The organism is Pseudomonas sp. GW822-FHT06D10 (genome assembly GCF_058799535.1).
Map to the genome: position 1 here is coordinate 1 of NZ_JBXALN010000006.1, position 55,894 is coordinate 55,894.

Annotated in this window: 52 protein-coding genes and 2 pseudogenes; 22 read left to right on the top strand and 32 right to left on the bottom strand. The window is 62.1% G+C overall.

Annotated features, from left to right (window positions below; all coding sequences use genetic code 11):
* The 4 genes and pseudogenes from AC1RL5_RS20575 to AC1RL5_RS20590 form a co-directional block, all read left to right on the top strand.
* Positions 1-465: bacteriophage T4 gp5 trimerization domain-containing protein (locus tag AC1RL5_RS20575; protein WP_492628929.1), on the top strand; the 465-nt coding region annotated here is incomplete at its 5' end.
* Positions 466-504: 39 nt separating this feature from the next.
* A complete protein-coding gene (locus AC1RL5_RS20580; protein WP_492589458.1) occupies positions 505-3,291 on the top strand; it encodes a glycoside hydrolase family 19 protein in 2,787 nt (928 codons plus the stop codon).
* Between the two features lie 65 nt (positions 3,292-3,356).
* On the top strand, positions 3,357-4,217 hold the full coding sequence (locus tag AC1RL5_RS20585; protein WP_492589457.1) for a tetratricopeptide repeat protein: 861 nt from the start codon (positions 3,357-3,359) through the stop codon (positions 4,215-4,217).
* Between the two features lie 374 nt (positions 4,218-4,591).
* A pseudogene (locus tag AC1RL5_RS20590) lies at positions 4,592-4,732 on the top strand (DUF3087 family protein); the annotation flags it as partial.
* Between the two features lie 14 nt (positions 4,733-4,746).
* Here the strand turns inward: AC1RL5_RS20590 and AC1RL5_RS20595 are convergent.
* A pseudogene (locus tag AC1RL5_RS20595) lies at positions 4,747-4,845 on the bottom strand (IS5/IS1182 family transposase); the annotation flags it as partial.
* Positions 4,846-4,863: 18 nt separating this feature from the next.
* On the opposite strand from AC1RL5_RS20595, the gene AC1RL5_RS20600 reads away from it, so the two are divergent.
* The 3 genes from AC1RL5_RS20600 (at position 4,864) to AC1RL5_RS20610 (ending at position 6,395) form a co-directional block, all read left to right on the top strand.
* Positions 4,864-5,277 (top strand): hypothetical protein, encoded by a 414-nt coding sequence (locus AC1RL5_RS20600; protein ID WP_146043167.1) that lies wholly within the window; start codon positions 4,864-4,866, stop codon positions 5,275-5,277.
* 4 nt (positions 5,278-5,281) lie between these two features.
* Entirely contained in the window at positions 5,282-5,749 is a 468-nt protein-coding gene (locus AC1RL5_RS20605; RefSeq protein ID WP_492589456.1) for an XAC2610-related protein, read from the top strand.
* 82 nt (positions 5,750-5,831) lie between these two features.
* Positions 5,832-6,395 carry a phospholipase D-like domain-containing protein gene (locus tag AC1RL5_RS20610; RefSeq protein ID WP_103408283.1) on the top strand — a complete coding sequence of 188 codons (564 nt, stop codon included), beginning with the start codon at positions 5,832-5,834 and terminating at the stop codon, positions 6,393-6,395.
* Here AC1RL5_RS20610 and AC1RL5_RS20615 read toward each other — a convergent pair.
* The 3 genes from AC1RL5_RS20615 to AC1RL5_RS20625 all read right to left on the bottom strand — a co-directional run bounded on the left by AC1RL5_RS20615 (position 6,377) and on the right by AC1RL5_RS20625 (position 11,718).
* The gene (locus AC1RL5_RS20615) at positions 6,377-8,797 is read right to left on the bottom strand and encodes a glucose/quinate/shikimate family membrane-bound PQQ-dependent dehydrogenase (RefSeq protein ID WP_103408282.1); all 2,421 of its coding nucleotides are present in this window, start codon (positions 8,795-8,797) and stop codon (positions 6,377-6,379) included. The genes AC1RL5_RS20610 and AC1RL5_RS20615 overlap by 19 nt on opposite strands.
* Before the next feature lie 117 nt (positions 8,798-8,914).
* The gene (locus AC1RL5_RS20620; RefSeq protein ID WP_072450856.1) at positions 8,915-10,288 is read right to left on the bottom strand and encodes a carbohydrate porin; all 1,374 of its coding nucleotides are present in this window, start codon (positions 10,286-10,288) and stop codon (positions 8,915-8,917) included.
* 227 nt (positions 10,289-10,515) lie between these two features.
* The gene (locus tag AC1RL5_RS20625; RefSeq protein WP_053153559.1) at positions 10,516-11,718 is read right to left on the bottom strand and encodes a benzoate/H(+) symporter BenE family transporter; all 1,203 of its coding nucleotides are present in this window, start codon (positions 11,716-11,718) and stop codon (positions 10,516-10,518) included.
* A gap of 305 nt (positions 11,719-12,023) precedes the next feature.
* Here AC1RL5_RS20625 and AC1RL5_RS20630 point away from each other — a divergent pair, with 305 nt between their 5' ends.
* Positions 12,024-13,412 (top strand): aminotransferase-like domain-containing protein, encoded by a 1,389-nt coding sequence (locus AC1RL5_RS20630; protein WP_123472919.1) that lies wholly within the window; start codon positions 12,024-12,026, stop codon positions 13,410-13,412.
* Between the two features lie 18 nt (positions 13,413-13,430).
* On the opposite strand, the gene AC1RL5_RS20635 is transcribed toward AC1RL5_RS20630, so the two are convergent.
* Positions 13,431-15,470: a TonB-dependent receptor gene (locus tag AC1RL5_RS20635; protein ID WP_072442625.1), complete on the bottom strand. Its 2,040-nt coding sequence runs from the start codon at positions 15,468-15,470 to the stop codon at positions 13,431-13,433.
* Between the two features lie 265 nt (positions 15,471-15,735).
* Here AC1RL5_RS20635 and AC1RL5_RS20640 point away from each other — a divergent pair, with 265 nt between their 5' ends.
* Positions 15,736-15,966, top strand: a complete 231-nt coding sequence (locus AC1RL5_RS20640; protein WP_019093117.1) for a VF530 family protein — start codon at positions 15,736-15,738, stop codon at positions 15,964-15,966.
* Between the two features lie 8 nt (positions 15,967-15,974).
* A complete protein-coding gene (locus tag AC1RL5_RS20645) occupies positions 15,975-16,643 on the top strand; it encodes a Pr6Pr family membrane protein (RefSeq protein ID WP_072450854.1) in 669 nt (222 codons plus the stop codon).
* A gap of 72 nt (positions 16,644-16,715) precedes the next feature.
* Here AC1RL5_RS20645 and AC1RL5_RS20650 read toward each other — a convergent pair whose 3' ends face one another.
* From AC1RL5_RS20650 to AC1RL5_RS20660, 3 genes are all read right to left on the bottom strand, one after another.
* Complete coding sequence (locus tag AC1RL5_RS20650; protein WP_123577041.1) at positions 16,716-17,501, bottom strand: siderophore-interacting protein; 786 nt, start codon at positions 17,499-17,501, stop codon at positions 16,716-16,718.
* Positions 17,498-18,076, bottom strand: coding sequence for a PadR family transcriptional regulator (locus tag AC1RL5_RS20655; protein WP_011063161.1), 579 nt, complete (start codon positions 18,074-18,076; stop codon positions 17,498-17,500). Before AC1RL5_RS20655 ends, AC1RL5_RS20650 begins: the two co-directional genes overlap by 4 nt.
* 120 nt (positions 18,077-18,196) lie before the next feature.
* Positions 18,197-21,304, bottom strand: a complete 3,108-nt coding sequence (locus AC1RL5_RS20660; protein WP_072450852.1) for a transglycosylase domain-containing protein — start codon at positions 21,302-21,304, stop codon at positions 18,197-18,199.
* Positions 21,305-21,781: 477 nt separating this feature from the next.
* On the opposite strand from AC1RL5_RS20660, the gene AC1RL5_RS20665 reads away from it, so the two are divergent.
* A complete protein-coding gene (locus tag AC1RL5_RS20665) occupies positions 21,782-23,203 on the top strand; it encodes an amino acid permease (RefSeq protein WP_015636846.1) in 1,422 nt (473 codons plus the stop codon).
* A 101-nt stretch (positions 23,204-23,304) separates the two neighbouring features.
* Here AC1RL5_RS20665 and AC1RL5_RS20670 read toward each other — a convergent pair whose 3' ends face one another.
* The 7 genes from AC1RL5_RS20670 to AC1RL5_RS20700 form a co-directional block, all read right to left on the bottom strand.
* Positions 23,305-23,904: a hypothetical protein gene (locus AC1RL5_RS20670; RefSeq protein ID WP_072450851.1), complete on the bottom strand. Its 600-nt coding sequence runs from the start codon at positions 23,902-23,904 to the stop codon at positions 23,305-23,307.
* A gap of 8 nt (positions 23,905-23,912) precedes the next feature.
* Complete coding sequence (locus tag AC1RL5_RS20675) at positions 23,913-24,503, bottom strand: papain-like cysteine protease family protein (protein WP_011063158.1); 591 nt, start codon at positions 24,501-24,503, stop codon at positions 23,913-23,915.
* 240 nt (positions 24,504-24,743) lie between these two features.
* A complete protein-coding gene (locus AC1RL5_RS20680) occupies positions 24,744-25,586 on the bottom strand; it encodes an alpha/beta fold hydrolase (protein WP_015636843.1) in 843 nt (280 codons plus the stop codon).
* A 79-nt stretch (positions 25,587-25,665) separates the two neighbouring features.
* Positions 25,666-25,962, bottom strand: a complete 297-nt coding sequence (locus AC1RL5_RS20685) for a cupin domain-containing protein (protein ID WP_011063156.1) — start codon at positions 25,960-25,962, stop codon at positions 25,666-25,668.
* A gap of 76 nt (positions 25,963-26,038) precedes the next feature.
* On the bottom strand, positions 26,039-26,323 hold the full coding sequence (locus AC1RL5_RS20690) for a putative quinol monooxygenase (RefSeq protein WP_011063155.1): 285 nt from the start codon (positions 26,321-26,323) through the stop codon (positions 26,039-26,041).
* Between the two features lie 63 nt (positions 26,324-26,386).
* Entirely contained in the window at positions 26,387-28,006 is a 1,620-nt protein-coding gene (locus tag AC1RL5_RS20695; RefSeq protein ID WP_011063154.1) for an FMN-binding glutamate synthase family protein, read from the bottom strand.
* Positions 28,007-28,114: 108 nt separating this feature from the next.
* The gene (locus tag AC1RL5_RS20700) at positions 28,115-28,915 is read right to left on the bottom strand and encodes a helix-turn-helix transcriptional regulator (protein WP_011063153.1); all 801 of its coding nucleotides are present in this window, start codon (positions 28,913-28,915) and stop codon (positions 28,115-28,117) included.
* A 93-nt stretch (positions 28,916-29,008) separates the two neighbouring features.
* On the opposite strand from AC1RL5_RS20700, the gene AC1RL5_RS20705 reads away from it, so the two are divergent.
* The 8 genes from AC1RL5_RS20705 to AC1RL5_RS20740 all read left to right on the top strand — a co-directional run bounded on the left by AC1RL5_RS20705 (position 29,009) and on the right by AC1RL5_RS20740 (position 35,257).
* The gene (locus AC1RL5_RS20705; RefSeq protein ID WP_015636841.1) at positions 29,009-29,830 is read left to right on the top strand and encodes a carbon-nitrogen hydrolase family protein; all 822 of its coding nucleotides are present in this window, start codon (positions 29,009-29,011) and stop codon (positions 29,828-29,830) included.
* Between the two features lie 96 nt (positions 29,831-29,926).
* Positions 29,927-31,252, top strand: coding sequence for an APC family permease (locus tag AC1RL5_RS20710; RefSeq protein ID WP_072442627.1), 1,326 nt, complete (start codon positions 29,927-29,929; stop codon positions 31,250-31,252).
* A 100-nt stretch (positions 31,253-31,352) separates the two neighbouring features.
* The gene (locus tag AC1RL5_RS20715; RefSeq protein ID WP_011063150.1) at positions 31,353-31,622 is read left to right on the top strand and encodes a type B 50S ribosomal protein L31; all 270 of its coding nucleotides are present in this window, start codon (positions 31,353-31,355) and stop codon (positions 31,620-31,622) included.
* Between the two features lie 196 nt (positions 31,623-31,818).
* Entirely contained in the window at positions 31,819-33,165 is a 1,347-nt protein-coding gene (nosR, locus tag AC1RL5_RS20720; RefSeq protein WP_015636838.1) for a response regulator c-di-GMP phosphodiesterase, NosR family, read from the top strand.
* Positions 33,166-33,265: 100 nt separating this feature from the next.
* The gene (locus tag AC1RL5_RS20725) at positions 33,266-33,700 is read left to right on the top strand and encodes an NUDIX hydrolase (RefSeq protein ID WP_015636837.1); all 435 of its coding nucleotides are present in this window, start codon (positions 33,266-33,268) and stop codon (positions 33,698-33,700) included.
* A 25-nt stretch (positions 33,701-33,725) separates the two neighbouring features.
* Positions 33,726-34,364 (top strand): LysE family translocator, encoded by a 639-nt coding sequence (locus AC1RL5_RS20730; RefSeq protein WP_011063147.1) that lies wholly within the window; start codon positions 33,726-33,728, stop codon positions 34,362-34,364.
* A gap of 15 nt (positions 34,365-34,379) precedes the next feature.
* Positions 34,380-34,745: a nuclear transport factor 2 family protein gene (locus AC1RL5_RS20735; RefSeq protein WP_072450848.1), complete on the top strand. Its 366-nt coding sequence runs from the start codon at positions 34,380-34,382 to the stop codon at positions 34,743-34,745.
* A 2-nt stretch (positions 34,746-34,747) separates the two neighbouring features.
* Entirely contained in the window at positions 34,748-35,257 is a 510-nt protein-coding gene (locus tag AC1RL5_RS20740; RefSeq protein WP_053153541.1) for a GNAT family N-acetyltransferase, read from the top strand.
* Positions 35,258-35,302: 45 nt separating this feature from the next.
* On the opposite strand, the gene metR is transcribed toward AC1RL5_RS20740, so the two are convergent.
* Positions 35,303-36,220, bottom strand: coding sequence for a transcriptional regulator MetR (gene metR / locus AC1RL5_RS20745; RefSeq protein ID WP_011063144.1), 918 nt, complete (start codon positions 36,218-36,220; stop codon positions 35,303-35,305).
* A 289-nt stretch (positions 36,221-36,509) separates the two neighbouring features.
* Here metR and AC1RL5_RS20750 point away from each other — a divergent pair, with 289 nt between their 5' ends.
* Complete coding sequence (locus AC1RL5_RS20750; protein ID WP_015636833.1) at positions 36,510-37,544, top strand: alpha/beta fold hydrolase; 1,035 nt, start codon at positions 36,510-36,512, stop codon at positions 37,542-37,544.
* A 71-nt stretch (positions 37,545-37,615) separates the two neighbouring features.
* Here AC1RL5_RS20750 and AC1RL5_RS20755 read toward each other — a convergent pair whose 3' ends face one another.
* Genes AC1RL5_RS20755 through AC1RL5_RS20780 form a run of 6 tightly spaced genes read right to left on the bottom strand, consistent with a single transcriptional unit; the run spans position 37,616 to position 44,859 of the window.
* Positions 37,616-39,013: a sigma-54-dependent transcriptional regulator gene (locus tag AC1RL5_RS20755; protein ID WP_072450847.1), complete on the bottom strand. Its 1,398-nt coding sequence runs from the start codon at positions 39,011-39,013 to the stop codon at positions 37,616-37,618.
* Complete coding sequence (locus AC1RL5_RS20760; protein WP_072450846.1) at positions 39,003-40,775, bottom strand: sensor histidine kinase; 1,773 nt, start codon at positions 40,773-40,775, stop codon at positions 39,003-39,005. Before AC1RL5_RS20760 ends, AC1RL5_RS20755 begins: the two co-directional genes overlap by 11 nt.
* Complete coding sequence (locus AC1RL5_RS20765; protein WP_015636831.1) at positions 40,772-41,899, bottom strand: GNAT family N-acetyltransferase; 1,128 nt, start codon at positions 41,897-41,899, stop codon at positions 40,772-40,774. Before AC1RL5_RS20765 ends, AC1RL5_RS20760 begins: the two co-directional genes overlap by 4 nt.
* A gap of 14 nt (positions 41,900-41,913) precedes the next feature.
* A complete protein-coding gene (locus AC1RL5_RS20770) occupies positions 41,914-42,780 on the bottom strand; it encodes an alpha/beta hydrolase (RefSeq protein WP_041119697.1) in 867 nt (288 codons plus the stop codon).
* Positions 42,777-44,171, bottom strand: a complete 1,395-nt coding sequence (locus AC1RL5_RS20775; RefSeq protein WP_011063138.1) for an aspartate aminotransferase family protein — start codon at positions 44,169-44,171, stop codon at positions 42,777-42,779. The genes AC1RL5_RS20770 and AC1RL5_RS20775 overlap by 4 nt, the downstream gene beginning before the upstream one ends.
* Positions 44,164-44,859 carry an HAD-IB family phosphatase gene (locus AC1RL5_RS20780; RefSeq protein ID WP_072450845.1) on the bottom strand — a complete coding sequence of 232 codons (696 nt, stop codon included), beginning with the start codon at positions 44,857-44,859 and terminating at the stop codon, positions 44,164-44,166. Before AC1RL5_RS20780 ends, AC1RL5_RS20775 begins: the two co-directional genes overlap by 8 nt.
* Before the next feature lie 229 nt (positions 44,860-45,088).
* Here AC1RL5_RS20780 and AC1RL5_RS20785 point away from each other — a divergent pair, with 229 nt between their 5' ends.
* Together AC1RL5_RS20785 and AC1RL5_RS20790 are read left to right on the top strand one after the other, a co-directional pair.
* Entirely contained in the window at positions 45,089-45,859 is a 771-nt protein-coding gene (locus tag AC1RL5_RS20785) for a MipA/OmpV family protein (RefSeq protein WP_072450844.1), read from the top strand.
* A 102-nt stretch (positions 45,860-45,961) separates the two neighbouring features.
* On the top strand, positions 45,962-46,828 hold the full coding sequence (locus AC1RL5_RS20790) for a fatty acid desaturase family protein (protein WP_072450843.1): 867 nt from the start codon (positions 45,962-45,964) through the stop codon (positions 46,826-46,828).
* An 88-nt stretch (positions 46,829-46,916) separates the two neighbouring features.
* Here the strand turns inward: AC1RL5_RS20790 and AC1RL5_RS20795 are convergent, their stop codons facing one another.
* The 10 genes from AC1RL5_RS20795 to AC1RL5_RS20840 form a co-directional block, all read right to left on the bottom strand.
* Positions 46,917-47,318: a DMT family transporter gene (locus AC1RL5_RS20795; protein WP_011063134.1), complete on the bottom strand. Its 402-nt coding sequence runs from the start codon at positions 47,316-47,318 to the stop codon at positions 46,917-46,919.
* A gap of 31 nt (positions 47,319-47,349) precedes the next feature.
* Positions 47,350-47,724 carry a DMT family transporter gene (locus AC1RL5_RS20800; protein WP_011063133.1) on the bottom strand — a complete coding sequence of 125 codons (375 nt, stop codon included), beginning with the start codon at positions 47,722-47,724 and terminating at the stop codon, positions 47,350-47,352.
* The gene (locus AC1RL5_RS20805; protein ID WP_011063132.1) at positions 47,721-48,641 is read right to left on the bottom strand and encodes an arginase family protein; all 921 of its coding nucleotides are present in this window, start codon (positions 48,639-48,641) and stop codon (positions 47,721-47,723) included. Before AC1RL5_RS20805 ends, AC1RL5_RS20800 begins: the two co-directional genes overlap by 4 nt.
* Positions 48,642-48,818: 177 nt before the next feature.
* On the bottom strand, positions 48,819-49,148 hold the full coding sequence (locus tag AC1RL5_RS20810; protein WP_169892259.1) for a GlpM family protein: 330 nt from the start codon (positions 49,146-49,148) through the stop codon (positions 48,819-48,821).
* 27 nt (positions 49,149-49,175) lie between these two features.
* On the bottom strand, positions 49,176-50,501 hold the full coding sequence (gene aauR / locus AC1RL5_RS20815) for a two-component response regulator AauR (RefSeq protein WP_011063130.1): 1,326 nt from the start codon (positions 50,499-50,501) through the stop codon (positions 49,176-49,178).
* The gene (gene aauS / locus AC1RL5_RS20820; RefSeq protein ID WP_072450842.1) at positions 50,498-52,399 is read right to left on the bottom strand and encodes a two-component sensor histidine kinase AauS; all 1,902 of its coding nucleotides are present in this window, start codon (positions 52,397-52,399) and stop codon (positions 50,498-50,500) included. Before aauS ends, aauR begins: the two co-directional genes overlap by 4 nt.
* A gap of 133 nt (positions 52,400-52,532) precedes the next feature.
* Positions 52,533-53,267 carry an amino acid ABC transporter ATP-binding protein gene (locus AC1RL5_RS20825; protein ID WP_011063128.1) on the bottom strand — a complete coding sequence of 245 codons (735 nt, stop codon included), beginning with the start codon at positions 53,265-53,267 and terminating at the stop codon, positions 52,533-52,535.
* Positions 53,264-53,935: an amino acid ABC transporter permease gene (locus tag AC1RL5_RS20830; RefSeq protein ID WP_011063127.1), complete on the bottom strand. Its 672-nt coding sequence runs from the start codon at positions 53,933-53,935 to the stop codon at positions 53,264-53,266. Before AC1RL5_RS20830 ends, AC1RL5_RS20825 begins: the two co-directional genes overlap by 4 nt.
* Entirely contained in the window at positions 53,935-54,681 is a 747-nt protein-coding gene (locus AC1RL5_RS20835) for an amino acid ABC transporter permease (protein ID WP_011063126.1), read from the bottom strand. The genes AC1RL5_RS20830 and AC1RL5_RS20835 overlap by 1 nt, the downstream gene beginning before the upstream one ends.
* Before the next feature lie 191 nt (positions 54,682-54,872).
* On the bottom strand, positions 54,873-55,787 hold the full coding sequence (locus AC1RL5_RS20840; RefSeq protein ID WP_011063125.1) for a glutamate/aspartate ABC transporter substrate-binding protein: 915 nt from the start codon (positions 55,785-55,787) through the stop codon (positions 54,873-54,875).
* Positions 55,788-55,894 lie beyond the last annotated feature (107 nt).

The window sequence follows — 55,894 nt, forward strand, 5'->3', positions numbered from 1 at the left end:
CGCCACGACACGGTTGAAGCCAACAGCTACAGCGAACTCAAGGCCGAGGAACACCGCACCATCCACGGCGAGCGCAAAACCGAAATCCGCGCCGACGACCACCTGAACGTGGCGCAAGACCAGCACATCAAACTGGGCACCGCACAACTGCTCCAGGCCGGCCGCGAGATCCACCTGCAAGCGGGCCAGAAGATGGTGATCGAGGCGGCCAGTGAACTGACGGTGCAAGCCGGGGGCAGCTTTATCAAGCTCGATGCCAGCGGCGTCAGCGTGAATGGAGCGTTGCTCAAGGTGAATGCGGGAGGTGCAGCAGGGGCTGGCTCTGGCATTGGAATCCAGTCGCCGGTGCTACCCGGTGTGGCGGATAAGGATAAGGCCGGGAGCTTGATGGAGAAGGCCTTGGTGAATCCATTACAAGAGCCGATTGAGCCTCAGCTAAAACGGCTGATCAATTTCTCCGGCTGATGAAGACTCCCTGATACAGGGGGGGGCAAGGACGAAGTCATGACAGAGGCATCGGGCAACCAAAAGACAATCGATAAAGTCGAGAACTGGGTATTTCCACTGAAAGTGGGAGCGACCCGGTCGATAGATCCACAGCAGTATTACAAGGCCTTGGCCAAGGCCGAAGATGGTTTCTATCCCATAGGTGTCAATGGCCTTTGGCATGGTGGTGTGCATTTCGATGACGCCAGCGGACTGGTTTCAGACAAGACTGAAGTTCGCTGCATCGCTGACGGCGAGGTGGTGGCGTATCGAATTGACAAGACTTATCCGGTATCCGAGTACGGCTCGAAGAGCGCGCCATTTTCCACGGGCTTTGTGTTGGTCAGGCACCGCCTTGAACTCCCTGCACCTCCCGCGTCACCTGCCACGGCGGGTCCTAGCCTGATTTTCTTCAGTCTGTACATGCATTTGCTGGATTGGCAGGGCTATCAAACCAGTCCGGCACTCAAGCGCCCCGGCTTCTGGGACGCCACCTACAAGGTCAAAGCGGCAGCATCCGACAAACTACTGGGGCTTAGGGTTCGTAGCAGCGACTCTGGTGGTAATACGCCGATATTGACGGTATTGCCTCGCGGAACCACGGTGTTCACCAAACCCGCACCCGATACTCAGAGATGGCTGGAAGTGGTCGACGTCATACCGGCGGTAGCCGAATTGGCCGAGCAGACTGGCTGGGTATTCAAGGAAGAAATGCAGCGTATTTCTGCGGATCAATACTTTGTGGGGGACAAGGCCCGAGATCTTCCATCGCAGCAGAAAAATGGCGCAATCGTGCGTGATGCTTTTGCTCAGGGAAGGCCAATAGGCTTTCTGCCGGTAGGCACGCAAATCAGAATTAGCGACGAAAAAAACTCTGGCAAATACCGCAAGTTGCTCGAAATTGTCAGTGGTGAGTCCATGCCAGTTCTTGTTCCAGAGGTTGAGGGAGTGTTGCCAGGGTATGTCTCCCTTGATCTTCTGGACGCAATGAGCAGACCGGGGGATATGGACAAGGTTGTCCCTTTGAAAACGGCTTATAAAGTCAAGGCGGGCGAACTTCTTGGACATGTGGGCAAGTATCAGAATCAATCGGACTCCGCGCCGAAGAATCTGCTGCATCTGGAAGTGTTTAGCTGTGAAGACGTCAAGACGTTTATCCAACAGAGTCGAGCCACAGCGGCCAACTTGCCTGCAAAGGACAGAACCCTGGTCAAGGTCGCAAAGGGTGCAAAGCTGATCAGCCATGTGGCGGGTATGAGTGCAACAACCCCACCCAAGGCATCCGACCCAGGTCACCAGATTGGTTATGACTTGATCATCCCGTTGCAGGTATTGGAATCATTACCTCCAGAGAAAAAGATCAAGGCGCCGGTGGTCATGGGCGGCCTGACCACTTACACATACTGGTGGCATCTGGAAGGCATGCTGGCTGATGTCTCGGGCAACGCCATCAGTGGCTGGTTTGCTGAACCGGATATCGCGCTATCGCGACATTCGTCTTTTGAGTGGGAAGGTTTCACTTTCCTTGAAGAAACCGTCAGCCATGTTGAGCACTACGCTGCCTTTCTGGAGGCACAGAAAGAACTTACGGAAGAAGAGCTTGCGACTTATCAGCCTGAAGTTGTAAAGGCTGGAGCAGGCCCCGTCACACAGTCCCTGTACAAAATTCTTGATAAAGATGGTGATAAAAAGCTACTGCCTGATGAAATAAGGGAGGCGCTGGGTAAACCTTGGTTCTCTCAACCGATTTCGCAGATGCTTGTTCAGTATGAGAGTGAGTGGGATTACAAGGCTGATCAATGGGACTCCCTGGATGAATTGATGAAGGACAGCGAAAGCCAGCCCAATAAGGATTGGATCGAAGAAAAGACGAGAATTGAAAAGTTAAGTTGGTGGGGGCATGGAGTTGATCAGAGCGGAACAAATGAAGGCTCTAAAGTCTGGAGTGTTCATCCGGTTGGTATGATTTCAATGTTTTTTACCGGTGCTGTATGTAGCTGTTCAGGAACGATTACACCTGAGCAAATGAAGGCCATTGCCCCTTATGCGACACAGGCCAATATTGATAAATACACTGATCTGTTAGCAGAGATGTATCAGCGCTCAGGGATTGCCACCTGTATCAGTAAAGTGCATGTTCTTGCTCAGATGCTGCATGAGAGTGGTAGTCTGCAGTTTACGGTGGAAATAGTAGACCCTAACGACCCTCCTGGTTATTCGCCCTATATAGGTCGTGGTCTTATTCAGATCACGTTTCAGGTGAATTATCGCGCCTATGGTCATTATGTCGGTGAAAGTTTCGAAGGTTTGCCGAATTATCATAAAATGGCTCAGCTTCCTCATAGTGTGCTTTCTGTAGGTTGGTACTGGTCGGAATACAAGAAACTAACCTTGCATTCAGATGCTGATGATTTCATCTACTGTACAGCGCTCGTTAATGGTGGCTTCAATGGTTATGATGATCGATTGCAGTTTCTCAATCGAGCTCTAAGAGTTTTGGATATGCAGGGCTGTACCAAGCTCAATAATCAAGGTGTTTATGGGCTTGTGGATAGTAAAGCGTACGATAAAGCTAAGCTTTCATTCGCATGGGGGCTCTGGAGTGATCCAGGTGGTGGTAAAAACGGAAAAACGAAAGATCAAGCGCAAGCGATAATAGGATATAGGCGTTTTCTTGAGTTGTATGATGCAGATCCAGCGATCGGTGAGAACGCTGTATTAACGTATTATGCCCCGGGGCGTACGGCTACAGTCGCTAAACAGTATGCTGAAGCACGACTGCTTGCACTTGGAGGTGCGCTGTGAGGACTTTGTTATTCGTTTGTGTCTTGCTGTGGAACAGCATTTCTTGCGCAAGTCTTGAGTGTGATGTGGACCTCAATGGAGATGGGCAATGTGATTCGTATTCTGTTGTTAGCTCGGAGCCTGATAGCGAACTTTCAGAGGTGACTATTAAGGTTGGTGGTTCCGGGCAGGAGAGGAAAGGGATATTTAGTCTGGGTAATGGTGGTCTGTTACCTGGGTATATTCCGGGGGATTTTTCATTGTTGTTGGATTTCTACACCCGAAATACTGATTTGACGAAGTACGATTTCAGATGGGTGCCAGCGTTGAAGGATTGGGTGCTTTACAAAACCTCAACCTGGGTAGAACCAAGCAGAGATGAAAAGTATTCTCTTGGTAACGAAGTGCTTCCAGATGAGGCTAGGTTTCCACAGCAGTTTCATGTGCAGCGCATAAAGTGCTGTGTATTGTTTTCGGAGTTTTCAGGTGGTGGTCCTGTTTTGCAGGAGTTATCTTCCGAGGATGCTGTGCGTGAAGTAAGTAAAGATTTTCAGTTTGTGCTTGAAAATTATCGCTTGGGTGAGAATGGTTCGCTGCTTTATAGGGTAGATGATAAAGGGAAAAAAATACCGAAGGTTGCTCCTAAGGACTTTCTGTATGAGATAACTTTGATTCTTGGAGAGGGTAATGCTTCATTTGTTAATGACTATGCTCGGTTTTTGTATCAAAACGAAAATTTTGTGATGTCTGCATTTCTTCTTAGGGATATTCATAAGAAGTACCCGGAAAAAGTAGAGGTCACTATCAATCTGGCAGATGCTTATTCGGGTATGGGTATGCAGAAAGAAGCTTGTGCTCTGTATAAGGAGTATGTAGAAAAAATGCTTGCACTTGGTCGTGAATATCAAATTTCCGAACCAATCAAGTCAAAGGCGCACTGTATATGATGATTTGTGTAGGGCGAATTTTTCCTGGCGGGAGTTACAGTTGAGCCGGGATCGCATGACTGTTTTATTTTTCCTCCGGTGACCTATTCGGGAGAGGATGCCTGATTCTGGGAGTTGATTAAAATCCGTTTCTTGAGTTTTTAGTGTTCTTGTGTTTTTTCTCTTGGGGGTAAACAAGAGTAAATGCACGGAAGCGAAATTTTTATGGCAACACATGCTCGTGTGCACCTTGAGCAGATTTTGTCCTTCCTCGTAGCCAAGACCCGGATCATGCTATTGCTTCTCCAACGGCAATTTTACCCATCGGCATCGCTCCCAGCGCTGATAATGCCCGCCTGAAAATTGACCCAACGCCAACGGAGCGCGTCGCGCCCATGTTCGTCATCACCCCGCAGGACCCTGAGACTTACCGGCGGCAAACCCGTCGCAGCACTTTGATCATTGCGCAGGTGTTCATCGCCCTGGCCATGCTTTTTTCCAGCGCCGCGGTGGCGCTGTTCGGTCAGCCGGGGGGGGGGGCTCCGGTCTGCTGATCATCGCTGCGTGGACGACCCAGTTTCTGCTCTGTAGCAACCAGATATTTGATCAATTCCTACGATGCGCCGGAGAGTTCGTAGCGCCTTGCCATATGGACCTCTAACCAATCATGGCGGTAATTCTACCTACACCGACTTTTCGTACAGAACCTAACGTTTCAATGCACTACTCAGCACATCCGGATGATGGGGGGATTGCTTTTGTCTGGGCTCCAAGATTTGGTCCAGATATAGTTGCAGAGAACAAATATAATGCGTGTGACTCGGGCGGTTTTTACTGGGTGTCTAAAGTCTTCTCTGGTGGAATTAATATAAACAGAGTTTCAGATAGGTTGTACTCAGCAAATAATATAGGCCTGATCAATCGCCTGGTTAACGGCGGCGGCAACGGATACTACGAAAGACAAGCCTACACTGCCTACATGCTTCGGAGACTCACAGACAGCATTGATGTAACTCAAACATTAATTATATCTCCTACAGGAAAGGCTACTATCCATGCAAATATGCAGCCTGCGGAGTAATTAAATGAATACTAAGAAAGCAATTTTGGCAGCTTTAGCAGTTTTTGTGTGCGCATCTATTCAAGCGCAATCGCTAAAATTCAACCCCAATAAAGAAAGCGAAGTAAAACTTTCGTGGAGCGGATCAAGCCTGAATGTAAACGTGAAAAATAATGGCCACCACAAAGTAAATGACTTTATTTTTGAAACAGACAAGAAGCTACATATAAAACTTGATGACTTCAATTTTGATGGATTGGAGGATTTTGCTGTTTGGCACACTGACGACGGAATGGGCACTTACACGATCTTTAGAGTCTTCGTTTACGACGCTAAAAAAGGAGAGTTCACAGAGAACTTCCCTAGCTGCGGTGATGAGTTCATCAATCTCATCATTGATAAAAAGAACAAAAGCCTAAACAGTACCTATTATGAAGACAACATCCCAAAGCAGTGCGTTACTACGCTTCCGGCGAAAGCGGCCAACCGCTAATCAGCACTTACCCGTATCACAAGGAACACTTCGCCCGTAGCAAGACGCCTATCTGCAACGCGCACAGCTCAACCGAGCTGAAGTGCTCCAGCGCGAAATCACCGAGCTGGAGCGCCAGGGCTTCACCCTCGATGTGGAAGAGCGCCTGGGCGGCCTCAAGCCGGAGGACATCGCCGAACTCGGCAAGCCGAAAGACGACGAAGGCGAAGACGAAGACGCCAAACCCTACGCCCTCAAGGACCTGCCCGGACTCAAAATGGTGATCGCTACACTCACCGCCTGCAACCCCGAACCCGGCAGCCCCCTGGCCGAAGGCGAACAGGCGTACTCCCGGGATATCTACGTGCACTCGAAACTGCTGGTGGTGGACGATGTGTTCAGCCTGCTCAGTTCGGCGAATATCAATACGCGCAGTATGCACACCGACTCGGAACTGGGGCTGGCTGCGCCGGATGCGGAGTTGGCGAAGAACTGGCGAGATGAGTTGTGGAACCTTCACCTCCACGTCCCCCTAGAGGCTGTTACAGCCAAGCTGGTTGCGCTTGCGCGCCACGCGTTATGCCTGGTACGCACAAAAAAAGGCGGCTACCCCAAGGTAGCCGCCCCTTTCATGCCTGCCGGTAAAGCTTATTCCGCCAGTTTGTAGGCAATGATGTAGTCGCCCATCTTGGTGCCCAGGGAGCCGTGGCCGCCCACGACCACCAGCACATACTGCTTGCCATCCTTGCCGGTGTAGCTCATCGGCGTGGCCTGGCCACCCGCTGGCAGGCGGGACTTCCACAGCTCCTTGCCGTTCTTCACGTCATAGGCGCGGATGTACTGGTCCAGGGTGCCGCTGAGGAAGCCCACGCCACCACCGGTAACCATGGAGCCGCCCATGCTCGGCACGCCCATCGGCAGCCCGATCGGGATCGGCGAGCTGTCACGGCTGGTGCCGTTCTTGTGCTTCCACACCACTTTGTTGGTGGTCAGGTCGATACCGGCCACGTAGCCCCAGGCCGGAGCCTGGCAAGGTACGCCGAGCGGCGACATGAACGGGTGCATGATCACCGCGTAAGGCGCGCCGGTGTTGGGTTGCACGCCCGAGGTCTCGCTTTCGCGCTTGCTCCCGGCAGCCACTTCGGCACGCGGCACCAGCTTGGAAACGAAGGCCATGTAGTTCGGGCTGGTGAACAGCAGTTGGCGAACCGGGTCCAGGGACACGCTGCCCCAGTTGAACACGCCCACGTTACCCGGGTAGATCAGGCTGCCCTGCACCGACGGCGGGGTGTACTGGCCTTCATAGCGCAGCTCCTTGAACTGGATGCGGCACAGCATCTGGTCGAACGGCGTCGCGCCCCACATGGCTTTCTCGTCCAGTGGCGGCGGCAGCAGGTTCAGGTCCGAACGGGCCTGGGTTGGCGCGGTGTGGTCGCCTTCGACAGCGCCGGTGGGGGCCGGTACTTCACGGATCGGCACGATCGGGGTGCCGTCGCGACGGTCCAGCACGTACAGGCTGCCTTGCTTGGTCGGCTGGATCAGCGCCGGCTTGACGCCGTCCGCAGTCTTCATGTCGAGCAGGGTCGGCTGGCTGCCCACGTCCATGTCCCACAGGTCGTGGTGGGTGAACTGGTAGTTCCAGCGCAGCTTGCCGGTGTCGATGTCCAGGGCCACGGTGCCGGCGCTGAATTTCTCGGCGCCCGCGGTGCGGTTGCCGCCCCATTGGTCAGGCATCTGGTTGCCCAGTGGCAGGTAGACCATGCCCAGTTTCTCGTCGACGCTGGCCAGGGACCACATGTTCGGCGAGTTGCGGGTATAGGTCTTGCCTTCCGGCAGCGGAGTGGTCTCGTCCGGGTTGCCCGAATCCCAGTTCCACACCAGGTGGCCGTCGTGCACGTCGAAGGCGCGGATCACGCCGGACGGCTCGTTGGTCGACTCGTTGTCGGTCACGTGGCCGCCAATGATCACCAGGTTACGGGTGATGGCCGCCGGGGAGGTGGAGTAGTAGCCGCCCGGGGTGAATGGGCCGATACCGGCCTTCAGGTCCACGGCGCCCTTGGTGCCGAAGTCTTCGCAGACCTTGCCGGTGTCGGCGTTGATGGCGATCAGGCGCGCATCGGCGGTAGGCAGGAACAGGCGACGCGGGCAGCTGGTAGCGATGGCCTGGCCCGCGGGGGACAGGGTGGCCGGCTGGCTGATGGCGTCGGCGTTCTTGAAGTTGGCTTCGTCGTAGTACGACACGCCACGGCAGGTCATGTGTGCCCAGCCACGGAAGTCGTCGCCGTTGGGGCCCTGGATCTGCGGGTCGAAGCGCCAGATTTCCTTGCCGGTATCCGGGTCCAGGGCCAGCACCTTGCTGTGGGCGGTGCAGGCATAGAGCTTGCCGTTGACCTTCAGCGGGGTGTTTTGGTTGGTGATTTCCACCGGGTCCTTGTCGGTCGGCATGTCGCCGGTGCGGATGCGCCAGGCTTCCTGCAGCTTGCCGATGTTGGCCGGGGTGATCTGCTTCAGCGGCGAGTAGCGATCGCCGAACTCGGTGCGGCCGTAGGCCTGCCATTCACCGTCGGGGATGGCCGGCGCGGTGCTGGTCATGTCCGCGGTGTCGCGGCCCAGGTCACCGGAGATTTCCCCGGGGTTGGTGAACTGGCTGCCAATGGCGGCGCCACCGGCCAGGACCACGGCCACGCTCAGGGCAGCGGTGCCCAGCGGGGCCGGGCCATCGCGCAGCAGCGGGCGACGGAACCAGGGCAGCAGCAGGACCACGCCGAGGGCGAACCACAGCGACAGGCGTGGCACCAGTTGCCACCAGTCCAGGCCGATTTCCCATAGCGACCAGACGGTACTGGCGAACAGTACCAGGGCGTACAGGCCCAGTGCTGCGCGTTTACCGGCCAGCAGCAAGAGGCCGGTCAACGTCAGGCCGATACCGGCCAAAACGTAGTACAGCGAGCCGCCGAGCATGCTCAGCTTGATCCCCCCGGCCAGCAAGGCCAGGCCCATTAGCAGCAGCAAGATCCCGAGCAGGCTTGGCAGCAAGCGGCTCGGACTTGAAGCACCCTCAGTGCTCATAGTGTGGTTCTCCGTGACGTTTAGAGTGTTCCCGCGCATGTTCACTGTAGATGACGATCAGGCGCGGGCTTGGTTCAGCTGAAAACTGTGAATGGCGTCGTTGTGTGCCTGTCGGCCTTAGAACGAACTCTGGATCTTGATCCCGCCGATCAGGGCGTCGTCCACCCGGCTCACGCCCCCGGGGTGGCGGATGTATTGCAGGTTGGGGCGCACGGTCAGCCAGTTGGCCAGGTGCACGCCGTAGTACAGCTCGGCGCTGTATTCGGTGTCCTGGGGTGGCAGGTAGCTCGGGTTGTCGTAGTCGTAGAGCGCCCGGGCCTGGTTGCTGGCCTGGGCGTTCTTGCGGTACGCCGGGTTGACATGGACCCGGGCCAGGGCAAAGCCGATGTCATCCTTGGCCCGGGCATCGAACAGCCCCTTGTAGACCAGGCCCGCCTGGACATAGTTGTCGATGGCGTTGGTCTTCTTGTCGTGGGCGGTGACGTTGGCGAACAGGCTCAGGCCGCGGGAGTGGTCGCTGGCCTGGCTGGTGACCTGCTGTTGCGCGCCCAGCCACAGGCCGTGCTTGCTGGAGCTGCTGCGGTAGGCCTCGCCGGTCAGGGCAGCAGGCTGGCCATTGCCATCCTTGTAGACGTCGCTGGCCTTGGCGCTGCTGTAGTAGTAGCCGGCGCGGTACTCACCGGCCAGGCCGTTGAGTTTGGGTGTCCACACCAGTTCCACTGGCAACAGTGTGCCCTGGGTGCCGCTGCCGCTGAGCTTGAAGCCGTTGTCGCGATCGAGGTTCGAGGGGTTCTGCTCATAGGCACCGATCTGCGCGTAGAGCTCGGCGCTCAGGTGGTACTTGACCCGCAGCGCCCACTGGCTGACCGGCCAGTTGTACCAGACGCTGCCGGCCCAGTTGCCCACCTGGGAGCCGCAGAACGCCAGGTTCTGGAAGTCGCAGGGAAAGCTGTTGAAGTCCTCGCCCTGGCCGAAGCGGCCGGCCTTGATGTCGAGCTTCTGGTCGAAGAATTTCTGCTGGTACCACATTTGCGTCAGGCGCCAGGTCTGGCCGCGGCCCCAGACTTCCTGGGCCGAGGTGAAGCCGCCGACCCGCGGGTCGTTGATCCGGTCGTTGCTGATGTTGTCGCCGTCGCGCTTGGTCACCGTCAGTTGGAATTCGGCGTCGTCCCAGCCGAGGATCTTCTGCAGGTCCAGGTGGCTGCCGAAGGCGAACTGGTCGCTGTAGCGCGCGGTGCGGTCGTGGTCGTAGCCACCGTGCAGGTTGGCGCCCATCTCGCCGACGTAGTCGACCTTGAAGTCGTAGCCTTTGTTGGCCAGTTCCGTGCGGGTGCCATTCCAGTCGCCGAGCATCCACGGTGAGTCACTGTCGAAGGCCGGTGCGGCCTGGGCGCAGGCGGCAAATCCAAGGGCGCCGAGCAGGCTCAGGCTCTTGGGCAGGGCTACGGAAGTCAGGACAGCGCTGTCTTTTAAACGCTGAAAAGTGGGCATAGGCATTCGGATAAGGTCTTTTTCTAGGAATAGGCAGAAGCAAGGGCATGGCGCGTAGCATCGATGCAGGTTGATCGAGAACGGCAGGCCACTGATTTCAAAGGGAAAGATGAAACGGTTCAGCTTTATTAGGGGGCTAAGGATAAAGCGCCGTCTCCGGGAGAGAAAGCGCTTTTATTGACATGAACAGTTTCGCAATCGGTAACAGTTCCCGGCCCGGGCTCTGCTCAGCGTGGGGCGCTGGCCTGGGCGAGGCTGGGTTTGTGTCGGGTGTGGCTCAGGGCAAAGTGCGCCACCAGGCCGAAGATCAACCCCCAGAACGCGGCGGCCAGGCCCAGGAAGCTCATGCCCGATGCCGTGACCAGGAAGGTGATCAGCGCCGCTTCACGCTGTTTTTCGTCGGCCATGGCGCCGCTCAACCCGGCGCTGATGGCGCCGAACAGGGCCAGGCCGGCCAGTGCCGCAATCAGTTCCTTGGGCAGGGCGGCGAACACCGAGGCCAGGGTCGCGCCGAAAATCCCCATGAGGATGTAGAACAGGCCGCAGGCGATCCCGGCGATGTAGCGCTTGTCCTTGTCTTCATGGGCTTCGCGGCCGGTGCAGATGGCAGCGGTGATGGCCGCCAGGTTGATCCCGTGGGAGCCGAACGGCGCCAGCAGTGCCGAGGTGATGGCTGTCCAGGAAATGATCGAGCGGGCCGGGGTGTTGTAGCCGGCGCTGCGCATCACCGCCATGCCCGGCACGTATTGCCCGGTCAGGGTGACCAGGGCCAGGGGCAGGCCGATGTTGATGATGGCGTGCCAGCTCCACTCGGGAGCGATGAAGATCGGCTGGGCCACCGCCAGGGTGATGGCACCGCCATTGAGTTCGCCCAGGCCTGCGGCCATCGCGCAGCCCACCAGCAGCACCGCGAGGATCGCGTAGCGGGGTGACAGGCGCTTGCCCAGCAAATAGGCGGCGATCATCGCCAGCACCAGGGCCGGTTGCAGGCTGACCGAAGTGAACAGGCCGGCGCCGAAGCGGAACAGGATGCCCGCCAGCATGGCGGCGGCAATCGCCTTGGGCAGGCGGCTCATGAGCTTGTCGAAGGCCCCGGAAAGCCCGACCAGCGCGATGAGCAATGAGGCCACGATGTAGGCGCCGATGGCCTGGGGCAGCGACACCGTGGGCAGCATCGACACCAGCAGCGCCGCGCCGGGGGTGGACCAGGCGGTGATCACCGGCACTTTCAGGCGCCAGCTCAGCAGCAGGCCGGTGAGGCCGCTGCCGATGGAGATGGCCCAGATCCACGATGACACCTGGTCGCTGGGCAGATGGGCTTCGCGGGCGGCCTGGAACACGATGATCAAGGGGCCAGCGTAGGAAATGATCACGGCGATCAGGCCGGCGATCACGGCGGAGAGGGACAGGTCCTTGCTGAGACTGTGCATGGCATCTCGACTGGGCATGGGTGGGAGGGATTGAGTCGATTGGGTTGGTGCTGTCTGAGTGTATTTCAATGAATTGAATCGATTCAATTGTTTCTCGGGATGGCTCTACCGAAGTTGGCTGTGGTTTGTTGATAACTTACTGATTTATAGGGATTTATAGATCATATAAAAATTTTTAGCGGTTTTGAGTCGCCAGTTTGGCTTGAAGATCGAATCAATTTTCCAAATGAGTCGATGTTAAGGGGCGATCCATGGCTGTGATATGCTCCGGTCCACCTCAACGCAGCCGATGGTCATCAGCCTCCATGTGGGTTCCCCAGTTAAGCGAGTTCAATCAACCGGTCTACCTGTCCATCGCCGACGCCCTGGCGCGGGATATCGGCAGCGGTTTGTTGAATGATGGTGACCGCTTGCCGACCCTGCGCGAGCTGGCGGTAACCCTGAATGTCACTCCTGGCACCATCAGCCGCGCCTACAGCGAAGCTCAGCGGCGCGGGTTGGTGCAGGGCGAAGTCGGCCGCGGCACTTACGTGCTGGCGCAGCCGCCGCTGGTGTTGCCCGAAGGTTCCAGCGCTCCGTCCCTGTCCCTGGGGCAGGCCGAAGCCCTGGACCTGTCGATCATCAAGCCCTACAGCGAAACCCTGGAGTACTGGTTGCGTGGCGCCCTGGTGGGCATGGCCCGCAGCAGTGACTTCGGCCGGGCGCTGGACTACGCCCCCGATGGAGGCCACCCGGCTCATCGCGAGGCCGGGGCGCAGTGGTTGCGGCATTCCTTGCCCGAGGCCAACTGGCAGCAGGTGGTCATTACCTCCGGTGCCCAGCACGGGCTGATGGTGGCCATCAGCGCCCTGAGCAACGCCGGCGACCTGGTGCTTTGCGAGTCGCTCTGCTACCCGGGCATCATCTCCGTGGCCCACGGCCTGGAGCGGCGCCTGCGGGGCGTGGCCATGGATGAAGAGGGGATACTCCCCGAGGCCCTGCGCGAGCAGTGCCTGCGGGAAAAACCGGCGCTGCTGGTGTGTGTCGCCAGTTGTCAGAACCCCACCACAGCGATCATGTCGCCAAGGCGTCGGGCGCAGATTGCGGCAATCGCCGACGAGTTCGACTTCCTGATCATCGACGACGATATCTACGGCTTTCTCGCCACCGATCCGTCGATCAAGCCGCTGGCGAGCTATGCGCCGCAGCGTTCGGTGTACCTCACCAGCCTGTCCAAGGCGATCATGCCGGCGTTGCGCGTGGGTTACCTCTACAGCCCGCCGAAGCTGCTGTCGCGGCTGAGTTCCATGGTCCGTAGCAGCGTGTGGATGCCGTCGCCGCTGACCGCGCAATTGGCCAGCAATGTGATTGTCGAGGGATTGGACCGCAAGCTGGTGCAGACCCAGCGCAATGAAGCGGCGGCGCGCCAGGCGATTGCCCGGGACGTGTTTGCCGGCCTGGAGATCCGGACCCAGCCCCACAGCTATCACCTGTGGCTGACCTTGCCGGAGCCCTGGACGGGCGATGAGTTCGCCACCCTGGCCCGAGCCAATGGCGTGCTGGTGATGAGCGGCAGCCAGTTCCAGGTGGAACGCGGTGCCAGCTCCCGTTGTGTGCGGGTGGTATTGATGTCGCCCACCACCCAGGACGAGTTGCGCTTTGCCCTGACACAGCTGGCCAGCCTGATCGAGGCTGACCCGCGGCGTTACCGCTAAACCCTTGGCCGGCAAGCCTTAAAAGGTAGTACGCAACCCCACTTCCACACTGCGCCCCGCGGCCGGCGCGATATCCCGCAGGATCGAGCTGGCATAGCGCACGGTCTGGTTGGTCAGGTTCTCGCCCTTGACGAAGGCCAGCCACTGGCTATGTCCGATATCGAAGCGATAACCGGCACTGGCGCCAAAGGTGGTGTAGCCATCGGTGCCGCTTTCGTTGTCCGGCACCCGGCCCTGGCTGGCGGCATGTTGTACATCCAGGCGTGCCTGCCAGCGGTCCAGTTCCCACAGCAGGCCACTGTTCAGGCGCAATGGAGCGATGCGGGGCAGGTCCTGGCCGTTATCCAGGTTCTTGGCCCGGGTGTAGTCGCCGGACAGTTCCAGGGCGAACTTGCCGTAGGCGTTTTCCCCCAGGGTCCAGCGATCCTGGGCCTCGATTCCACTGAAGCGTGCCCGCACTCCGCTGTAGGCGTATTCCGGGATGCCTGTCGCATCTTCTTCGCCTTCATCGTTGAGGGTGCGCCCTGTGCCCAGCAGGCCGATGTAGTTGGAGAAGTGGCTGTAGAACACGCCGACGCTGCCTTTGTGGATGCCGTTGTCGAAGCGCAGGGCCAGGTCGCTGGACACGGCTTTTTCCTTCGATAGCTTGGCGCTGCCCACTTCATAGGTGCCGGTGGCGACGTGGGCGCCGTTGGCATACAGCTCGTAGAAGGTCGGGGCGCGCTCGGTGTAGCCCAGGGTCGCGGCCAGGGACCAGACCGGGGTCAGGGTGTAGACCGCCCCCGAGGACAGGCTGCCGGCGGTGAAGCTGCTGGACTTGTCGGCCTGGGCGAAGCGTGCGTTGCCCTTGCTGTCCGGGTCCACGGTGGTGTGTTCCAGGCGCCCGCCGAGGCTGAGCCGCAGGCGTTCGGTGGCTTGCAGTTCTTCGAGGATGAACAGCGCGCCGCTGTTGGTATCGGTCTGTGGCACGAAGGCTTCTTCGCCCAGGGCGGAGAATTCGTTGCGGTTGACCTGTGCACCGATCACCCCTTCGAGCGGGCCCAGCGGCTGGTGCCGGGCCTCGACACGGGCCTCGTAGCCCTTGTTCTTGAAGGTGGTGCCGGTTTCGCCGCCCTCGATCTCGCGGTGTTCGTAGTCGGTGTAGCCGGCGTTGAACTTGAGCGAGCTGAACGGGCCCTGGAGGTTGCGCAGTTCCGAAGCGAAGGCGTAGTGGTCCTGCTTCATGCGGATGCGCACGTCTTCTTCGGCGGGGGAGCCGTAGTTGGAGTCGTAGTTGCTGTAGGACAGGCCGGCATAGCCGTCGTCCCAGGTGTAGGAACCGCCGATGGCACCGCCGTCCTGGCGACCGTCGCTGTTGCCCAGGCGGCCTTTCTTGCCATCCCCGTCTTCACTGGCCGCAGCGTGACGACTGCGGGCGTAGCCGGGAATCTTCAGGTCATTGAACTGCCGCGAGTTGGCATCCAGGTGCAGGGCAAAGGTGCCATCGCCGGCTTCCAGCTTGCCGGCGCTGCTGCGGGTGGTGTCGGCGCCGCCGTAGCGCAACTCGCCTGCCCCGTGGATGCCCTCGATGGCCTCGGTGGGAATCCGATTGTCGAAGCTGTTGACCACCCCGCCAATGGCGTTACCGCCGTACAGCAGGGCCGCCGGGCCGCGGACGATCTCGATGCGCTCGACGTTAACCGGGTCCAGGGGCACCGCATGGTCGTAGGACAGCGACGAGGCGTCGAGGGCCCCGACGCCGTTCTGCAGAATGCGAATCCGGTCGCCATCCAGGCCGCGAATGATCGGCCGGCTGGCCCCCGGCCCGAAGTAGGATGAAGACACGCCCGGCTGTTTGTTCAGGGTTTCACCGAGGCTGCCTTTTTGTTCCAGGGTCAGTTGGTCGCCTTCCAGCACAGTGCTTGGGGCGGCCAGTTCGGTGCTGCCCAGGGGGTTGGCGGTGATGACCTGCTGGGGCAATTCCACGGCATGGGCCTGGGAGGCGATCAGCAGCGCGGCGGACAGTGGCGACAGGCGCCAGAGCAGGGAGCGAGAAGGGCGGGGAGTTGAGCGGGACATCGGTCATTCCTTGGCGAACAGAGCGCTAGGCGCTTTGAGTCAGTGAGCAGGCGGGACACGGGGGTGCCCAAAATACGGGTGAGTTGTTATTGATTGATACAATATAACATCTCTTTTATTTCGAAAAGCCAGGAACTTTTCGCCGTTCATGCCCGATCGCCTCGGTGGCGGGCTGCGACTACAGTTACTCAAGCGTGCTGGCGCGGGGCCAATCCCTCGGCTAAGGTGCGCGGCTTTCCTCATTTTCTTCCCGCAAAGGCCTGGCATGACCGACACCCACACCGACCCGCTGCATGGCGTGACCCTGGAACAGATCCTCAAGGCGCTGGTGGAACACTACGAGTGGTCGGGGCTGGCCGAACGCATTGATATCCGCTGCTTCAAGAGCGACCCGAGCATCAAGTCGAGCCTGACCTTCCTGCGCAAGACACCCTGGGCGAGGGAGAAGGTCGAGAAACTCTATGTGAAGTTGCAACGCACCAAGCGCCCGCTTTAAGGAGCCCTATGGCTGGCTTCTCGCTGCCGGGGCTGTGCACTCGGCGTGGCCTGATTGCCGTGGCGGCGATCCTTGGCTGGTTCGGGCTGACCGTCCAGCTGTACCTGATCCTGCTGTTGCGCTGGGACAGTGGCGCCAGCCTGCTGGGCGGGCTGGTGAACTTCTTCAGTTTCTTCACCGTGCTCAGCAATACCCTGGTGGCCAGCGTGCTGACCTGCGCCCTCAACCTGCGGGTTTCCAAGGGGCAGGCGTTCATGCTCCAGCCCTGGGTCAGCGGCGCCGTGGCGGCGAGCATTCTGCTGGTGGGGCTGGCCTACAGCCTGCTGTTGCGCCACCTCTGGCATCCCCAGGGTTGGCAATGGCTGGCGGACGAGTTGCTGCATGACGTGATGCCGCTGCTGTTCCTGGTCTATTGGTGGTGTTGCGTGCCCAAGGGCGGGCTGCGGATGAGGCACATCGGGTGGTGGACGCTCTACCCGATTGTGTATTTCGCCTACCTGTTGCTGCGTGGGCACTTGCTTGGGCTGTACCCCTATCCCTTCATCTCCGTGGACAGGCTGGGCTACCCCCGGGTGCTGCTCAATGCCCTCGGGATATTGGCGGGGTTCGTCCTGGTATCCCTGCTGCTGCTGGGGCTGGACCGCTGGCTGGGTAAACTCCGGTCCCGGGTCCCGTAGGAGCCGGCTTGCCAGCGAAGGGGCCCTTGGGACCGTCTTCGCTGGTAAGCCAGTTCCTACCCTGATGCGCGATTATTCTTCTTCGCTGCTGTCCAGGCGCCAGTAACCGGCGGCCTTGACGAATTCGTCGTTGAGCTGGTGCTCATCCAGCAGCACTCGACGCACCTGGCGCGACACCTTGCTCTCGGTGGCTACCCAGGCATACAGCTTGCCTTGCGGCACCTGCAACTGGCGCACTGTGCTGATCAGGTCCTGCTCGCCTGCGTCCCGTTCAACCCAGATCACCTGCACCTGGGCGGCGCTGTCCAGAGCCTGGCGTTCGGCGGCGTTCTGCACCTCGATCACCGCCAGCACCTGGCGCCCGGCCGGCAGTTCTTCCAGGCGCCGGGCAATGGCCGGCAGCGCGGTTTCATCGCCGATCAGCAGGTAGCTGTCGAAGATATCCGGCACCACCATCGAGCCCCGTGGCCCGCCGATGTGCAGGAACTGGCCCGGTGCGGCCTGTTCGGCCCAGGTGGAGGCGGGGCCGTCGCCGTGGAGCACGAAGTCGATGTCCAGCTCGCCCAACTCCAGGTCGTAGCGGCGCGGGGTGTAGTCGCGCATGGCGGGCATCGGGCCGCTGTCCTTGCCCGGGCCCAGTACCAGGGTTTCCAGGGCGGCTTGCTGTTCGGCGTTCTGCGGGAACAGCAGCTTCACATGGTCGTCGCTGCCCAGGCTGATGAACCCGGCCAGCTCAGGGCCGCCCAGGGTGATGCGGCGCATGCGCGGGGTCAGGTCGACCACGCGCAGCACCTCCAGGCGGCGGCGCTTGATCTCGTGCATGACCCGGTGGATGGACAGTTCTGGGCTGGCAGTCATTGGCTTTTCTCCGGGGCGGGGTGGCTCACAGGACCATCGACAATGGCCTTGGCGGTGTTGTTCAGCAGGTCGCGCACCCGAAGGATTTCTTCGGGGCTCCAGCGGCCATGGTGCATTTGCAGGGCGTGGCGCAGGTTGTGCACCGCCTCGTGGATTTCAGCGGGGCGATCATGTCCGCGCAGGGAACGCTTGCTGACCTCGATGCGCATGCGCACGCCGTCCAGGGCGATGGCCTGCTCCTGCAGGGAAAGACGTCCGGCGTCGGTCACGCTGTAGCGCTTTTTGCCGCCTTCGGCATCGCCCTGGATCATTTCGCTTTCTTCGAGAAAGGTCAGGGTCGGGTAGATCACCCCGGGGCTGGGGCTGTAGGCGCCGTCGAACATGCTTTCGATCTGGCGGATCAGGTCGTAGCCGTGGCAGGGCTGCTCGGCGATCAGCGCCAACAGCAGCAGTTTCAGGTCGCCGGGGGCGAATACCCGGGGCCCGCGGCCGCCGCGTTCACGGCCCGGGCGGCGTTCGAAGATCTCATGGCTGTCCCCGTGCTCGCGATGGGGAGGGTGGTGGTGCTCTCTCATTTTCTCTTTCTCCGTTTCGATTTAGACATAACTTAAGATATATCTTAAGAATGACGCAAGCACTTCTGCCTGCGGCAAAGCTGCCGTTTGTCGGAGAGAGTGGGGGCTGCCTGTCGCGATTCAGCGTTGCGCCACGTTGCCCAGGCATTGGGTGCCACTGCCCGGTTGCAGGTAGGGCATGAGGATCGGCGCCATGCCCTTGAGCACCTGCACCGGCAAGGCCGAGGTGAACTTGAAAGCCTGGGCCGAGGCCCCCGGCACGTAGGCGGTAAGGGTGCCGAAATGGTGGTCACCGATGTAGAACACGAAGGTTGCGGTGCGGTTGATGGATTTGGAGCTCAACACCCGCCCGCCGGCGCCAATGGCTTCGATGCGGTTGTCGCCGGTACCGGTCTTGCCGCCCATGGCCAATGGCGTGCCATCAGCCAGCTTGAAGCTGCCGGACACCCGTTTCGCGGTGCCGGCATCCACCACCTGCGACAAGGCCCCGCGCAGCGCCGTGGCCACCTCCGAGGGCATCACCCGCTTGCCCTTGTCCGGGTCGTTGAGCAGGCGGGTTTCATAGGGCGTGCCGGCGGCGAAGTGCAGGCTGTCGATGCGCAAGGTTGGCAGGCGCACGCCGTCGTTGAGGATGGTGCCCACCAGTTCCGCCAACGCCGCGGGGCGGTCGCCGGAGCTGCCGATAGCAGTGGCCAGGGACGGTACCAGGTGGTCGAACGGATAGCCGACGCTCTGCCAGCGCTGGTGGATATCGAGGAAGGCCTCGATCTCCAGCATGGTGCGGATACGGCTGTCGCGGGCACTGCGATGGCGGCTCTTGAACAGCCAGCTGTAGACCTCCTGGCGCTCGAATTCGCTGGCCTTGACGATCTGGGTGAAGTTCGCCTCCGGGTTGTTCATCAGGTAGCCCAGCAGCCAGAGGTCCAGGGGGTGGACCTTGGCGATGTAGCCCTGGTCCGGCAGGTCATAGGCGCCGGGGCCGTAGCTGGCGTAGAGCTTGTCCAGGCGCTCGTCGGTGAGCTTCTCGCTGACCTTGGCGCTCTTCATGTGGGCCCGGACGAAGCGGTTGAAGCTTTCCTGGCTGGCGTCCGGCAGCAGGTAGCGGTGCACGGCGGCGAGGCGGATTGCCGTGGGGTGCATGCTGTCGAGGAAGGTTTCCAGGCGCGACTGGGTGTCCTTGTTGCGGTACTTCTTCCAGAAACGCAGCAGGAACGAGGTGCCCTCACGGTCGGCAAAGCGTGCCAGGTATTCCTGGCGCCGCGGGTTCTGGTCGTCCTTGAGCAATTCGGCGCTGCTGCTGTCGCCGCCATAAGTGCTGTAGCGCACCAGGTCGCGCATCAGGCGGATGAACGGCAGGTTGATGGATTCGCGCAGGGCATCGCGCAGGGTCGGGCTACGACCGTTGTCTTCGTTGCGAAAGTTGTGGAAGTGATGCACCCCGCCACCGGTGAAGAAGGCCTCGCCGGGGCTGGCGGAGTAGGTGCGGTCCAGCGCGGCGTCGAGCATCTTCGGCAGGCTGCGGTCGCTGTTCTGCATCAGGTAGTCGAGGGCCCAGCGGCTCAGGCGGTCCTGCTCGTTCACCGGGATCTTTTTCAACTGCGCGGGTGTTTGCGTGGCGTACTTGTCGTGCAGCTCGGAAATGATCTGCAGGTAGGTGGTCAGCACCCGCAGCTTGGCGGTGGAGCCCAGTTCCAGCTTGCTGCCTTCGTTGATGTCGAAAGGCTGGTCGGTACTGTCGGTCTGCACCCGCACCCGCGAGCCGTCGGGGGTCAGTTCGAGCAGGGTGAAGCTGTAGCGCACCTGGGTGGTGCTGGTGGGGGTCAGCAGGCGCTCGCCGAGCACACCAATCTGCGCGGCAAAGGCCGGGTCCGCAAGGTGCTTGAGGTACTCGGTGGCCTGGCGCTGCAGGTCGCTCTGCAAGGTGCTGGTGGCCGAGAGGTCGAGGCGGTCCAGGTCATACAGCGGCCGGTTGAGCAGGGCGGCGAGTCGGCTGCGGGCGACGCTGATGCCCTTGTTGGTCTCGATCGGCTGAATGGTCGGCTGCTGCTGCCAGTCGCGGTAGGTCACCTGGCTGGCCAGGGCGGCGCTACTCAGCGCCGGGTCGATGACGTTGTTCTGCGCCAGCAGGCGGATATGGCTGTCCGTCAGTTCCGCCAGTTCTGCGCGACCCTTGGCCAGGTAATGGGAGGGACGGCGCTGGGCAATCATCAGCGACAGCACTTGGCGCAGGGCCAGCCCTCGTGCGGCGAGGCTTTTCGAGTCCATGGCGGTGCTGCCGAGCACCTGGTTGACCTTGTCGAAGTCAGCGCCATACCAGACCCGCAGCCCCTCGGCCATACCGTGCACTTCGCCGTGGCCGGGCACCGCGGACAGCGGCACGCTGTTGAGGTAGTCACGCACGATGCGTTTGCGGGCCTCCAGGGTCTGTGGGCCGTCCTGATAGGCCCGCACGCTGGCGGAAACCATCTGCCGGATCTTCTCGCCCCCGGATACCGTCAGGCCATCCGGCGAATGGCGGTATTTTTCCAACTGGGTGGCCAGGGTGCTACCCCCGGCGCTCTGCCCCGGCAGGTGCAAGAGCCGGGCGATCTGCGACCAGGCGGCCTTGGCAAAGCGCGGCCAGTCCACCGCCGGATTGGCCTCTGCCGGCTTGGGGGCCAGCAGATAGCGGTTCTCGATGAACAGCAGGCTGTGCACCACCAGCGGCGGAATGCTGGCAAAGCTCTCATACAGCTGTTGCGGGTAATTGAACCGGTACAGGGGCGCGGCGCGGCAGTCGGTAATGGACAGGCCAGCCTGGATCTTTTCGGTGTAGGGCACGAAAAATCCGCTTTTGCTGTAGTCCATCAGTGCCGGGGAGAAACGCGTCTGGGCGTCGATCAGGTAACCGCGCTTGAGCAAGCGTGGCAGGAACTCCCCCAGGGCGCTGTAGCCCAGGCGCCGGTCGAACGGCCCGGCACCGGGGTAGAGCACGGCATCACTGGGGCCGGGCTCCAGGGAGTAGCTCAGGTCAGCGGCCAGCCGGCTGAATTCCCGGGCCTGGAGTTTCGAGGTGCGCATCTCCCGGGCAGCGGCAAAGCCAAGGGCAATCAGGGCGATCAGCAGCAACAGCCAGAACAGGCGCCAGGCATAACGGCGGGATTTGCGGCGTTTCGGTAAAGGCGTTTCGTCCTCGCTGTGGCTTGGCACTGCGTTCTTATGCGAATCGGTCTGCCACAGAGCGCCCATAGTCGATTGATCCATTCACGCAGATTGATCGGACTTGCCTGAAGCTTAGTCGGTGGTGGGCGTCGGTGAAGAAAATGTGAAAACGACCCGGCCCCGCTTCTGTGGCGAGGGAGCAAGCTCCCTCGCCACAGGGTAGAGCCTTTTCCCAGGTAAATACGCCCTAGGTAGGGGCATGACGATGCACCAGGCCTGTGCAATACTCCCGGCCCTTTCCGAGTGAGGTTTCAGGGCAAAAAGCAGGTAATGCTTCTCCGTGAAAGCGGTATTTGCCGAGATTTCTCTCTGAATATTGCAACTTATAGAGTGAAAAGCCCTGTCGGGAGCTTTTTATACTGCGCACCCCGCTGATCTGGCAGGTCTTGTCCTACCAGACGCTCCGTCCCACAAGGCCGGTGCGGTCGAGCAAGCTTCGGCTATCCGCTGGTGCTTCGAAGGCTCGGTGGTTCATATCCAATAACAAAATGAGGTTGTATCTCTATGCCAGTTGGCAACCAACTGCCCCACGGCGAGACCGCGCAGGGCGGCCCGCTGAAACGCGAACTCGGCGAACGGCATATTCGCTTGATGGCCCTCGGCGCCTGTATCGGTGTCGGCCTGTTCCTCGGCTCGGCCAAGGCCATCGAAATGGCCGGCCCGGCCATCATGCTGTCCTACATCATTGGCGGCCTGGCGATCCTGGTGATCATGCGCGCCCTCGGCGAGATGGCGGTGCATAACCCGGTCGCAGGTTCCTTCAGCCGTTACGCACAAGACTACCTGGGCCCCCTGGCGGGCTTTCTCACCGGCTGGAACTACTGGTTCCTGTGGCTGGTGACCTGTGTTGCGGAAATCACCGCAGTGGCGGTGTACATGGGGATTTGGTTCCCCGATGTGCCGCGCTGGATCTGGGCCCTGGCGGCCCTGGTGAGCATGGGCTCGATCAACCTGATCGCGGTCAAGGCCTTCGGTGAGTTCGAGTTCTGGTTCGCCCTGATCAAGATCGTCACCATCATCGCCATGGTGGTCGGCGGCATCGGCATCATCGCCTTCGGTTTCGGCAATGACGGCGTGGCCCTGGGCATCTCCAACCTGTGGACCCACGGCGGCTTCATGCCCAATGGCGTGACCGGCGTGCTGATGTCCCTGCAGATGGTGATGTTCGCCTACCTGGGCGTAGAGATGATCGGCCTCACCGCCGGTGAAGCGCGCAACCCGCAAAAGACCATTCCCAACGCCATCGGCTCGGTGTTCTGGCGCATCCTGCTGTTCTACGTGGGCGCGCTGTTCGTGATCCTGTCGATCTACCCGTGGAACGAGATTGGCACCCAGGGCAGCCCCTTCGTGATGACCTTCGAGCGCCTGGGTATCAAGACCGCCGCCGGCATCATCAACTTCGTGGTGATCACCGCCGCGCTGTCCTCCTGCAACGGCGGCATCTTCAGCACCGGGCGCATGCTCTACAGCCTGGCGCAGAACGGCCAGGCCCCGGCCGGCTTCGCCAAGACCTCGAACAACGGCGTGCCGCGTCGCGCGTTGCTGCTGTCGATCTTCGCCCTGCTGCTGGGCGTGCTGCTGAACTATCTGGTGCCGGAAAAAGTGTTCGTCTGGGTGACCTCCATCGCCACCTTCGGTGCGATCTGGACCTGGGTGATGATCCTTCTGGCCCAGCTCAAGTTCCGCAAGGGCCTGAGCCCGGCAGAACGTGCCGGCCTGAAGTACCGCATGTGGCTGTACCCGATCAGTTCCTACCTGGCCCTGGCCTTCCTGGTACTGGTGGTGGGGCTGATGGCCTACTTCCCGGATACCCGTGTGGCGCTCTATGTCGGCCCGGCGTTCCTGGTGCTGCTGACGGTGCTGTTCTATCTGTTCAAGCTGCAACCGACCAATGTCCAGCAAGGTTCGGCGCGGTCGGCGTCCTGACCTGCGCTTGGGTGATGCGGCTGGCTTGAGCATCCCGGACTGAAACGCTGAGAGCAGAAATCCGGCGACCTGCAAAGGCCGCCGGATTTTTTTTGCCCGGATCAACCGCCCAGGGTGCCGCTGGTATCGGCGTCGAAGATGGCCTTGGCCTGCAGCGCCGCCGGCGCCAGCAGGGCGAGCAACGCCGTTTCGCTGTGGAGCTGATGGGCGGCCAGGGTCTTGGGTGTCGGCTCGATGGGAATCAGCACCTCTTCGCCGGGCCCATGCAGCCAGATCGCCGTGACCTGCAGCGCCGAGATGAACAGCAGGCGCAGTTCATAGCTTTTTCCCTGCAGTTGCGGCGCCTGTTCCGCCAGGTCCAGGGCGTTGACGGCGGACGCCGCCAGGCTGCCATGGTTCAGCGCAGAGAAGCCGACCTTGCCGGCCACCTCGGTCAACTGCGCATCGGCAATCGACATTCCGGCATCGAACACCAGGTAATGCCAGTCACCGGCCTTGGCCTCGGCCAGCCCCTTGCCCTGGGCCAGGTCCTCCAGGCTCAGGGCGTAGCCGCGAAAGGCCTGGGACAGATTCAGGTTACGGGCACTGGCCTTGGCAAACCCGCGGTTGATACCAAAACCCTGGGTCTGCAGGGCCGCCTGAAGGGCCGAGCGCAGGTGCTGGACGCCATCGACAGGCGCCTTGGGGTAAGTCAGTTGCATGTCGCCTCCTAGTTTTTTCGGGTGAAGTAGGTGTGGGTCCAGTTGCCGCCGCCGTTGTAGGAACCGGGGAAACTGTTCAGGGCGCGGGTCGAGTAACCGTAGATCGAATCCGCCACCAGGATGTAGCCGCCATCGCTGCCGTAGATCGTCAGGAAATGCGCACCGCCGCCGTACCAGGCACAGCGCAGGCCCACGGGGCGGCCCATGCCGAGCTGGTTGTCGATGGCCGGCATCTGCATCCGGTCCTCACGCATGCCGCCGTAGCAGCGGGTGGTGCGCAGGGCCGAATCCAGGTAGCCGTAGACGTTGCACGGCCCGGGCTGGCTGCAGCAGGAGTTGCGGCCCAGTTCGGCGTTGGCCACTCCGCACTGGGTCCAGGAACCGGTGCCGTAGTAGTTGCCTACCGATGCGGACAATGCTGCCCAGCACCAGTTGCTCTGGGTTTGCTGCTGCACGCTGAAGTTGAGCCGGGCAGCGGCCTGGGGCGCAGCTTCGGTGTGTGGATCGACTTCGCTCAGTTGCGGGTCGAGCAGGCTGCCGGCCAGGCACTGGGGCAGAGCCTGGGGAGCGTCGCCTGGGGTCAGGTTGCTACTTAACATGTTCATCCTCCATGAATGAAATCCAGCCTCCGGCTGGTGTGGTCGTTGCGTGTCGGACTACTGCGCGTAGCCGGACCCGGGACATGACGCTGCGCTGGGCCAGCCTCGATGGCCTGCGTTGACCGGGTCTGCAAACAACCTTAGAGGATTGATGCGTCAATGCAATAATAATATGCGTTTATGCATATTGCCTGCCGTGGACGTCCCTGGAAAGAGGGGCATCCATGGCGATGGCCGGGGCTATTTTTCGTCGAGGAAATGTTCCAGGGCTGCATTGAACAGGCCCGGGTCCTGGAGGAAGGCGAAGTGGCTGACGTTGGGCAGGATCAGCAGCCCGGCGCCGGGAATCGCCTGGGCCATGTATTCGGTGTGCTCGCGCTTGATGGCTTCATCGTGGTCGCCATCGACGATCAGTACCGGCGTCTTGATCTTCGCCAGGTCGGCGTCGCTCCAGTTCGGCTGGCTGGCCCACATGTGGCCGATCTGCTCGACAAAGGCCGGGTACTCCTTGGGCGTGGGTGACAGGCGGGTGTACTCCTGGCCGGCGCGCTCGATGTAGGCGGCGAAGGTCGGGTTGTTCTCCACGCCTTCCTTGACCCCTGAGGTCTGGGTGTTGGCGGCGTAGGCGAAGACCTTGCCGACCCGCTGCGGGTAACGCATGGCCAGGTCCAGGCCGAGGATCGCGCCGTCGCTCCAGCCGACGAAATCGGCGCGGGGGATCTTCAGCTGGTCCAGCAGGGCGATCACGTCGTCGGCCATCAGGTCGTAGCCGTAGGGCCGGGCGTCCCGGGTGCTGCGCCCGTGGCCGCGGCTGTCGACGCTGATCACCGTGTGCCGGGCGGCCAGGGCCTTGGCCTGCAGCCCCCAATAGTCGGCATTACCCAGGCCGCCATGCAGCAGCACCACCGGTGAGCCGTGGCCGAGCTTGCTGTAATACAGGCGGATGCCGTTGACTTCGGCATAACCGGCTTGCGCCCCGGCCACCGGGGCCGGTGTGGGCGGCAGGCTCTGCCAGCGTTCGCCGGCAAAGGCGCTGTTGAAGGACATCAGTAAAGCGATCACTGCAAACAGACGACGAGGCATGGGCTTCTCCGTGCATGGGCCCTCTGGTCGGACCGACCTTGGGCAGGTGGTTACCGCGATTGAGTCGATGCGAGACAGGCTAGACGTCGATGATCACCAGGGTGCCGTGGCTGCCGGGCAGCACGCTATGGGCCTGGCCGGCCTCCACCAGGTACATCTGGCCCGTCGCCACTTCCACCACGGCCTGGCCAATGCCCAGATGCAGGCAGCCCTGGGTCACCAACAGGCCTTCGTTGAAGTCGTGGGTTTCTTCCGGGTAGGGCTGGCCGTCCATGCGCAGCACCTTGATGCGGGCCGGGCCGACCTGGCCCACCAGCGTGGATTGCCAGGGCGCTGGCAGTTGGCGGGACAGTTGTTCGAATGACAGCAAGGGCATGGCGGGTCTCCGAAAGGTCAGTGGGGTTCGGGTCTGCTTTCGGTGGTCCGGTCAAGCAAGGTCTGGGTCGGGTTTTCTAGAACTCGTTCATCAACAGCACGCGGCATTCGCGGCGCTGAAAAGCATTGATCTGCGGCACCAGGCGGGTGAAGTGCTCGGTCTGGCAGTGGGTGTCGAGGGCCGCTTGGTCCGGCCACTGTTCGACGAAGATGAAGTGCCCGGGGTCTTTCTGATCGACGAACAGATCGTAGGCGATGCACAGCGGTTCCTGGCGGGTTTTTTCCACCAGTTCGGCGTACCACGGGCGCACGGTGTCCAGGTGTTCGGCCTGGATGAAATCTTCAGCGATGACCTTGAGCATTGCAATCTTCCTTGGGTGATGCCCCGCGCTCCCCGGCAACCGGGGAGCACTGGGCAATGGGGCTTAAGCGGCGGCTTCGGTGTTGGGTTCGAAGCTGTCGGCCCGGGCCAGTTGCCACATGCGCGAGTAGAACTCGCCGTTGACCTCGCCGGTGAGCAGCTCGCCGGGCTTGAGGAACACGTGCAACTGGGAGAACAGCTTGATCTCGGTGGCCGACATGCGTCGCACCAGGTGCTTGGCTTCCAGTTGCGAAGGGTGTTGCAGGCCGGCGGCAGCGAGCATTTCCGCCAGGGCCTTGAGGGTGTTGCGGTGGAAGCTGAATACCCGCTGGGCCTTGTCCGGCACCACCAGGGCGCGCTGGCGCAGGTTGTCCTGGGTGGCGACACCGGTGGGGCACTTGTTGGTATGGCAGCTCTGGGACTGGATGCAGCCGATGGCGAACATGAAGCCCCGGGCCGAGTTGGCCCAGTCGGCACCAATGGCCAGCACGCTGGCGATGTCGAAGGCGCTGACGATCTTGCCACTGGCGCCGAGCTTGATCTTGTCCCGCAGGTTCAGGCCCACCAGGGTGTTGTGGACGAACAGCAGGCCCTCGCGCATCGGTGCGCCGATGTGGTCGGTGAACTCCACGGGGGCCGCGCCGGTGCCGCCTTCCTTGCCGTCCACCACGATGAAGTCCGGCAGGATGCCGGTTTCCAGCATGGCCTTGGCGATGCCCATGAACTCCCAGGGGTGGCCCAGGCAGAACTTGAAGCCCACCGGCTTGCCGCCGGACAGCTCACGCAGTTGCTGGATGAAATGCATCATCTCGATCGGGGTGGAAAAGGCGCTGTGGCTCGACGGTGAAATGCAGTCCTCGCCCATGCGGATGCCCCGGGTGTCGGCGATTTCCTGGGTCACCTTGTGCTTGGGCAGGATGCCGCCGTGGCCAGGCTTGGCGCCCTGGCTCATCTTGATCTCGATCATCCGCACCTGGGGGTTCTGCGCCTGCACGGCGAAGCGCTCCGGGTCGAAACGGCCGTCGCTGGTGCGGCAGCCGAAGTAGCCGCTGCCCAGTTCCCAGGTCAGGTCGCCGCCGTGTTCGCGGTGGTAGGGGCTGATGCTGCCTTCACCGGTGTCGTGGGCGAAGTTGCCGAGCTTGGCACCCTGGTTCAGGGCGCGGATGGCGTTGGCGCTGAGGGAGCCGAAGCTCATGGCCGAGATGTTGAACACCGAGGCCGAGTAGGGCTGGGTGCATTGCGGGCCGCCGACGGTCACGCGAAAGCTGTTGGGATCACTCAGGGGCGCCGGGCGCATGGAGTGGCCGATGAATTCGAAGCCCGACTGGTAGACATCGATCAGGGTGCCGAAGGGTTTGTCGGCGCTTTCGTTCTTGGCCCGGGAGTACACCAGGGAGCGTTGGGCGCGGGAAAAGGGCAGGGCGTCGCTGTCGGATTCCAGCAGGTACTGGCGGATCTCCGGGCGGATGCCTTCCACCAGGTAGCGGATATTGCCCAGGATCGGGTAATTGCGCCGCACCGCGTGCGGGCTTTGCAGCAGGTCGAAGATCCCCAGCAGGCTCAGCAGGCCGGTGACCAGGGCGAATGGCCAGAGCCAGTCGTGTTCGAGAAAGGGCAGGCTGGCGAGGGTGAAAATCACACAGGCGGCAAAGAAGGCGTAGCGGCTCAGAAGGGACAGGCTCATACGGTTTCCTTGGTTCGGACTCATTAAGGTCGTTTATCAGTACTCATTCTTATGGGTGCACAAGATCTTATTGTTGTGTGGGGCTGCCGGGGCGGCCCTGAAGGGGTATCAGGCGCTTTGCGCCTGGAGAAAAATCGAAAACAGCTCGGACTGGGATTTGATGCCCAGCTTGCTGTAGATGTGCTTTTTATGAACTTTCACGGTTTCGGCGGAGATTTCCAGCTTACGAGCGATCTCCTTGTTGGAGCAACCGCTGAGCATCAGGCGCCCCACATCCAGCTCCCGGGCGGTGAGTTGTGCGCCCCGCAGTTGTTGCATGGAGTGGTCCAGCTGGCTGCGCCAATCGGGCATTGGATGCAATTGCGCTGGGTTGTCTTGCTCAATGCTTTCGTGGGGCAGGCGCTGGCGCAGCAAGGCCACCACCCAAGGCTCGATCAGTGACAGCAGGGCGATCTGGGGTGGGGCGAAGCGTTGTCGCGAACCCAGGGACAGGCACAGGGTGCGGCCGTCCGCCAGCTGGCAATTGAACTGGATCTCATCGGCCACCACATTCAGACGAAAGTAGCGTTGGTAGTACTCGGTCAGCTGGAAGTGTTCCGGGGCCACCTCCGCCAGGCGCAACAGGCCGCTGCGCGATTGTTCGCGGCTGGCAACGTAGAAGGGGTCGAGCAGGTACAGGCCGTTGAGGTAGTCCTGGAACAACTGGTCGGGGCTGCCGTCCTCCCCCGGGCATTCGGCGAACACCAGGGGTTTGCGCTCACTGCAAAACAGCAGCGCCACCCAGCTGTCGAAACTCACGTACTGCTCCAGCAGGCGCACCAGCTGGGGCCAGAAACTGGCCTGGTCCAGGGCTTCGATCATCTGCCCCACCGAGCGGTGCCAGGCGATGTCATCCAGCGACAATGTCATGCATCTACCCCTATCGGGTTACCCCGGCTGCGTGATTTGCGGGCCGGTTGCTGCTGCGCATACTGCGGCACAGCCAAAGAACAAGGAATACCCATGAAGGTTGAACTGGCCCAGTTGGCGGGCCGTGATAACGCCACAGCTTACAACCTGGAACGGGCCCTGGCGGCCATTGCCGCCTGCGCCGCCGATACCCGGTTGATCGTGTTTCCAGAAACCCACCTGATGGGTTTCCCCAGCGCCGAGACCGTGGCCGCCGTGGCCGAGCCGCTGGATGGCCCCACCGTGCAGGCCGTGATCCAGGCCGCCCGGGCGCGCAATATCGCGGTGGTGATCGGCATGGCCGAAAACGACGACGGCCGATTCTATAACACCACTTTGCTGATTACCCCCGAGGGCATCGCCCTGCGTTATCGCAAGACCCACCTGTGGGCGTCCGACCGCGGTGTGTTCACCCCCGGTGACCGCTACGCCACCTGCCTGTGGAACGGTGTGCGGGTCGGCCTGCTGATCTGCTACGACATCGAGTTCCCCGAAAGCGCCCGGGCCCTGGCGCAACTGGGCGCCGAACTGCTGATCGTGACCAACGGCAACATGGACCCCTACGGGCCCACCCACCGTACCGCGATCATGGCGCGGGCCCAGGAAAACCAGGCGTTCGCGCTAATGGTCAACCGAGTGGAAGAAGGCGATGGCGGCCTGCTGTTCGCCGGCGGCAGCGCCCTGGTGGACCCCCTGGGCAGCCTGCTGTTCGAAGCCGGGCGCGAGGAAGGTCAGTTCAAGGTCGAGTTGGATCTCAAGCAACTGCAGGTGGCGCGCCAGGACTACCGCTACCTCGAAGACCAGCGCCTGAAGCTTGCGGGCGAAGTGCTCGAACACGGCGATGGCGTGCGTGAACTGCTGATTCCGATCCGCTGAAAGGGCCGTCCGCGGACGGCCAATCCCATAAGAAAGACCCCCTGCTGCACTCATTTCAGTCCTGCCATAAATCTAATAATTGCGGAGTACTCGCTCATGGCTCGCTTGCAACGCACCCTTTCATTGGGCGCGGTAGTGCTGTTCGGTATCGCTTACATGACGCCGATCATTGTCCTCGGCACCTTTGGCATCCTCGCCCAATCCACCGCTGGCATGGTGCCGGCAGCCTATCTGGCGGCGCTGGTGGCGATGTTCTTCACCGCCATGAGCTACGGGCGCATGGCCGCGGCGTTTCCCGTGGCCGGCTCGGCCTACAGCTATGTGCGCAAGGCCATCAGCCCCAAGCTGGGTTTCATCGCCGGCTGGGCGGTGCTGCTGGATTACCTGTTCCTGCCCATGGCCATCTGGCTGATCGGCGCCGCTTACCTGCATTCGGCGTTTCCCGGTGTACCGCAGTGGGTCTGGGTGCTGGCTTTCATCGGGGTGACCAGCGCGATCAATATCGTTGGCCTGAAACTGGCCAACGGCATCAACGGCCTGCTGATGCTGGTGCAGTTCCTGGTGCTGATCGCCTTTGTCGGCCTGTGCATCCACTACCTTGGTGGCGAGGCCGGGCGGCCGCTGTTCACCCTGGCACCGTTCTTCAACGGGCAGATGCACCTGCCGCTGATCATGAGCGGGGCGGCAATCGCCTGTTATTCGTTCCTGGGCTTTGACGCGGTCAGCACCCTGACCGAGGAAACCCGCGACCCACGGCGGACCATTCCCCGGGCGATCATGCTGATCACCCTGGTGGGCGGGCTGATCTTTGTCGCGGTGTCCTACTTCGTCCAGGTTGCCCATCCGTCCTTCGAGTTCGCCGATGTGGATTCGGCGGCCTACGAGATTGCGCGCAATATCGGCGGCGACCTGTTCGTCTCGATCTTCCTGATCGGGCTGATTGTCGGTCAGTTCGCCTCGGGGCTTTCGGCCCAGGCCAGCGGCTCGCGACTGCTGTTCGCCATGGGCCGCGACGGCGTCTTGCCCAAGCGCTTTTTCGGCAGCCTGCACGGGCGTTTCGGTACCCCGGTCAACAGCATCCTGCTGTGCGCCGTGGTGGCGTTGCTGGCATTGAAGCTGGATGTCACCACCTCGACGTCCTTCATCAATTTCGGCGCCTTCCTGGCCTTCAGCCTGGTCAACCTGTCGGTGATCTTTCATTACTGGGTGGGGGGCCGGCAGCGTGGCCTGCGGGAGTTGATCCTGTTCCTGATCTTCCCCCTCATCGGTCTGGCGGCCGATCTGTGGCTGATGTCCAGCCTCGATCACCTGGCGATCTACCTGGGGGCGAGCTGGCTGGTTATTGGCCTGGTGTACCTGGGTTTCCTCACTCGCGGTTTCTCCCGCCAGCCTCCGGAAATGGATTTTCAGGAAGCGGCATAGAACTGTCGACAGTTTCCTTATTGCAATCGGTTCTCGTTTGGGTGATTTGGATATGTTATTGTATAACGCATTCAGCTCACCCAGATGCCCAGGAGGCCTCATGAAACCCGGTATCCATCCTGACTACCGCACCGTGCTTTTCCACGATACCGCTGCCGACGTGTACTTCCTCATCGGCTCCACCGTCGATACCGATCGCAGCCACACCTACAGCGACGGCAAGACTTACCCCTATGTGGCGCTGGATGTTTCCAGCGCCTCGCACCCGGTGTACACCGGCCAGCAGCGCAAGACCCAGTCCGAAGGCCGCATCGCCGGCTTCAACAAGCGTTTCGCTTCCTTCGGTTCCGGCGCCAAAGCCGCCCAGTGATGGCATGCAGGGCGAGTGTTGCCACTGCGCAACACTCGCTGAAGGCGGTTGGCGGCGCAGCCGCAGCGGACCGATGGTATTAAAAAGCCACTATCTCGATTGGAAATTCTTCTAGTCTTCAATCAGGCAACAGGGATTACCGTTGCCAGCTCTAACAATGAAGGACACGTGCATCGACGTTGACCCGAGGTGTCTCATGGGTGAGCTAAACGTTGCCACTGTCACACGCCGACCCGAGATTCTGCTGGTCGATAGCCAGGAAGTGATCCTGCAACGCCTGCAGCAGTTGCTCAGCCCGCTTCCCTACACGCTGCATTTCGCCCGCGATGCCACCCAGGCCCTGCAGCTCCTGGCCAGCCGGGAGGTGGACCTGGTGATCAGCGCCGCCCATCTGCCGCAGATGGATGGCCCGACCCTGCTGGCGCGCATCCATCAGCAGTACCCGAGCACCACCCGCATCCTGCTGACCGGCGACCCGGACCTGAAATTGATTGCCAAGGCCATCAACGAAGGGGAGATCTACCGTTACCTGAGCAAGCCCTGGGATGACCAGGAATTGCTGCTGGCCCTGCGCCAGGCCCTTGAGCATCAGCACTCCGAGCGCGAGCGCCTGCGCCTGCAGGATCTGGCCCAGCAGCAGAATGCCGAGCTCAAGGCGCTCAACACGCTGCTGGAAAAACGCGTGGCGGCACGCACCTCGGAGCTGCAGCAGACCGCCGACATGCTCGACCTGGCCTATGAGGAGCTCAAGCACAGCTACGCCACTGGCGCCGAGCTGTTTTCCCTGCTGGTCAACCAGCGCTTGCCCGCGGACAAGCAGACCAACCGGCGGATCATCGAGCTGGTGCGGGCCTACTGCAAAGTCCAGGGCATCGACCCTGGCGCCCAGCGTGACCTGGCCATGGCCGCGGCGTTGCACAACATCGGCAAGCTGAGCTGGAGCGACAGCATGATGACCAGCCCGGCGGATTTGCTGCATCACCATCAGCGCGAGCGTTATCGGGCCTATCCGGCGCAGAGCGAATCGTTGCTGATGACCCTGGAACCGGTGCAGGACGCCGCGCGGCTGATCCGCCATCATCAGGAACACTGGGACGGCAGCGGTTTTCCCGACCACCTCAAGGGCGACGCGATTCCCCTGGGCTCGCGGCTGCTCAAGCTGGCGGTGGACTTCATCGAGTTGCAGTGCGGGCTGATCCTGGAACGGCACATGAACAGCGACGAGGCCCTGGTGTTCATCCGCAAGTACGCCGGCCGCTTGTACGACCCGGACCTGGTGGAAGGTTTCATCCAGGTGTGTGCGGTCTACCTCAGCGACGTGACCCTGGGCGACCCTTCGGTGAAGGTTCTGAGTACCCGGGAGCTGGCGGCGGGGATGATCCTGGCGCGCAACCTGAATGCCGATAACGGCATGCTGCTGCTCAACGCCGGCAAGGTGCTCAACCTGCCGCTGGTGGACAAGCTGATCGCTTTTGAAACCATGGAGGGCGCCCGCTACAGCGTGTTCGTCAAGTTGCCCCAGGAACAGCAGGCAAGGGCCTGAAATCGGGTGGCGGTCACATCGAAAAATACCGGCGGCGGATGACGAGCCGCCGCCGCGCATGTGATCCTTGCGCCCTCATTCTCAAGGCTCCCGGATTCCCATGTCGCTGTCGTCCGTTGCTGCACCCTCCATCATTCGTATCGCCGCTGCCCTGCTGATCGGTGCCGACGGCCAGACCCTGCTGGTGCGCAAGCGCGGCACCCAGGCCTTCATGCAGCCCGGTGGCAAGATCGAAGCCGGTGAACAGCCGGTGCACGCCCTGGCCCGTGAGCTGGAAGAAGAACTGGGATTGCGCATCGACCCGGCCCAGGCCCGTTACCTGCAACAGTTCTCGGCACCGGCGGCCAACGAGCCGGGGCATGTGGTGGAAGCCGAGGTGTTCCTGGTCCATATCCATGGCCCGGTGACCCCGGCGGCAGAGATCGAGGAAGTACGCTGGATCGACCCGGCCGGCGATGGAGATTTGTTCCTTGCGCCGTTGACACGCGATCTGATCTTGCCGTTTTATCGCAAGGCCCGAGCGGGCCACGCCTGACCCCCTCCCATTGCCAAGGATTGCCATGATTCCACTCCACGACTACCTGATCTTCGCCGCTGCTTCCCTGCTGATGGTGCTGACCCCGGGGCCGAACATGATCTACCTGATTTCCCGTTCGATCTGCCAGGGGCGCAAGGCTGGGGTGACGTCGTTATTGGGGGTGGTGGCGGGGTTCTTCGTCCACCTGTTCGCCGCCGCGCTGGGCCTGACCGCGGTGTTCATGGCGGTGCCCATGGCCTATGAGGTGCTCAAGTGGGCCGGCGCCCTGTACCTGCTGTGGCTGGCCTGGCAGGCCCTCAAGCCTGGCGCGCGCTCGCCCTTCGAAGCCCAGCAGCTGCCGGCGGATTCGCCGCGCAAGCTGGTGACCATGGGTTTTCTGACCAGCGCCCTGAACCCCAAGATCGCGGTGTTCTACCTGTCGATCTTTCCGCAGTTCATCCACCCCGAGCACGGTTCGGTGTTCTCCCAGAGCATCATCCTGGGCCTGACCCAGATCAGCGTGAGTTTCTCGGTGAACCTGCTGATCGCCCTGTTTGCCGCCGGTATCGCCTCCTGGTTTGCCAGCAACCCCACCTGGCTCTCGGTGCAGCGTTATTTCATGGGCTTTGTGCTGGCGGGGCTGGCCGTGCGCCTGATGTTCGAACAGCGTCGCGTCAACTGATCGAGGAGCGCCAGCATGAGTGATTTTCCAAGCCCGCAAGCGGTGGTAGAAGCACAACTGCAGGCCTACAACCGCAAGGATCTGGAGGCCTGGCTGGCGACTTATGCCTTAGATGCCCGGCAATACGAACATCCGGCCACCTTGCTGGCCAGGGGGCACGAGGAAATACGAGCTCGGGCCGTGGTGCGTTTCCAGGAACCCAACCTGCATGCCCGGCTGATCCAGCGTACGGTCATGGGCAACGTGGTGGTCGATCACGAACTGATCAGCCGCACCTTCGCCGACGGCAGCGGCACCCTGGAAACCGTGGCCATTTATGAAGTGCAGGGCGGCAAGATAAAATGCGCTTCATTCATTACCGGACACAAGACCCTCGACTGAGCATGCAGATCCAGCGCCTGACCCCTGACGATGTGGAGCAATACCGGGCCTTGATGCTCGAGGCCTATGAGCGCCATCCCCAGGCCTTCACCTCCAGCGTCAAAGAGCGGGAAAAACTGCCTCTGGCCTGGTGGGCCGCACGCCTGGACGGCGAGCTCGACCTGTTGCTGGGGGCGTTTTCCGAAGGGCGGTTGCTGGGGATCGTCGGCCTGGCCTTCGAGCTGCGGGAGAAGGCCCGGCACAAGGCGACCCTGTTCGGCCTCTATGTCACCGGCACGCAGCGCAACAGCGGGCTGGGCTACCGCCTGGTCCAGGGGCTGCTGGCCGAAGCGGCTGAATACGAAGGGCTGCGCCTGATCCAGTTGACCGTGACGGCCGGCAATGAAGCGGCGCTGGCCCTGTACCAGCGCTGCGGCTTCGTCCAGTTCGGCCTGGAACCCCAGGCAGTGCGGGTGGGCGAGGACTATTTCGACAAGATCCACATGTGGCGCCAATTGCCGGCCGAAGGTTGATCCCGGTTCGCTGGCAAGCCGGCTCCTGGGCAAGCCTGCTTGGGGTCAGCGTACGGCGCTGACGCCGTCCAGGGTCGAGAACGAGGTGTCCTTGGCCGTGAGCAAAAAGTCGCGCATGTAGGGCGCATCCAGCATGTCGGCGCGAATCGCCGCGTACAGGGTGGCGAACAGGCCCTTTTCCCCGAGCCGCTTGGCCTTCACATAACCCCGTGAGCTGTACTCGTGCAGGGCCCAGTGGGGCATCCCACACACGCCCCGGCCGCTGGCCACCAGTTGCATCATCATCACCGTCAGTTCCGAAGTCCGTACCTGGGCCGGTTCGATGTCCGCCGGTTCCAGGAAGCGGGTGAAGATGTCCAGGCGGTCGCGTTCCACCGGGTAGGTGATCAGGGTTTCGCTCAGCAGGTCTTCCGGGACTACGTATGGCTTGCTTGCCAGCGGATGCTGGTTGGCGACCGCGAGCATGGCTTCGTAGGTGAACAGCGGCACGTAGGTGATACCCGCCAGCTCCAGCGGGTCGGAGGTCACCACCAGGTCCAGGTCGCCCCGGGCCAGGGCTGGCAACGGAGCGAACGAGAAGCCGGAGGCCAGGTCCAGCTCCACTTCCGGCCAGGCGTCGCGGAACTGATCGATGGTCGGCATCAGCCACTGGAAGCAGCTGTGGCATTCGATGGCCATGTGCAGGCGCCCGGCAGTGCCGCCGGCCAGTCGCGAAATGTCGCGTTCGGCGCCGCGCAGCAGGGGCAGGGTCGCATCCGCCAGTTGCAGCAGGCGCAGGCCGGCGCTGGTGAAACGCACCGGCTTGGTCTTGCGCACGAACAGCGGCATGCCCAGGCGCTCTTCCAGCTCCTTGAACTGATGGGACAAGGCGGACTGGGTCAGGTGCAGGCGTTCAGCGGCTTCCACCAGGCTGTCGGCTTCGCGCAAGGCGTGCAGGGTCTTCAGGTGACGGATTTCGAGCACCAGGATCTCCATGAGTGAATTTTGTGGTTAAAGCGAAAAGGTTGAGTTTGTCTCATGTTGACGGGCCTGTCGACCATCCCGCGTTCATCGATTCGCGAGCATCTTTGCCGATACGGGCGACAACGCCTGTGTGTTGTGCACCGAGTGCCAGGGGCAAGCGCCGACCCTAGCCGCGGAAAAAGTACCGCTGGGGCAATCTTCATCAAATTGTCACGCAACTGTGGCAGCGCGAATCATCCAGGTTCATCAGACTCGCGCTCCACTGGGGTTCTGCGTTTCGGTGTTTTTCATGCGGGTACGATTTCTTTCGACTGTTCTACTCTTGGCCGGGCTGTTGCTCGGCCCGCTGTGTTTTGCGGCCGCGCGCTGCGATGTCAATGTCCCGACCCAACGGGTCGACCTGCCGCAGGTGAGCCTGGCCTACCAGAGCATTGGGCGCACCTCCGACCCGGCGTTGCTGCTGGTCATGGGCCTGGGCGGGCAACTGATCCACTGGCCGGATGAGGTGGTGGTGGCCCTGTGTCAGCAAGGGTTTCGGGTGATCCGCTACGACAATCGCGATGTTGGCCTGTCCACTTGGCGCCAGGCCCCGGCCAGCGCCAATCTGACCTTCGAAGTGCTGCGCTACAAGCTGGGCCTGCCGGTGGCGGCGCCCTACACCCTGACCGACATGGCCGATGACGCCCTGGGCCTGATGGACGCCCTGCATATCGAGCAATTCCACGTGCTGGGGGCGAGCATGGGCGGGATGATCGCCCAGCACCTGGCAGCCATGGAACCGCGGCGGGTCGAGAGCCTGACGCTGATCATGACCAGTTCCGGGGCCGAAGGTTTGCCGGCGCCGAACGCGGCGCTGGTGCAACTGCTCTCGCGGCGCAACGCACCAAGCCGGGAAGCGGCGCTGGAGCAGCAGGCCGACCTGCTGGCGGCCCTGGGCAGCCCGAAGGTCAGCGATGACCGCCAGGTCCTGTTGCAACAGGCGGCGGTGGCCTATGACCGGGCGTTCAACCCGGAAGGGGTCAAGCGCCAGATCATGGCGATTCTTGCCGAGCCGAGCCGGGTGGCATTGCTCAAGCAACTGCGGGTGCCGACCCTGGTGGTGCATGGCACCGCCGACCCGTTATTGCCGGTGATGCACGGCGTGCACCTGGCGGCGCAGATCCAGGGCAGCCAGTTGAAGTTGATTCCGGGGCTGGCCCACCGGTTCCAGGAAGCCTTCAAGGCGCCGCTGCTGGCGGCGGTGCTGCCGTACCTGCAAACCCACCGGGAAGACACTTCCCACTGGGCGCAGATCGAGCCGCTCGATAGCAGCAACATCCTCTAGGGCAGCGCGGCAAGCCGGCTCTTGCGGTTGGGTGCAGGAGCCGGCTTGCCGGCGAATGAAACGCCGCGGTTTCAGCGAACGATCTTGTCCACCTGGATGCCGAGTTTCTTCAGCCGGTACCAGAAGCTGCGCTCGGAAATGCCGATCAACTGCGCCGCTGCCGCCTGGACACCGTTGCTCTGCTGCAGGGCGGCGAGAATGTAGGCCTTTTCCACTTCCGCCAGGGCCGCTTCCAGGTCGCTGGGCACTTGCGGGCCGACACTGATGGCTGCACTGCTCTCTGTGCCCTGCGCCTGGGGGCCGAACAGATACCCCGGCAGGTCCTTTTCTTCGATGACCTGGCCGCTGGCGACGATGGTGGCCCGCTCCACGCAGTTCTGCAGTTCGCGGATATTCCCCGGCCAGGCGTAGCTGGCCATGGCCTGCAGGGCTTCGGGGCTGAAGCCGCTGATGCGCTTGCCGGCGGTGGCACCCAGGCTGTGGGCAAAGTGCCGGGCCAGCGGGGCGATGTCCTCGACCCGTTCGCGCAGTGCCGGCAAGGGGATCGGGAATACATTCAGGCGGTAGTACAGGTCTTCGCGAAATTCCTTGTTGGCCACCGCTTCCAGCAGGTTCTTGTTGGTGGCGGCGATCACCCGCACATCCACCTTGCGCTCCCGCGGATCGCCCACCGGCTCGATCACCCGCTCCTGCAGGGCACGCAGGATCTTGGCCTGCAGGGCCAGGGGCATGTCGCCGACTTCGTCGAGGAACAGGGTGCCCTTGTCGGCTTGCTGGAAACGCCCGACCCGGTCCGCCACGGCGCCGGTGAAGGCGCCCTTGCGGTGGCCGAACATCTCGCTTTCCAGCAGGCCCTCGGGAATGGCCGCGCAATTGACCGCGACAAAGGGTTTGTCGGCCCGGTTGCCGTGCTTGTGGATGGCCCGGGCGACCATTTCCTTGCCGGTGCCGCTTTCCCCGGTCAGGAGGATGGTGGCGTTGCTTTCGCGCACCGAATCCACGGCTTGCAGCACCCGACGGAAGGCCGGGCTGTCGCCCACCAGGCTGTCGATCTGCTGATGCTCTGCGAGCTCGGCGCGCATGCGCTGGTTGTCTTTGAGGATGTCGCGAAACTGCAGGGCCTTGCTGACGGTGATGTCCAGTTCGTCGATGTCGAAGGGCTTGGCGATGTAGTCGTAGGCGCCGTTGCGCATGGACTGCACGGCATTCTTCACCGTGCTGTAGGCGGTCATCACGATCACCGGCAACTGCGGGTAGCGCTGCTTGATTTCCCCCAGTAACTGCGGCCCGTCCATGCCGGGCATGCGCCAGTCGCTGATCACCAGGTCGATGTCTTCTTGCTCCAGCACCTTGAGCGCGTGCAGGCCGTTGCCTGCGGTGAATACCTGGATGCCGTTCTGGCTCAGGGCCGAGGACAGCAGGTCGCAGAGTTTCGGCTCGTCATCGACCACCAGCAGGTTATGCGTCATCACTGTCCTCGTCGTCTTCTTCACCGTTGGCCGGAATGTACAGGCTGAAGGTGGCGCCAGCATCTTTTTCGCTAGTGCACTCGATATGGCCGTCATGGCTTTCCATGATCGAGAAGACTTTAGCCAAACCCAGGCCGGTGCCCGAGGCCTTGGTGGTGACGAATGGGGTGAAGATGCGTTCCAGCATGTCCGGCTCGATGCCCTGGCCGGTGTCGCTGACGCTGATGATGGTTTCGTCTTCGCGCTGGGAAATCCCCAGGGTCAGGCGGCCGCCGTCGGGCATGGCGTCGATGGCGTTGAGAATCAGGTTGAGGCAGGCCTGCTTGAGTTGCCGGGCATCGGCGTGGAGGGTCGCGCCGGGGGCCTGGTCGTCGATCCGTGCGTCGATGTTGTGGGTGGCCAGTTCCGGGGTGCAGAAGCCCAGCAGTTCCTCCACCAGCGGGCGGGCCAGCTGGGTGGCGCGTATCGGCGCGCTGGGCTTGGCGAAATCGAGAAATTCGGTGATCAGGTCGTTGATCCGGCTGACCTCGCTGATCACGTATTCCAGGTGGCGCTTGTCGTTTTCCGGCAGGTTGGCCCGGCGGTGCAGCAACTGCGTGGCGGTCTTGATGATGCCCAGCGGGTTGCGGATCTCGTGGGCCAGGCCCATGGCCACTTCGCCCAGGGCATGCAGGCGGTCGCGGCGGCGCAACTGGGCTTCCAGGTGCTGCAGTTCCCCCAGGCGCTCGGTCATGTGGTTGAAGGTGCTGCTCAGCTCCGCCAGTTCGTCGCCGCCGATCACCGGCACCCGTTGGCGGTAGTCGCCGGCGATCACCGCCTGCACGCCCTTGGACAGGCCCCGCAGCGGTCGGGTCAGGCGCTGGGAAACCAGCCAGCCGACGCACAGCGAGGCTGCCGAGCTGAGCAGGAAGATCAGGATGAACAGGTTGCTCTGGTTGACCAGGCCCACCAGGCTGCTATGGCGCAGCAGGCCGCTGAAGATCACCCCCACCAGGTCGCCGCTGTCGTTGAAGATCGGCCGGTACAGGCCGCTGTAGCGGCTGGTGAACTGCTCGGTGGGCTGGCGGGTGGCGCGCAGGATGTCTTCGATCTTGTGCGGCACCTGGGGCGGGTGGTCCTCGAAGCGCTGGGTGGCGAAGATTTCCGAGAAGTCATCGGCCTTGGCCAGGTACAGGCGCAGATCCAGGGAATGCACGTCGGCCACGCTGGTGAGGAAGCTGGCGTCCAGGTAGGTGGCGATCAGCAACTGGTAGTCGACCCCGTCGAGCTGGGTCTGGAACGTCGAGACCACCGCCCCGGTGGCCACGCCGCCGACCTGGATGGTCTGCAGCACGGCATTGGAGGCGGTACTGATCTGCCCCACCACGTCATCGGCGGCAGTGGTGAACACCACCTTGTGATCGTTCTTGCGGATCAGCGCCACCACGTCGATGCCCATGGAATCGGCGATGTCGGCGGTGAGCTTGTCATGCTTGGCCGCATTGCGGTCCGTGGGCGGGCGCGTATAGCGCAGGAACAGCTGGGCGATCCGCGCGTTGTCATGGAGGATTTCGGTGATCTCGTCCTCGACGATCTTGGTGGACTCCTGCAGCCAGATCCGCACGTTGCTGTCGAAGATTTCCGACAGGGTAGTGGCCGCCAGTTCCGCGGCGATCATGGTGGGAATCACACTGACCAGCCAGAACGCCAGCACCAGCTTGCGTTGCAGGCTCCAGCGGGAAATGGCGAAGGGGCGAGGAGGGCGACGATCTTTTCTGGTCATGTACTTTCGCTTATTGCAGCAGCCATGGCGGGGTCGGAGCGATCCGGGCGGACAAAGCGTTTTATCAGTTTGAGCAGGGCATTGAGCAAGGGATTGCGATGCCGGAAAAACAGCATGTTACCGGTGAACTGGCAACCCAGGCGCAACTTGCTGGCATAACCGGCCTGGCCGCACTCGTACAGGGGAATGCGTTGCTGAATACAGTAGTCGACGTTGGCCAGCCAACTGCGGAAATACAGATTGTGCTCACGGGTGACACTGAGGTCGTGGGCAAAGAACTTGTCGATCAGCCGATGCTGGTCGATGAGCACCAGGTTGAAGGCCACCAGTTGCTCGTCGACCCAGTACAGGACGCAGGCCGCGCGTTCCCCCAACTGCTCGAGGATGCCGGTGAAGTAGCCTGCCGGCAGGCGTTCGAACTGCAGGTCGCTACGATTCAGGGTGGCCTCGTAGAGGCGCATGATGTCCGGCAGCACGTCGTCGATCTGGCGTCGCCATTCTATGCGTGGCGCCGGTGTCCGGAGTTTGCGGCGCAGGTCCTTGCGGGTGGATTTGCCCAGGGTGCCCAGGTAGGCGTCGATCGAGGCAAAGGGCACCGGCAGCAGCGCCGTGGGCAGGCTCGGCATGGCTTGCAGGCCCGCGGCCAGGCAACTGGCAGCCCATTGCCGGTCGTTGCTCGGCGCATCCTTGACCGCCATCAGGCCGATGCCGAAGCTGTCGGCATCGCGTCGCGCCAGTTGCAGCAACTGCTCCAGCAGCTCCTGGCGGCGTTGCGCAGGCACATGGCTGGCGGTGCCGGCATTGCACTGTTCGGCCACAGGCGAGCCTATGGCGTACAGGCGCAGCTCCAGGGCCCCGGGCCACTGGCGTGCCAGGCGTTCGGTGAAGCGCTTGGCCAGCCCGGAGACCGTGGTATCGAGCCGGTACTGGGTGGTGAAGGCCGGCGCCACTGCCACCAGGGTCGAACCCTCGTAGAGCGCCAGGTAGCGCCAGCGAAAATCGGCGATCGCGGCTTTCTCCACGGCCAGGTAATAGTCCCAATCCTCCAGGGCCCCTGGGAAACAGTCATTCCAGGCGCTGCGATCGATGGCCTGGATGGTTGAAAAGGCTTGGGCGGTTATCACGTCTCTTCCTTAAGTCAAGCCAGCTGTCGGTAGTCTTCGCGCACCGCAGGTGCCACCACTCGCTGCTGGATGAAATCTGCGCTCAGTTCGATCACCCGCTGGTACTGCAGGTCCACGGTGATCATGTGATAGCAGTTGTCGAGGAGGATCTTGGTCACCGGGCCGCCGAGCTTGCGCTCCACGTAGTCGGCGTTCCAGGTACTGGTGATGTCGTCTTCGCTGGAGTGCAGCACCAGGGCCGGGGTCAGGATCGACGGCATGCGTTTCTTGACCACGGCATTCATCCGGTGCAATTCGCGCACCGTCACGCCCTCCATGGTCAGGAGCCCGGCATTGCTGCTTTCACCGGCTTTCATCTGCTTCTCGACGATGGCCCGCAGGCGTTCGTTCTTGATGCCGTAGGGTGGCTTTTCCTCGAAGCGGCAGATGTGCACGCCAAAGGGGATCTTCATCAGCAATGGGGTGAGGAAGGCCAGCTTGTTGATGCTCCAGCCGTCGTACTTCAGGGTGGTGGAGTACATCAGCAGGCCGCTGATCCGTCCCGGATGCTCGGAGGCCAGGTACATGGACATCACCGCACCCATGGACAGGCCGCCGACGAACACCTGCTCGTGGCGCTGCTGTACATCGGCGAAGGTCTTGCGCACGCCCTCGTACCAGTCCTGCCAGCCGGTGGCCTGAAGGTCGCTGTTGTCCCCGCAGTGCCCGGGCAGGGTCGGTACGTACACCGTGCACGTACCGTCCTTGGCCAGGCCCTGGGCCACCCGACGGAGTTCCGTCGGGGTGCCGGTCAGGCCGTGGATCAACAAGACCCCGACCGGACCCGTGCCGAGAACGAAGCCGGCGCTGCCTTCGCCCAGATCGATCTCAGCCTTGCTCATCGCTTCATGGCCCGATCCAGCAGGCGATCCAGCAGTGCGATGCCCAGGTCGATTTCCGCATAGCTGATTTCCAGCGACGGGGCCAGGGTGATGACGTTCTTGTAGTAGCCGCCCACATCGAGGATCAGGCCCAGGCGCTGGCCGTTGATTTCGATGTCGCCCTTCATGCCTTCCTCGACCATGTAGTCCAGGGTCGCCTTGTCCGGGGTGAAGCCGTCGGTGGTGCAGATCTCGCAGCGCAGGGCTAGGCCCAGGCCGTCGACGTCGCCGATGATCGGGTAGCGCTTCTGCAGGTCCTGCAGGCCGGCCAGGAAGTACTTGCCCTTCTCCATGACCATCGCGCCGTAGTCGATCTCGCTGGTCATCTTGAACATTTCCAGGCCCACGGCGGTGCCCAGCGGGTTGGAGGCGAAGGTGGAGTGGGTCGAACCTGGCGGGAACACGCCCGGATTGATCAGCTCTTCACGGGCCCAGATGCCGCCCAGCGGGTTGAGGCCGTTGGTCAGCGCCTTGCCGAACACGATCACGTCCGGCTTGACGTCGAAGTGCTCGATCGACCACAGCTTGCCGGTGCGGTAGAAGCCCATCTGGATCTCGTCGACCACCATCAGGATGCCGTGCTGGTCGAGCACGTGCTTGAGCTCGCTGTAGAAGTTCATCGGCGGGATCACGTAGCCGCCGGTGCCCTGGATCGGCTCGACATAGAAGGCGGCATATTCGCTCTGGCCGACCTTCGGGTCCCAGACGCCGTTGTATTCGGTTTCGAACAGGCGGGCGAACTGCTGCACGCAGTGGCTGCCGTACTCTTCCTTGGTCATGCCTTTGGGGCCGCGGAAGTGGTACGGGAATGGAATGAACTGCGCACGCTCGCCGAAGTGGCCGTAGCGGCGGCGGTAGCGGTAGCTGGAGGTGATCGACGAAGCGCCCAGGGTACGGCCGTGGTAGCCGCCTTCGAAAGCGAACATCAGGCTCTTGCCGTTGGTGGCGTTACGCACCACTTTCAGCGAGTCCTCCACCGACTGCGAACCGCCGACGTTGAAGTGCACGCGGCCGTCGAGGCCGAACTTCTTCTTGGCGTCGACCGCGATCATTTCCGACAGCTCGATCTTGCCTTTGTGCAGGTATTGGCTGGCGATCTGCGGCAGGGTGTCGATCTGTTGCTTGAGGGCGTTGTTCAGGCGTGGGTTGGCGTAGCCGAAGTTCACCGCCGAGTACCACATCTGCAGGTCGAGGTAGGCCTGGTCGCTGGTGTCCCAGACGTAGGAGCCTTCGCAGCGGCTGAAGATGCGCGGTGGTTCGATGTAGTGAACGGTATCGCCGTAGGAGCAGTACTTGGCTTCTTTTTCCAGAAGGATCTGGTCTTCTGCGGTAGCGATGCGGATATCAGACATGGTGGAAGAGTTCCTGGGTTTCAAGAGAGAAATTGGTTGCGTTGGCGGCGTTGTTCGGCAGCTTGGCCAGCAGCGCTGGCAGTTCGGCGAAGGAGTCGAACCGCGCATGGGGAATCTTGTTGCGTTCGCAGTAGTCGGCCAGGCGATCCTTGGCGAACACGAAGTCGGCGGTGGAAGCCACGCACATGTCCGACTGGCCGTCGCCGATCACCAGCACGCGCTTGCCCCGCGGGGTGGATTTGCACTTGCAGTTGCCGGAAGCGGCGCGGCAGGCGTCGCTGGCGTAGGGGAAGTCGATGCGCCAGCTGTTGTGGTCGACCTGGCGCAGGCGGTTGGCGAGGATCGGCAGCAGGGTCACGTAGTTGCGTGCCAGGATGCGGGCGATGCCCTGCTCGATGCCGTCGCTGACCACTTCGATGGAAGCGCCCAGGCCGATCACGTGATCGACGAAGTCGGGGAAGTCGGGGTCGATTTCGACACTGTCGAAGTAGCCCAGCAGTTCGGTGGGCGAAGCCTTGACCAGGGCCAGTTGGCGGCTGAGGCATTCTCGGGAGCCGATGTGACCGTCCAGCCATTCCTGCTCTATGCCTTCCCAGCTGGGGTCGGCGAAGCGTTGGAGAACGTTATCGATCACGTCGGCGCGGGAGATGGTCCCGTCGAAGTCACATACGATATGCCAGTGCATCATCTGCTGTTACCTGTTGAATAAGAGCGCTCTTTGCGCTTGTGGCAGGGGTAGAGCAGGGACTGTGCCAAGTGGCGAAAACCCAGCGGGGCTGGGGCCTTGGCGAGGAAGGAGAGGGATTTGTAGAGTTCTGGCTACAATTTTTGTAGGTCCCTACAAAGAACATCAGTGCTTGCGCCCAAGGGCCGCTCTGATGATTGATGCGCGCATGTTCAGACAAGGAAACTCATTCATGCCCAGGCTTTCTTCCCCCGCCTTACTGGCCGGCCTGCTCTCCCTGACCCTCGCCAGTGGCGCCATGGCCGACTCCGGCATCACCGGTGAACTGGGCCTGGGCCTGGGCTATCAACCCCATGACCCCACAGGCAGCAGCTACGACACCGTACCGCTGCCGTACATGGACCTGGATTGGGGGGATGTCAGCCTGAACGGTGATGATGGCCTGACCTGGGATGCCTTCAAGAGCAACGGCTTGAGCATCGGCCCCTACATCAATTACCTGCAGGGGCGTAATTCCGACGGCGCGCTGCGCGGCCTGCGGGACGTTCGCGACATGGCCGATATCGGCGCCTTCATCGAGTACGCCCCCGAAGACTTCTGGCGGCTGTTCGCCGCCGTGGGCCAGGCGGTGGGCGGGGCCGGGGGCCAGGGTGGGGTGCTGGGCAAGGTCGGGGGTGAAATCGGCTACCCGCTGGGCCTGGGCATCATTGGCAGCAACAACCTGACCCTGCACTTCGCCGATGGCCGCCAGAGCCAGACCTTCTTCGGCGTCGACGCCAAGGAGTCCCTCGCCTCCGGCATTGGCCAGTACAACGCCAGCGGTGGCGTGCAGAACTTCACCCTGAGCCAGAATTTCCACTTCCCCCTGGGGGACAACTGGGCGCTGGTGGCCAGTGCCAGCTGGACGCGCCTGGTCAATTCCGCCGCCGACAGCACCATCGTCCGCGACAAGGGCGAGGTCAACCAGGGGCAGGTGCAGACCGCCATCAGCTACAAGTTCTGAGGAGCGCCGCCCAGGCCTGAGCACGGCCTGGGGCGGCTACAGCAAAAACTGGTCTGGCCTTTGCAATGGTCGCCATGAATTCAATTTCTCAGGAAGTTCTTCATGGCTCGACCTGCCTATCGTCTACTCGCCTATTCCCTCTGGGACCTGATCCCGATTGCCATGGCCCTGGCGCATTTCGCCTTTGTGCTGTGGTTGGTGCTGGATTTCCACGCCCTGTCCTGGTGGGTCATCCTGCCGGCGGCGCTGCTCTACGCAGTCAGCCTGTCGTGGAGCATCAACAGCATTTCCCATAACCAGATCCACAACGCCTATTTCACCCCCGGGTGGATGAACCGTGCCTTCGACCTGCTGCTGTCGGTGACCATAGGTTTTTCCCAGACCCTGTACCGCGACATCCACAACCGCCACCACCGGGGCAACTCCGACCTGCCGGACGCCAATGGCAAGACCGTCGACCCGCTCTCCATCTACCTGTATGGCAAGGATGGCCAGCCGGACAACCCCTGGGCCTACACCTTCCTGAGCTTTTTCCGCGACGACCCCAAGGAGATCTACCAGGAAATGCAGCGCAAGCGGCCTGACGATGCCCGTTGGGTAAAGGTGGAAATCGGCGTCACAGTGGCCTTCTACCTGGCTCTGGCGCTGTATGACTGGCACGCGGTGCTAGTGCTGCTGCCGTTCTGGTACCTGGGGCAGTCACTGTCGTCGCTCAATGGCTACTACGAGCACCTGGGAGGCAACCCGGACCTGCCGATCGCCTGGGGCGTGAGCTCCTACAGCCCGCTGTACAACCTGATCTGGATGAACAACGGCTACCACGCCGAGCATCACTACCGGCCGAAGATGCACTGGACCAAGGTCAAGGCTTTCCACCGCGAGATCCGCGAGCAGCAACGGGCTGCCGGGGTGAAAGTGATTCCGGTGTCCCACGGCCTGGGATTCCTGGTTGCCCACCGCAAGGCCTAGACCCCGTTGCTGTAGGAGCTGGCTTGCCAGCGAAGGGGCCGGCAAGCCGGCTCCTGCACAACATCCCTTCGCTGTAGCAAAGAGGCCCTCAGGCCTCTTCACCCTCCGCCAAGAGGGCAATCCCGCCGATGATCACAAAGACGCCGACCCAATGCAGCAGGCTGATCTGCTCGCCCAGGCCCAGCCACGAGCCCAGCAGCACCACCACGAATACCAGGGAGCTCAAGGGGAAGGCCAGGGACAGGCTGCTGCGCCGCAGGATCAGCATCCACACGAAAAACGCGCCGATATAGCAGGCAATCGCCATCAGCACCCCGGGGTTGACCGCGACCGCCGCCAGCCATTGCAGGTTGAAATCCATCTGGCCCAGCTGGTCGCCGCCAACCTTGGTGGCGATCTGCCCGGCGCTTTCGAAACCGATCAGCAGGGCCCAGAGCACGATGGTGCCCAGGCGTTCGTGCAGCCAGCCGTGGGAGGTATTGGAACTCATCAAACGCTTCCTTCTATTCGTTGAACAAGGCTCAGGTGCTGGCCACGCACACCAGCATCACCCCGGCGGTGATCACCAGGGTGCCGAGCCAGCGACGGCGGCTGACGGTCTCGCCCAGCACCACCTTGCCCGCCAGTACCACGCCGCAATAGGCCAGGGCCGCCGCGGGGAACAGCAGGCTCAGGGGCGCCCGGGACAGGGCTTCGAGCCAGACGAAGAACTCGATGGCGTAGGCGCCGATGCCGCACCACAGCAAGGGTGCGTTGAACACCTGGCCCCAAAAAGCGTTCAGGCGAAAACCGCCTTCCAGCTCTGGCAGGCGGTCCAGGCCGAGCTTGAAACAGAGTTGGCCGACCACGTCCAGGACAATGGAAAAGGCCACCAGCAGAACAACGGTCAGGGTCACGGGAACAGCTCCTCGAACAGCGAGATCAGGGCTTCATTGGTCACCGAGTTGCGCAGCAGGTCGTCCTGGCTCCAGCGCTCGGCCGGAGGCTGGTCGGACTTGGCTTCCCAGCGTTTGAAGGCGTTGCTGAAGGCCGGCTGGGCGAACTCGCCGCAGACGTCGATGCCCAGGATCCGCTTGCGCGCGGCCAGGGTGCGCAGGGCCTGCAGCAGGTGGGTCAGGCGCATGCCGCCCTGGTCCCAGTTGGTGGCGGCGTCTTCGCTGGCCAGCACATCCTTGTCGATGGTGATCCAGATCGCCTCGGTGGGCAGGCTGTCGATCATCTGTTCGAGAAAGGCCTGCCAGTCCAGTTCCGCCAGGTTGCGCCAATGCAGGTGGTTTTCCTGCTGCTGGTGCCCGGCGCCGTCGCCGACCCGCCCCCAGACCTTGGACGGCGCGTGCTGCCAGGGGAACAGCTGCAGCTTGCCGTGCTTGAGCGCGGCGACATTGCCGCCGCGCAGTTGTGGGTTGTGCAGGTCTTCGCTGCAGGGGCCGAGGGTGACGATGCGCTGGATGTGCGGCAGTTTCAGCGCCCGGTTGACCCAGGAGCCGCAATGCCGGCGCGGAGCCAGGCGTACCCAGTCCGGGTGGTTGTCGAAGTGGATCAGGCTCACCGGCTCTTGCAGGTCGCCGAGAAAGGCCGGGGTCAGGTGGTGATAGTCACCGGAGCCGACAAAGAAGATTTCCGGCTGCGGGCCGCTGTGGCGAGGCCGCTGGCGCAGGCGTTCGGTGAAGTGACGGTAGGTGCGCTCGGTGGACCACAGGCGCAGCTTGGGGCCCAGGTCCAACAGGTCGAGACGCCGCGCCTGGCCGCTGTTCAGGCGTCGGATGATCGGCTCCTGGGCGGTCAGGCTGTGGTCGAGATCTAAGATATTCAAAGTGTTCTTTACCCATGGCAGCGCCCTCCAGAAAACTGCGTGATCAGGCTGAAACGCAGGCTGGGCGGGCTTTGCCGGGTAAATGCAAGGGTCGGGCCAGGGTCGTTGCCGGGTTGCCGGCGAAAGACCGCGGCGCAGGCTTGGCGAACAAGCTCGCTCCTACGGGAATGGCAGGGCTCAGGCGTGCAGGCGCACCCAGACGCTGACCAGGATCGTCGCGGCGATCAGCCAGGCCACGGCGGCTACCGCCAGGGAAGCTTCCAGGCGCAGGCGATCGACCATCACATACAGCGTCGCCAGGTAGACGAAGTAGGGAATGATCGACCACATGCCGAACAGGATGGTGGTCTTCAGGTCATCGAGGGAGCGGCCCTTGCCGACGATGTAGTGGGCGATCAGGGCAAAGGTCGGGAACAGCGGCACCAGGCCGGCGATGTAGTAGTTCCGGGTCTTGGCCAGGGCCGCCAGAATCACCACCACCGCCGCGCCCAGGGCGGCCTTCAACAATAGATCCATGGTTACTCGCGCCTTGGGTTAGTGGCTCAGGCCGTACTTCTTGACCTTGTCGAACAGGGTGGTCTTGGCCATGCCCAGCTCCTGGCTGGCCTGGGTCAGGTTGCCGCCGCTGCGCTGCAAGGCATCGTTGAGCAGGTTGCGCTCGAAGGCTTCCACCGCCTCGGCAAAGCCCAGGCCCTGGGCGACACTGCTGCCGGGCTTCTTGAAGGCCGGCAGGCCGAGGGCAAAGCGTTCGGCGACGTTGCGCAACTCGCGCACGTTGCCCGGCCAGTCGTGGCTCATGAGGGTCGACAGGGTCTGGTTGTCCAGCTCCGGCACCGCGCGGTCAAAGCGCAGGGACGACTGCTGCAGGAAATGCTCGAACAACTGCAGGATGTCTTCGCGGCGTTCGCGCAGGGGCGGCAGTTCCAGGGTCACCACGTTGAGGCGGTAGTACAGGTCGCTGCGAAACTCCTTGGCCCGGCTCATTTCGTCCAGGTCCGACTTGGTGGCGGCGATCACCCGGCAATCCACGGCCACGCTCTGGTTGGAACCGAGGCGCTCCAGGGTACGCTCCTGCAACACGCGCAAGAGCTTGATCTGCAGGTTGATCGGCATGCTTTCCACTTCGTCGAGGAACAGCGTGCCCTGGTGGGCGTGCTCGATCTTGCCGATGCGCCGTTTGCCGGCGCCGGTGAAGGCGTTGGCCTCGTGGCCGAAGATCTCGCTTTCGAAGAGGTTCTCGGGCAGGCCGCCGCAGTTCAGGGCGACGAACTGCTGCTGGTGGCGCCGGCTGAAGTCGTGCAGGCAACGGGCGACCAGTTCCTTGCCGGTGCCGGTCTCGCCTTCGATCAGCACGTTGGCCGAGGTATCGGCAACGTTGGCGATCAGCTCCCGCAGGTTCTGCATGGCCGGCGAGCGGCCGATGATCCGCCCTTCCAGGGAACTGCGTTCGGCCAGCTGGCGGCGCAGCGAGGTCACTTCCCGGGCCAGGCCCCGTTGCTCCAGGGCGCGGCGGGCCACATCCACCAGGCGCTCGGGGGAGAAGGGTTTTTCCATGAAGTCGTAGGCGCCTTTCTGCATGGCGCCCACGGCCATGGAAATATCGCCGTGGCCAGTGATCAGCACCACCGGCAGGCTGCGGTCCCGGGCCTTGAGGCGGTTCAGCAGTTCCAGGCCATCGATGCCCGGCAGGCGAATATCGCTGACCACGATGCCGGGAAAGTTTTCACCGACCTGGGCCAGGGCTTCTTCGGCGCTGCCTACACCGATGCAGGGAATGTCTTCCAGGGCCAGGGCCTGTTGGCAACCCAGCAGGACATGGGGGTCGTCTTCGACGATCAGCACGGTCAGCTCGTTGTTCATATCGGCTCGGCTCGAGTGGGGCTTGCCAGGGGCAAGCTGAGGACAAAGGCGGTGCCGCCGCTTGCCGGGTGTTCCACCCCCAGGCTGCCGCCGGTGGCGGCGGCGAGGCTGGCGGACAGGGTCAGGCCGAGGCCCAGGCCCTGCTCGCCGGGTTTGGTGGTGAAGAAGGGTTCGAACAGGTGCTTGCGCGCTTCAAGATCGATGCCGTGGCCGTTGTCGCGCACCCGCAGGCGGTACTTGCCCTCGCTGAATTCGCCCTCCAGCCACAGTTGCGGCGCCGGTTGGGCCTGCATGGCATCCAGGGCATTGCCGATCAGGTTGACCAGGATCTGCTCCAGGCGGGTCTGGTCGATCTGCAGGGTCTGCTCGGTGAAGTCGCGGTGCAGTTGCAGGGGCAGGGGTTCGAGGCGCGCATTGAGCACTTGCAGGGCTGCGTCAACGGCCTTGTCCAGGCTGGCCTGGCCTTGGTCGTCGCCACGGCGGGCGAAGGAGCGCAGGCTGGCGGTGATGCGGCCCATGCGGTCGATCAGTTCATTGATGGTCTTGAGGTTGGCGCTGGCGGTGTCCAGGGCGCCGCGTTCGAGGAAGCGCACGGTGTTGCCGGACAAGGTACGCAAGGCCGCCAGGGGCTGGTTCAGCTCGTGGGCGATGCTGGTGGACATCTGGCCGATGGCCGCCAGCTTGCCGGCCTGGACCAGTTCGTCCTGGGCGCGGCGCAGGGTTTCCTCGGCCTGGCGGCGTTCGCGGATCTGGCCCTTGAGCCGTTCGTTGCTGGCCCGCAGGTCGGCGGTGCGTTCGGTGATCCGCCGTTCCAGCTGGCTGTTGGCTTCCTGCAGTGCTTCACGGGCGGCCAGGCGAGTGGCGATGACCTTGCGCCGTTCGTTCCAGGCGATCAGCAGAAAGGCCACCAGGGCAAAGGCCACCGCCACCAGGATGCCCTGGTTGATGGCTTCGCGGCGCAGGTCCTGCAACGGGGTGAGCAGGGTGAAGTTCCAGGGGGTATCGCTCAGGGGCCGGGTCTGGGACAGGTAGCTGATGGCTTTCTCGTCGGACACCAGCTCGGTGTTGGCCGGAAAGGTCAGCTTTTCCACGCCTTCGGCCAGGCGTTCCCGGGCCAGGGGTTCCAGTTCGTTGAGGGGGAACCAGTAGTATTGCAGGCTGCGTGCCAGGCGTTCCTTGGTGTCGTCGCTGAGTGGGCGGACCGACTTGAGGCGGCGCGCCGGGTCGCTGGACAGGATGATGATGCCGTTCTCGTCGCTGACGAAGGCTTCCAGGCGGGCACGCTGCCAGCGTTCCTCCAGGGCCTCCAGGCGTACCTTGACCACCGCCACGCCGATGATCTTGCCTTGTTCTTCCAGGCCATGGGCCAGGTAGTAGCCAGGTTCGCCGTTGGTGCTGCCGATGCCGTAGAAGCGCCCGGGCTGGCCGCGCACGGCGTTCTGGTAATAGGCCCGGAACGACAGGTCTTCGCCCAGGTAGCTGTCGACGTCACGCCAGTTGCTGGTGGCCACCACCCGGCCCGTGGTGTCCATGACATAGATGGCCCGGCTGCGGCTGCGGCGGTTCAGGCCTTCGAGGTATTGATTGACGGTTTGCCGGTGTTCCGGCGAAGGATCGCCCAGCAGCTGGGAAACACTGGATTCCAGTTCCAGCAGGCTCGGCAGATAGGTGTACTTGCTGATCTCACTTTCTACGGCGCGGGCATGCAGCTCCAGCTGGCGCTGGCCATTTTCGCCAAGGGTGCGGATGCCGTTGTGCTCGCTGATCCAGAATCCGACGTAGCCCAGGCCGATCATCAGCAGGATGACCAGGGGCGGCAGGAACAGATGTCGGATCAGGCGGGGTTTCACGGCGAGTGATGGCGGCGCGGCGCGATAGAGAGTGGGGTCGCATTTCATCACAGATGCCTTGGGTCAACCACTGCGCAGTGTCTGTAGGAGCCGGCTTGCCGGCGACCAGGGCGGCACTGACGATAGGGGAGTCAGATACCGTCCCGTCGCAGGCAAGCCGGCGCCTACAGGAACGCGGGTTTTAGTGCTGCAGGATCTTCTCGAGGAAGTGCTGCGCACGTTCGGAGCGGGCGCTGATATCGCCGAAGAACTCTTCTTTCTGGCAGTCCTCGATGATCTGGCCCTTGTCCATGAAGATCACCCGGTTCGCCACTTTGCGGGCAAAGCCCATTTCGTGGGTCACGCACATCATGGTCATGCCTTCATGGGCCAGTTGCACCATGACGTCCAGCACTTCGTTGACCATTTCCGGGTCCAGGGCCGAGGTCGGTTCGTCGAACAGCATGACGATCGGGTCCATGGCCAGGGCGCGGGCGATGGCCACACGTTGTTGCTGGCCACCGGAGAGTTGCCCCGGGTGCTTGTGGGCGTGGGCGGCGAGGCCGACGCGGTCCAGCAGTTGCAGGCCTTTCTTGGTGGCCTCTTCCTTGCTGCGGCCCAGCACCTTGATCTGCGCGATGGTCAGGTTCTCGGTGATGGTCAGGTGCGGGAACAGCTCGAAATGCTGGAACACCATGCCCACGCGGGAACGCAGTTTCGGCAGGTTGGTCTTGGGGTCGGCGATGGAAGTGCCGTCCACCACGATGTCGCCTTTCTGGAAGGGTTCCAGGGCGTTGACGCACTTGATCAGGGTCGACTTGCCGGAGCCGGACGGCCCGCAGACCACCACCACTTCACCTTTCTTGACCTCGGTGCTGCAATCGGTCAGCACCTGGAAGTCCCCATACCACTTGTTGATGTTCTTGATAGAGATCATACGGCGAACCTTTTTTGCAGACGCTTGACCAGCAGCGAGGCGGCAAAGCTGATTGTGAAATAGACCAGACCAGCGATGATCAGGAATTCATTGGAGCGGCCGATGATGTCGCCGCTGGACCGCGAGGCGTTGAGGAAATCCACCAGGCCCACGGTGTACACCAGGGAGGTGTCCTGGAACAGGATGATGCTCTGCTGCAGCAGCAGCGGGGTCATCTTGCGGAACGCCTGGGGCAGGATGATCAGGCGCATGGTCTGGCCATAGCTCATGCCCAGTGCCTGGGCGGCGCCCATCTGGCCCTTGGGGATCGACTGCACGCCGGCACGGACGATTTCGCAGAAGTACGCCGCTTCGAACATCATGAAGGCCACGATGCACGAGGTGAATGCGCCGATCGGGGTGTCTTCGCCGGTGATCCAGCGCAGCACGAAAGGCACCGCCAGGTAGAACCAGGTGATCACCAGCAGCAGCGGGATCGAGCGGAAGTAGTTGACGTAGGCACCCGCCAGGTTCGACAGCAGCTTGTTGTGAGACAAGCGCATCAAGGCCAGCAAGGTGCCGAGGATGATCCCGCCGACCACACCCATGACCATCAGCTTGAGGGTCATCAGCATGCCGTTCCACAGGCCGGGAATGGCCGGGATGATGCCCGAGAAGTCGAATTCCATTATTTACCTCCCACGGAGATCAGGCCGGGGACCGAAACTTTCTTCTCCACCAGGCGCATCAGCAGCATCAGGCTCATGTTCAGGGTGAAGTAGATCAGGGTAGCCAGGGTGAAGGCTTCGAACAGGTTGGCCGAGAACTCGGCGGTCTGCTTGGTCTGGGCCAGCAATTCCATCAAGCCGATCAGCGACGCCACGGAGGAGTTCTTGAATACGTTGAGGAATTCCGAGGTGAGCGGCGGAATGATGATCCGGTAGGCCTGGGGCAGCAACACGTTCCAGTAGATCTGCGGCAGCGAGAAGCCCATGGCGCGTGCGGCGGATTCCTGGCCACGGGGCAGGGCCTGGATACCGGTACGTACCTGTTCGCAAACCCGTGCGGCGGTGAACAGGCCCAGGCACACGACAACGCTCAGGTAGGCCGAGGTGGTCGGGTTGAGGTCCTGCTTGTACCACTCCTGGAGGTTCTCCGGCAGCAGGTCCGGCACCAGGAAGTACCAGATGAACAGCTGCACCAGCAGCGGCACGTTGCGGAAGATCTCCACGTACACGGTGGCGATGCCCGACACCAGGCGGTTCGGCACGGTGCGCATGACGCCCAGGATCGAGCCCAGCAGCAGCGCGATGATCCAGGCCACCACGGCGATGGCGATGGTCCAGCCCAGGCCGGAGATGAACCAGTCGAGATAGGTCTCGCTGCCCACGCCGGTGGACTTGAAGAACACGCCCCAGTCCCAGTTGTAATTCATTAGGGTTACCCCTCAGATCGTTCGATGTACAAGCACCCGCCTGGGGACGTCCGTTCCCGCCTGATCATGACGATCAGGCACACACGATCGGCTCGACAACCACCGGTTCGAGTGTTTCCAAAAAATGCCAGCAGGTAGTGACAGACTCCTGAAAGGGCAGGGCCCCTTCAGGAGATAAGGTTAGTCAGGAATCAGGACTTTTTGTCGTCAGCCGCTTTGTCGGTCGGGTTGGCGATCAGGGCCTTGAGCTCGTCGCTCATCGGGAACATCAGGTTCAGGCCTTTTGGCGGGATCGGCGACTGGAACCACTTGTCGTAGATCTTGTTGATTTCGCCCGATTTGTAGGTGGCGACGATGGCGTCATCCACGGCTTTCTTGAACGGAGCATCGCCCTTGCGCACCATGCAGCCGTAGATTTCGTAGGACTGAGGGGTACCGGTCACGGCCCAGTCGGTCGGTTTCTTGGCCTTGGCCATTTCACCGGCCAGCAGTGCGTCGTCCATCATGAAGGCTACGGCGCGGCCCGATTCCAGCATCTGGAACGACTCACCGTGGTCCTTGGCGGAGATCACGTTCATGCCCATCTGCTTGTCGGCGTTCATGGCCTTGAGGATGCGCTCGGAAGTGGTACCGGCGGTGGTTACCACGTTCTTGCCTTTCAGGTCCGCGAAGTCCTTGTAGGAAGAGTCCTTCTTGGACAGCAGACGGGTGCCGATCTCGAAGATGCCAACGGAGAAGTCGACTTGTTGCTGACGCTCGACGTTGTTGGTGGTGGAGCCGCACTCGACGTCCACGGTGCCGTTCTGCACCAGCGGGATACGGGTCTGGGAGGTGACCAGGTTGTACTTGACCTTCAGGTCAGGCATGTCGAGGTCTTTCTTGATCGCTTCGACGATTTTCAGCTGGATGTCGTGGGAGTAACCCACTGGCACGCCGGAAGCGTCAGCGATGTAGGAAAACGGAATGGAAGCGTCGCGATGTCCGAGGGTGATGGTGCCGGACTCTTTGATTTTCTTCAGTGTGCCGGTGAGCTCGGCAGCGAAAACTGGAGTGCTAATCAGAGCGGCAGCGATAGCTGCGCCCAACAGATGGGGAACGATGCGCATCAATATTTCCTCGACATTTGTTTTTTTTATGAAGCCAGTTCGACGGCTCTTTTATACAGCGAATGCCTTGACGGCTCCTGTTGTGTTGGCACGACAGGCATTCGTCG

What these genes read in the sequence shown, in the direction of transcription:
- AC1RL5_RS20685 (WP_011063156.1), bottom strand. Translation starts at nt 25,962, where the DNA reads ATGCCCTTGCTGTCATTCGAACAACTGTCCCGCCAACTGCCAGCGCCC.
- AC1RL5_RS20605 (WP_492589456.1), top strand. Translation starts at nt 5,282, where the DNA reads ATGAATACTAAGAAAGCAATTTTGGCAGCTTTAGCAGTTTTTGTGTGC.
- AC1RL5_RS20830 (WP_011063127.1), bottom strand. Translation starts at nt 53,935, where the DNA reads ATGGAATTCGACTTCTCGGGCATCATCCCGGCCATTCCCGGCCTGTGG.
- AC1RL5_RS20730 (WP_011063147.1), top strand. Translation starts at nt 33,726, where the DNA reads ATGATTCCACTCCACGACTACCTGATCTTCGCCGCTGCTTCCCTGCTG.
- AC1RL5_RS20770 (WP_041119697.1), bottom strand. Translation starts at nt 42,780, where the DNA reads ATGAGCAAGGCTGAGATCGATCTGGGCGAAGGCAGCGCCGGCTTCGTT.
- AC1RL5_RS20620 (WP_072450856.1), bottom strand. Translation starts at nt 10,288, where the DNA reads ATGCCCACTTTTCAGCGTTTAAAAGACAGCGCTGTCCTGACTTCCGTA.
- AC1RL5_RS20835 (WP_011063126.1), bottom strand. Translation starts at nt 54,681, where the DNA reads ATGAATTACAACTGGGACTGGGGCGTGTTCTTCAAGTCCACCGGCGTG.
- AC1RL5_RS20790 (WP_072450843.1), top strand. Translation starts at nt 45,962, where the DNA reads ATGGCTCGACCTGCCTATCGTCTACTCGCCTATTCCCTCTGGGACCTG.
- AC1RL5_RS20700 (WP_011063153.1), bottom strand. Translation starts at nt 28,915, where the DNA reads ATGACATTGTCGCTGGATGACATCGCCTGGCACCGCTCGGTGGGGCAG.
- AC1RL5_RS20755 (WP_072450847.1), bottom strand. Translation starts at nt 39,013, where the DNA reads ATGACGCATAACCTGCTGGTGGTCGATGACGAGCCGAAACTCTGCGAC.
- AC1RL5_RS20675 (WP_011063158.1), bottom strand. Translation starts at nt 24,503, where the DNA reads ATGTTAAGTAGCAACCTGACCCCAGGCGACGCTCCCCAGGCTCTGCCC.
- AC1RL5_RS20690 (WP_011063155.1), bottom strand. Translation starts at nt 26,323, where the DNA reads ATGCTCAAGGTCATCGCTGAAGATTTCATCCAGGCCGAACACCTGGAC.
- AC1RL5_RS20665 (WP_015636846.1), top strand. Translation starts at nt 21,782, where the DNA reads ATGCCAGTTGGCAACCAACTGCCCCACGGCGAGACCGCGCAGGGCGGC.
- AC1RL5_RS20655 (WP_011063161.1), bottom strand. Translation starts at nt 18,076, where the DNA reads ATGAGAGAGCACCACCACCCTCCCCATCGCGAGCACGGGGACAGCCAT.
- AC1RL5_RS20670 (WP_072450851.1), bottom strand. Translation starts at nt 23,904, where the DNA reads ATGCAACTGACTTACCCCAAGGCGCCTGTCGATGGCGTCCAGCACCTG.
- AC1RL5_RS20795 (WP_011063134.1), bottom strand. Translation starts at nt 47,318, where the DNA reads ATGAGTTCCAATACCTCCCACGGCTGGCTGCACGAACGCCTGGGCACC.
- AC1RL5_RS20600 (WP_146043167.1), top strand. Translation starts at nt 4,864, where the DNA reads ATGGCGGTAATTCTACCTACACCGACTTTTCGTACAGAACCTAACGTT.
- AC1RL5_RS20760 (WP_072450846.1), bottom strand. Translation starts at nt 40,775, where the DNA reads ATGACCAGAAAAGATCGTCGCCCTCCTCGCCCCTTCGCCATTTCCCGC.
- AC1RL5_RS20635 (WP_072442625.1), bottom strand. Translation starts at nt 15,470, where the DNA reads ATGTCCCGCTCAACTCCCCGCCCTTCTCGCTCCCTGCTCTGGCGCCTG.
- AC1RL5_RS20735 (WP_072450848.1), top strand. Translation starts at nt 34,380, where the DNA reads ATGAGTGATTTTCCAAGCCCGCAAGCGGTGGTAGAAGCACAACTGCAG.
- AC1RL5_RS20785 (WP_072450844.1), top strand. Translation starts at nt 45,089, where the DNA reads ATGCCCAGGCTTTCTTCCCCCGCCTTACTGGCCGGCCTGCTCTCCCTG.
- AC1RL5_RS20630 (WP_123472919.1), top strand. Translation starts at nt 12,024, where the DNA reads ATGTGGGTTCCCCAGTTAAGCGAGTTCAATCAACCGGTCTACCTGTCC.
- nosR (WP_015636838.1), top strand. Translation starts at nt 31,819, where the DNA reads ATGGGTGAGCTAAACGTTGCCACTGTCACACGCCGACCCGAGATTCTG.
- AC1RL5_RS20615 (WP_103408282.1), bottom strand. Translation starts at nt 8,797, where the DNA reads ATGAGCACTGAGGGTGCTTCAAGTCCGAGCCGCTTGCTGCCAAGCCTG.
- AC1RL5_RS20645 (WP_072450854.1), top strand. Translation starts at nt 15,975, where the DNA reads ATGGCTGGCTTCTCGCTGCCGGGGCTGTGCACTCGGCGTGGCCTGATT.
- AC1RL5_RS20750 (WP_015636833.1), top strand. Translation starts at nt 36,510, where the DNA reads ATGCGGGTACGATTTCTTTCGACTGTTCTACTCTTGGCCGGGCTGTTG.
- AC1RL5_RS20775 (WP_011063138.1), bottom strand. Translation starts at nt 44,171, where the DNA reads ATGTCTGATATCCGCATCGCTACCGCAGAAGACCAGATCCTTCTGGAA.
- aauR (WP_011063130.1), bottom strand. Translation starts at nt 50,501, where the DNA reads ATGAACAACGAGCTGACCGTGCTGATCGTCGAAGACGACCCCCATGTC.
- AC1RL5_RS20710 (WP_072442627.1), top strand. Translation starts at nt 29,927, where the DNA reads ATGGCTCGCTTGCAACGCACCCTTTCATTGGGCGCGGTAGTGCTGTTC.
- AC1RL5_RS20740 (WP_053153541.1), top strand. Translation starts at nt 34,748, where the DNA reads ATGCAGATCCAGCGCCTGACCCCTGACGATGTGGAGCAATACCGGGCC.
- AC1RL5_RS20705 (WP_015636841.1), top strand. Translation starts at nt 29,009, where the DNA reads ATGAAGGTTGAACTGGCCCAGTTGGCGGGCCGTGATAACGCCACAGCT.
- AC1RL5_RS20580 (WP_492589458.1), top strand. Translation starts at nt 505, where the DNA reads ATGACAGAGGCATCGGGCAACCAAAAGACAATCGATAAAGTCGAGAAC.
- AC1RL5_RS20695 (WP_011063154.1), bottom strand. Translation starts at nt 28,006, where the DNA reads ATGAGCCTGTCCCTTCTGAGCCGCTACGCCTTCTTTGCCGCCTGTGTG.
- AC1RL5_RS20780 (WP_072450845.1), bottom strand. Translation starts at nt 44,859, where the DNA reads ATGATGCACTGGCATATCGTATGTGACTTCGACGGGACCATCTCCCGC.
- aauS (WP_072450842.1), bottom strand. Translation starts at nt 52,399, where the DNA reads ATGAAATGCGACCCCACTCTCTATCGCGCCGCGCCGCCATCACTCGCC.
- AC1RL5_RS20725 (WP_015636837.1), top strand. Translation starts at nt 33,266, where the DNA reads ATGTCGCTGTCGTCCGTTGCTGCACCCTCCATCATTCGTATCGCCGCT.
- AC1RL5_RS20650 (WP_123577041.1), bottom strand. Translation starts at nt 17,501, where the DNA reads ATGACTGCCAGCCCAGAACTGTCCATCCACCGGGTCATGCACGAGATC.
- AC1RL5_RS20715 (WP_011063150.1), top strand. Translation starts at nt 31,353, where the DNA reads ATGAAACCCGGTATCCATCCTGACTACCGCACCGTGCTTTTCCACGAT.
- AC1RL5_RS20625 (WP_053153559.1), bottom strand. Translation starts at nt 11,718, where the DNA reads ATGCACAGTCTCAGCAAGGACCTGTCCCTCTCCGCCGTGATCGCCGGC.
- AC1RL5_RS20825 (WP_011063128.1), bottom strand. Translation starts at nt 53,267, where the DNA reads ATGATCTCTATCAAGAACATCAACAAGTGGTATGGGGACTTCCAGGTG.
- AC1RL5_RS20640 (WP_019093117.1), top strand. Translation starts at nt 15,736, where the DNA reads ATGACCGACACCCACACCGACCCGCTGCATGGCGTGACCCTGGAACAG.
- AC1RL5_RS20680 (WP_015636843.1), bottom strand. Translation starts at nt 25,586, where the DNA reads ATGCCTCGTCGTCTGTTTGCAGTGATCGCTTTACTGATGTCCTTCAAC.
- AC1RL5_RS20840 (WP_011063125.1), bottom strand. Translation starts at nt 55,787, where the DNA reads ATGCGCATCGTTCCCCATCTGTTGGGCGCAGCTATCGCTGCCGCTCTG.
- AC1RL5_RS20660 (WP_072450852.1), bottom strand. Translation starts at nt 21,304, where the DNA reads ATGGGCGCTCTGTGGCAGACCGATTCGCATAAGAACGCAGTGCCAAGC.